Source organism: Microcella alkalica (assembly GCF_014595885.1).
GTDB classification, from domain to species: Bacteria; Actinomycetota; Actinomycetes; order Actinomycetales; family Microbacteriaceae; genus Microcella; species Microcella alkaliphila_B.
The window spans coordinates 168,384-226,054 of sequence record NZ_JABUKC010000002.1 but is presented as its reverse complement, the minus strand read 5'-3'; the positions used below and the strand labels follow the sequence as shown (position 1 = coordinate 226,054).

General features: G+C 69.4%; 49 protein-coding genes (2 of these 49 cut by a window edge). 17 read left to right on the top strand and 32 right to left on the bottom strand.

The features are described from left to right. A protein-coding gene (locus ID804_RS05565; protein ID WP_169077993.1) for a TM0106 family RecB-like putative nuclease crosses the window boundary here: on the bottom strand, positions 1-1,444 show its start. Its footprint begins 2,225 nt before the window's first position; 1,444 of the gene's 3,669 nt are visible here — the first part of the coding sequence; the start codon lies at positions 1,442-1,444; its stop codon lies off the left edge, out of view. A gap of 44 nt (positions 1,445-1,488) precedes the next feature. After that, positions 1,489-1,647: a hypothetical protein gene (locus ID804_RS05560; RefSeq protein ID WP_169077992.1), complete on the bottom strand. Its 159-nt coding sequence runs from the start codon at positions 1,645-1,647 to the stop codon at positions 1,489-1,491. 84 nt (positions 1,648-1,731) lie between these two features. On the opposite strand from ID804_RS05560, the gene ID804_RS05555 reads away from it, so the two are divergent. Then, positions 1,732-2,643, top strand: a complete 912-nt coding sequence (locus ID804_RS05555) for a M48 family metalloprotease (RefSeq protein ID WP_169077991.1) — start codon at positions 1,732-1,734, stop codon at positions 2,641-2,643. A 123-nt stretch (positions 2,644-2,766) separates the two neighbouring features. Here the strand turns inward: ID804_RS05555 and ID804_RS05550 are convergent, their stop codons facing one another. The 9 genes from ID804_RS05550 to ID804_RS05510 form a co-directional block, all read right to left on the bottom strand. Further along, on the bottom strand, positions 2,767-4,806 hold the full coding sequence (locus ID804_RS05550) for an ATP-binding protein (RefSeq protein WP_169077990.1): 2,040 nt from the start codon (positions 4,804-4,806) through the stop codon (positions 2,767-2,769). 23 nt (positions 4,807-4,829) lie between these two features. After that, positions 4,830-6,227, bottom strand: a complete 1,398-nt coding sequence (locus ID804_RS05545; RefSeq protein WP_169077989.1) for an SIR2 family protein — start codon at positions 6,225-6,227, stop codon at positions 4,830-4,832. Next, positions 6,227-8,353 carry a BREX system Lon protease-like protein BrxL gene (gene brxL, locus ID804_RS05540; RefSeq protein WP_169077988.1) on the bottom strand — a complete coding sequence of 709 codons (2,127 nt, stop codon included), beginning with the start codon at positions 8,351-8,353 and terminating at the stop codon, positions 6,227-6,229. Before brxL ends, ID804_RS05545 begins: the two co-directional genes overlap by 1 nt. A gap of 10 nt (positions 8,354-8,363) precedes the next feature. Beyond that, on the bottom strand, positions 8,364-10,859 hold the full coding sequence (gene pglZ / locus ID804_RS05535) for a BREX-1 system phosphatase PglZ type A (protein ID WP_169077987.1): 2,496 nt from the start codon (positions 10,857-10,859) through the stop codon (positions 8,364-8,366). Further along, entirely contained in the window at positions 10,856-11,977 is a 1,122-nt protein-coding gene (locus ID804_RS05530) for a Shedu immune nuclease family protein (protein ID WP_169077986.1), read from the bottom strand. Before ID804_RS05530 ends, pglZ begins: the two co-directional genes overlap by 4 nt. A 131-nt stretch (positions 11,978-12,108) precedes the next feature. Beyond that, on the bottom strand, positions 12,109-15,591 hold the full coding sequence (pglX, locus tag ID804_RS05525) for a BREX-1 system adenine-specific DNA-methyltransferase PglX (RefSeq protein ID WP_169077985.1): 3,483 nt from the start codon (positions 15,589-15,591) through the stop codon (positions 12,109-12,111). Next, positions 15,591-19,079 (bottom strand): BREX system P-loop protein BrxC, encoded by a 3,489-nt coding sequence (brxC, locus tag ID804_RS05520; protein ID WP_169077984.1) that lies wholly within the window; start codon positions 19,077-19,079, stop codon positions 15,591-15,593. Before brxC ends, pglX begins: the two co-directional genes overlap by 1 nt. A 5-nt stretch (positions 19,080-19,084) precedes the next feature. Beyond that, positions 19,085-19,687: a DUF1788 domain-containing protein gene (locus tag ID804_RS05515; RefSeq protein ID WP_169077983.1), complete on the bottom strand. Its 603-nt coding sequence runs from the start codon at positions 19,685-19,687 to the stop codon at positions 19,085-19,087. Then, entirely contained in the window at positions 19,684-20,301 is a 618-nt protein-coding gene (locus tag ID804_RS05510; RefSeq protein WP_317451185.1) for a DUF1819 family protein, read from the bottom strand. Before ID804_RS05510 ends, ID804_RS05515 begins: the two co-directional genes overlap by 4 nt. Positions 20,302-20,871: 570 nt before the next feature. Here ID804_RS05510 and ID804_RS05505 point away from each other — a divergent pair. The 3 genes from ID804_RS05505 (at position 20,872) to ID804_RS05495 (ending at position 22,047) form a co-directional block, all read left to right on the top strand. Further along, positions 20,872-21,363: a DUF2510 domain-containing protein gene (locus ID804_RS05505; RefSeq protein ID WP_169077981.1), complete on the top strand. Its 492-nt coding sequence runs from the start codon at positions 20,872-20,874 to the stop codon at positions 21,361-21,363. 80 nt (positions 21,364-21,443) lie between these two features. After that, positions 21,444-21,695, top strand: a complete 252-nt coding sequence (locus ID804_RS05500) for a DUF2510 domain-containing protein (protein WP_211161026.1) — start codon at positions 21,444-21,446, stop codon at positions 21,693-21,695. 145 nt (positions 21,696-21,840) lie between these two features. After that, positions 21,841-22,047 carry a dodecin family protein gene (locus ID804_RS05495; protein ID WP_169077980.1) on the top strand — a complete coding sequence of 69 codons (207 nt, stop codon included), beginning with the start codon at positions 21,841-21,843 and terminating at the stop codon, positions 22,045-22,047. 175 nt (positions 22,048-22,222) lie between these two features. On the opposite strand, the gene ID804_RS05490 is transcribed toward ID804_RS05495, so the two are convergent. Further along, positions 22,223-23,041 carry a hypothetical protein gene (locus ID804_RS05490; protein WP_169077979.1) on the bottom strand — a complete coding sequence of 273 codons (819 nt, stop codon included), beginning with the start codon at positions 23,039-23,041 and terminating at the stop codon, positions 22,223-22,225. Positions 23,042-23,230: 189 nt separating this feature from the next. After that, positions 23,231-24,013, bottom strand: a complete 783-nt coding sequence (locus ID804_RS05485; protein ID WP_169077978.1) for a DarT ssDNA thymidine ADP-ribosyltransferase family protein — start codon at positions 24,011-24,013, stop codon at positions 23,231-23,233. Positions 24,014-24,250: 237 nt separating this feature from the next. Between ID804_RS05485 and ID804_RS05480 the strand changes: the two genes are divergently transcribed. The 4 genes from ID804_RS05480 (at position 24,251) to ID804_RS05465 (ending at position 27,738) form a co-directional block, all read left to right on the top strand. Beyond that, positions 24,251-24,808: a hypothetical protein gene (locus ID804_RS05480; RefSeq protein WP_169077977.1), complete on the top strand. Its 558-nt coding sequence runs from the start codon at positions 24,251-24,253 to the stop codon at positions 24,806-24,808. 383 nt (positions 24,809-25,191) lie between these two features. Then, positions 25,192-25,635, top strand: a complete 444-nt coding sequence (locus ID804_RS05475; protein WP_169077976.1) for a PKD domain-containing protein — start codon at positions 25,192-25,194, stop codon at positions 25,633-25,635. Positions 25,636-25,840: 205 nt separating this feature from the next. After that, entirely contained in the window at positions 25,841-26,836 is a 996-nt protein-coding gene (locus ID804_RS05470) for a PfkB family carbohydrate kinase (RefSeq protein ID WP_169077975.1), read from the top strand. Between the two features lie 65 nt (positions 26,837-26,901). Beyond that, a complete protein-coding gene (locus tag ID804_RS05465) occupies positions 26,902-27,738 on the top strand; it encodes a DUF429 domain-containing protein (protein WP_169077974.1) in 837 nt (278 codons plus the stop codon). Here ID804_RS05465 and ID804_RS05460 read toward each other — a convergent pair. The 3 genes from ID804_RS05460 to ID804_RS05450 form a co-directional block, all read right to left on the bottom strand. Beyond that, positions 27,735-28,178 carry a hypothetical protein gene (locus ID804_RS05460; RefSeq protein ID WP_169077973.1) on the bottom strand — a complete coding sequence of 148 codons (444 nt, stop codon included), beginning with the start codon at positions 28,176-28,178 and terminating at the stop codon, positions 27,735-27,737. The genes ID804_RS05465 and ID804_RS05460 overlap by 4 nt on opposite strands. Before the next feature lie 56 nt (positions 28,179-28,234). Further along, entirely contained in the window at positions 28,235-28,690 is a 456-nt protein-coding gene (locus ID804_RS05455) for a hypothetical protein (protein ID WP_169077972.1), read from the bottom strand. A 167-nt stretch (positions 28,691-28,857) separates the two neighbouring features. Beyond that, on the bottom strand, positions 28,858-29,787 hold the full coding sequence (locus tag ID804_RS05450; RefSeq protein WP_169077971.1) for a DnaJ domain-containing protein: 930 nt from the start codon (positions 29,785-29,787) through the stop codon (positions 28,858-28,860). An 88-nt stretch (positions 29,788-29,875) separates the two neighbouring features. Here ID804_RS05450 and ID804_RS05445 point away from each other — a divergent pair, with 88 nt between their 5' ends. Continuing rightward, a complete protein-coding gene (locus tag ID804_RS05445) occupies positions 29,876-32,107 on the top strand; it encodes a S9 family peptidase (RefSeq protein WP_169077970.1) in 2,232 nt (743 codons plus the stop codon). A 25-nt stretch (positions 32,108-32,132) separates the two neighbouring features. Here the strand turns inward: ID804_RS05445 and ID804_RS05440 are convergent, their stop codons facing one another. Beyond that, entirely contained in the window at positions 32,133-33,065 is a 933-nt protein-coding gene (locus ID804_RS05440) for an aldo/keto reductase (RefSeq protein WP_169077969.1), read from the bottom strand. A 64-nt stretch (positions 33,066-33,129) separates the two neighbouring features. Beyond that, positions 33,130-33,624 (bottom strand): 8-oxo-dGTP diphosphatase, encoded by a 495-nt coding sequence (locus tag ID804_RS05435; protein ID WP_223159014.1) that lies wholly within the window; start codon positions 33,622-33,624, stop codon positions 33,130-33,132. A gap of 48 nt (positions 33,625-33,672) precedes the next feature. Between ID804_RS05435 and ID804_RS05430 the strand changes: the two genes are divergently transcribed. The 3 genes from ID804_RS05430 (at position 33,673) to ID804_RS05420 (ending at position 36,696) form a co-directional block, all read left to right on the top strand. Next, entirely contained in the window at positions 33,673-34,401 is a 729-nt protein-coding gene (locus ID804_RS05430) for a Pr6Pr family membrane protein (protein WP_169077967.1), read from the top strand. After that, a complete protein-coding gene (locus ID804_RS05425; RefSeq protein WP_169077966.1) occupies positions 34,398-35,273 on the top strand; it encodes an aminotransferase class IV in 876 nt (291 codons plus the stop codon). Before ID804_RS05430 ends, ID804_RS05425 begins: the two co-directional genes overlap by 4 nt. A gap of 97 nt (positions 35,274-35,370) precedes the next feature. Further along, positions 35,371-36,696: a maltokinase N-terminal cap-like domain-containing protein gene (locus ID804_RS05420; protein ID WP_169077965.1), complete on the top strand. Its 1,326-nt coding sequence runs from the start codon at positions 35,371-35,373 to the stop codon at positions 36,694-36,696. A 174-nt stretch (positions 36,697-36,870) separates the two neighbouring features. Here the strand turns inward: ID804_RS05420 and ID804_RS05415 are convergent, their stop codons facing one another. After that, the gene (locus ID804_RS05415; RefSeq protein WP_169077964.1) at positions 36,871-39,006 is read right to left on the bottom strand and encodes a DEAD/DEAH box helicase; all 2,136 of its coding nucleotides are present in this window, start codon (positions 39,004-39,006) and stop codon (positions 36,871-36,873) included. On the opposite strand from ID804_RS05415, the gene ID804_RS05410 reads away from it, so the two are divergent. Then, positions 39,005-39,148 (top strand): hypothetical protein, encoded by a 144-nt coding sequence (locus ID804_RS05410; protein ID WP_169077963.1) that lies wholly within the window; start codon positions 39,005-39,007, stop codon positions 39,146-39,148. The genes ID804_RS05415 and ID804_RS05410 overlap by 2 nt on opposite strands. Before the next feature lie 90 nt (positions 39,149-39,238). Here the strand turns inward: ID804_RS05410 and ID804_RS05405 are convergent, their stop codons facing one another. Next, positions 39,239-41,080 (bottom strand): DUF2207 family protein, encoded by a 1,842-nt coding sequence (locus ID804_RS05405; RefSeq protein WP_169077962.1) that lies wholly within the window; start codon positions 41,078-41,080, stop codon positions 39,239-39,241. Positions 41,081-41,156: 76 nt separating this feature from the next. Between ID804_RS05405 and mmuM the strand changes: the two genes are divergently transcribed. Then, positions 41,157-42,056: a homocysteine S-methyltransferase gene (gene mmuM, locus ID804_RS05400; protein WP_169077961.1), complete on the top strand. Its 900-nt coding sequence runs from the start codon at positions 41,157-41,159 to the stop codon at positions 42,054-42,056. A 19-nt stretch (positions 42,057-42,075) separates the two neighbouring features. Here the strand turns inward: mmuM and ID804_RS05395 are convergent, their stop codons facing one another. The 5 genes from ID804_RS05395 to ID804_RS05375 all read right to left on the bottom strand — a co-directional run bounded on the left by ID804_RS05395 (position 42,076) and on the right by ID804_RS05375 (position 46,698). Next, positions 42,076-42,969, bottom strand: coding sequence for a glycerophosphodiester phosphodiesterase (locus ID804_RS05395; RefSeq protein ID WP_169077960.1), 894 nt, complete (start codon positions 42,967-42,969; stop codon positions 42,076-42,078). A 176-nt stretch (positions 42,970-43,145) separates the two neighbouring features. Continuing rightward, on the bottom strand, positions 43,146-43,541 hold the full coding sequence (locus ID804_RS05390; protein WP_169077820.1) for a hypothetical protein: 396 nt from the start codon (positions 43,539-43,541) through the stop codon (positions 43,146-43,148). Positions 43,542-43,663: 122 nt separating this feature from the next. Beyond that, complete coding sequence (locus ID804_RS05385; protein ID WP_169077959.1) at positions 43,664-44,494, bottom strand: CAP domain-containing protein; 831 nt, start codon at positions 44,492-44,494, stop codon at positions 43,664-43,666. A 23-nt stretch (positions 44,495-44,517) separates the two neighbouring features. Further along, the gene (locus ID804_RS05380; protein ID WP_169077958.1) at positions 44,518-45,987 is read right to left on the bottom strand and encodes an SDR family oxidoreductase; all 1,470 of its coding nucleotides are present in this window, start codon (positions 45,985-45,987) and stop codon (positions 44,518-44,520) included. Positions 45,988-46,044: 57 nt separating this feature from the next. Then, entirely contained in the window at positions 46,045-46,698 is a 654-nt protein-coding gene (locus tag ID804_RS05375; RefSeq protein WP_169077957.1) for a nucleoside/nucleotide kinase family protein, read from the bottom strand. Between the two features lie 23 nt (positions 46,699-46,721). Here ID804_RS05375 and ID804_RS05370 point away from each other — a divergent pair, with 23 nt between their 5' ends. Then, on the top strand, positions 46,722-47,639 hold the full coding sequence (locus ID804_RS05370; protein WP_396789929.1) for an A/G-specific adenine glycosylase: 918 nt from the start codon (positions 46,722-46,724) through the stop codon (positions 47,637-47,639). Here the strand turns inward: ID804_RS05370 and ID804_RS05365 are convergent. Then, complete coding sequence (locus ID804_RS05365) at positions 47,618-48,193, bottom strand: ArsR/SmtB family transcription factor (RefSeq protein ID WP_169077956.1); 576 nt, start codon at positions 48,191-48,193, stop codon at positions 47,618-47,620. The genes ID804_RS05370 and ID804_RS05365 overlap by 22 nt on opposite strands. Before the next feature lie 80 nt (positions 48,194-48,273). Between ID804_RS05365 and ID804_RS05360 the strand changes: the two genes are divergently transcribed. Together ID804_RS05360 and ID804_RS05355 are read left to right on the top strand one after the other, a co-directional pair. Further along, entirely contained in the window at positions 48,274-49,485 is a 1,212-nt protein-coding gene (locus ID804_RS05360; protein WP_317451184.1) for an MFS transporter, read from the top strand. 85 nt (positions 49,486-49,570) lie between these two features. Further along, entirely contained in the window at positions 49,571-49,750 is a 180-nt protein-coding gene (locus ID804_RS05355; RefSeq protein WP_169077955.1) for a hypothetical protein, read from the top strand. A 71-nt stretch (positions 49,751-49,821) separates the two neighbouring features. Here ID804_RS05355 and rbfA read toward each other — a convergent pair whose 3' ends face one another. From rbfA to ID804_RS05325, 6 genes are all read right to left on the bottom strand, one after another. Then, entirely contained in the window at positions 49,822-50,280 is a 459-nt protein-coding gene (gene rbfA / locus ID804_RS05350; RefSeq protein ID WP_169077954.1) for a 30S ribosome-binding factor RbfA, read from the bottom strand. Positions 50,281-50,351: 71 nt separating this feature from the next. After that, entirely contained in the window at positions 50,352-52,997 is a 2,646-nt protein-coding gene (infB, locus tag ID804_RS05345; RefSeq protein ID WP_317451183.1) for a translation initiation factor IF-2, read from the bottom strand. A gap of 76 nt (positions 52,998-53,073) precedes the next feature. After that, positions 53,074-53,361, bottom strand: coding sequence for a YlxR family protein (locus ID804_RS05340; protein ID WP_169077952.1), 288 nt, complete (start codon positions 53,359-53,361; stop codon positions 53,074-53,076). 58 nt (positions 53,362-53,419) lie between these two features. Continuing rightward, positions 53,420-54,415: a transcription termination factor NusA gene (gene nusA / locus ID804_RS05335; protein ID WP_169077951.1), complete on the bottom strand. Its 996-nt coding sequence runs from the start codon at positions 54,413-54,415 to the stop codon at positions 53,420-53,422. 118 nt (positions 54,416-54,533) lie between these two features. After that, entirely contained in the window at positions 54,534-56,573 is a 2,040-nt protein-coding gene (locus ID804_RS05330; RefSeq protein WP_169077950.1) for a PhoX family protein, read from the bottom strand. Between the two features lie 144 nt (positions 56,574-56,717). Next, on the bottom strand, positions 56,718-57,671 hold the 3' portion of the coding sequence (locus ID804_RS05325; RefSeq protein ID WP_188219171.1) for a proline--tRNA ligase. The gene runs 816 nt beyond the window's last position; the window shows 954 of its 1,770 coding nt (coding positions 817-1,770); the start codon falls outside the window, past its right edge — the gene reads right to left on this strand; the stop codon is at positions 56,718-56,720.

Sequence of the window (57,671 nt, the reverse complement as noted above, 5' to 3'; positions counted from 1 at the left end):
CGGCGACGGAGTCGTCGCCGGCGGCGACGGCGGCTCCGGCGCGGCTGTCTGGCCAGTAGAGCGGTTCGAGCTTCTTGATGGAGTAGCTGGGGCTGCCGATGCGGAATGCCCGCTTGACGACGGTGTAGAGGTCGACGAGCACGCCGTCGCGCAGCAGCTGGTCGACGGCGGCTTCGCCGACACCGTGGCGTGCGGCGAGCAGCCGCAGGTGCGTCTTCTCGTACGACGCGTAGTGGTAGATGTGCAGGTCGGGGTGCTCGGCGCGGCGCCGCTGCACGTCGTCGAGGAAATCGATGAGCGCCTGCCGCTCGGCGGCGAGGTCGTGGGCCCAGAAGGCGGTGAACTCGTCGTGCTGGTCGACCATGCCGAACAGGTAGTCGAGACCCCAGCTGCCGGCTTCGGTGTAGAGCGGGTCGCCTTCGAAGTCGAAGTAGAGGTCGCCGGGGCTCGAGGCGGGCAGCGCGGTGAGCGCTGCGGGGTCGACGAGCTCGACGGGGGGCGCGGCCCCGGCCGGTGCGACGGCGGCCGCGGCCTGCAGGCGCGCCTGGGCTCGAAGGCCGTCGAGCGTGCGGGAGGGCATCCCGTCGATGGGGCCGGTAGAGGCGGCGAGCTCGGCGACGGTGGTGATGCCGGCGGCGCCGAGGCGGCTCCACTGCTGGCCGCGCAGGCCGGCGACCTGCCAGACGTCGTCGTGTGCGGCGATCTCGGCGGCGCACCACACGCACGTGCCGCAGTGGGTGACGCCGGGGGCTCGCCACGTGATGGCGTCGCTAGCGGCGGCGCGGGCGCGCAGCAGGTCGTGCAGTCGGGCGCGCTGGCGGCGGTGCACGGGCGCGATGTCGACGAGGCGATGGATGCTCGTGGTGCCGTCGCCGAGGATCAGGCCGACCTCGGCGTCGACGGCGATGCCGAGCCGCTGCAGCTGGTCGGCGTAGGCGGCGAGCTGCAGCAGTGCGGTGACCTTCGCGCGGCGCGCAAGCTTGCTGTCGAGCACGCGGTACGCGACGGTGCCGTCGCCGGCGTCGCGCCGCTCGAGGAAGTCGGCGAACCCGACGAAGGCGAGCCCGAGGCCGGGCGCGATGTCGTCGCCGTGCTGCGGGTCGAAGAAGGTGCCCTGCGTGACCATGTCGACGCCCGAGCGCAGCGCGTCCAGGGTCGCGGCCTGGCGGTCGAGGTACGCCTCGACGCTGTGCCCCTCGGGGCGGGCGATGTCGACGAGCGATCCGGCCGCGCGATACTGCTCGACGAGCCGGGCCTCGTGGGCGTGGCCGAGCTGGATGGTGCGCTGCATCATGGCGTCGGGCGTTTCGGCGAGGGGTGCGATGCGGCCGAGCAGGGCATCCGTCGCTCGGGCGAAGCCGAATTCGCAGCCGGCCGCGCTCGTCAGATCGCTCGCCGAGGTGACGAGCAGGCGGCCGCCGTCGGGCGCGTCGAGCAGGAACATGCGCTGAGGCTAGCGTCGACCACCGACATCGTCGGGGCGACGGGTCAGCCGCGCGAAGGCCCGTGGTATTCGCGCAGCCCGCGCCGCACCGCGCGCCAGATGACCTGATACAGCACCCAGAAGCCCAGCGCGATGATGCCCGCGTACAGCAGGAACACCAGGATGAACGCGAGCGGGAAATACGAGAGATCGGCAGAGAACATGCCCTGACCCTGGCACACGCGAAGCACGATGAGCGCGCTCGACGCGCGCGGGCGATGCCGCCCGCACCCCACTAGATTCGCCCCATGTACCGCCAGATCGCGCGAAACAAGCGGTGGAGCATCCTGCTCATCGCCCTGTTCTGCCTCGCGGTGATCGCGCTCGGTCTGTTCGCGTCGTGGGTGGTCGAGCACTATTGGCCGCTCGTGCTCTTGGTGATCGCATGCCCGCTCTACGTGTGGCATCAGTTGCGCACGGCGGCGAGCTCGGCGGCCGAGTCGGTGGGCCTCGTCACCGTGTCGAAGAGCGACGAGCCGCGGCTGTGGCGGGCGGTCGAGACGACGGCGATCCGGGCGGGCATCCCGATGCCGCGGGTGGGCGTCATCGCCGAGGATGCTCCCAACGCGTTCGCCGCCTCGCTCACCCCGCGCGACGCCGTCGTGGGCGTGACGCGCGGGGCGCTCGAGCTGCTCGACGACTCCGAGCTCGAGGCGGTGATCGCCCACGAGGTGTCGCACATCGTTAACCAGGATGGCCGCGTCACCCTCACCGCCTACGCCCTCGTGGGCTCGATCGTCGAGCTCGCCGGAGCCCTCGTCATGCTCGGCTGGGCGATGGTGCGCAGCATGTTCTCGCCGTTCGCGTTCGGGCTCGGCGTCGTGCGCGCCCTCGCCGGCCTGCTGCTGCTCATGCTCGGAGCCGCCGCCGGCATCGTCGGCTTCCTCATCGGCCCGCTCATCACCGCGGCCGTGTCGCGGCGCCGGGAGTTCCTGGCCGACGCGAGCGCCATCGAGCTCACCCGCTACCCGGAGGGCCTCAGCCGCGCCCTGCTGAAGCTCGAGCACCAGCAGCGGATGCTCTCCCGCCCCGTCTCGGAGGTGCGCGAGCTCTTCATCGTCGACCCGGTGGGCCCGAGCGGGCTCGGGAGGCTGCTGCGCACCCATCCGCCCACGAGCGAGCGGGTGGAGCGGATCGCGGAGATGGGTTGGGAGTTTTGAGTAAGCAGCGTGAGGACTGTTGGCTCGCTTAGCCCTTGCCAATAGTGAGGAGCCGCGGCTCAGTGAAGCCGAGACGGACTACGTCCGCGGAGGGCGAGACGGTGAGCCTCGTGCGCAGGACAGTCATGTCAAATCCCCCTGCCAGTCCTTCACGACTCGGTCGATGTGACCTGGCAGATCGGCCAGCTTGTCCGTATTGCCCCAAGTGTTGATGAAGTTGGGGTCATCGCTCTTCGGCGGATCATCGACGTCACGAACCCGGACGGCGACGGGGACTCCAGTACTGACGCCCGTCACCAGTGCGTGCTGCTGAGCGAGACTTGGCAATTGATCGAGCAACGCGCGGGAACTGAGGGCGGTCGCATGCCTGAGCAGGCTCTGATCGGCCTCGTGGGTAAGTCTGTGGGCGATGACGGTGCCGCACTGTGCGACTACGGTCTCGCTGAGTTCGCTCGGGCGCTGACTGGCGAGAAGCAGCGAGAGACCGAATTTGCGGCCCTCCTTGGCGATGCGCTCAAAGACCGATGCCGAAAGACCTGAGCCGCCAGCCGGACCTTGTCGTGCTGGGATGAACCTGTGAGCCTCTTCGAGCACTAGTAGGAGCGGATGCTCCGCACGCGGCTGGCTTCTTACTGCGAAATCGAAAAGGATGCGGCCGAGTAGTGCGGTGACATTCTCCAACACATCATTCGCAACGAGACTGAGGTCGAAGATCGTCACCGACGGCCCGGCGGTAAGCGCCGCGCTCTGCGAGTGGAGATGAGCCGTTGCCGGCCAGTCCGAAGTTGCATCGCCGCCCGTCGGATCAACGCCCATGAGCACCTTCAAATAGGAACCCAAGGGATCAGCGTGTTGCTCGATCCTGGTGATGAAGTCGTACCTACCGTCCGCGAGCAACCGACTGAGACGCATCTGAAGGGTGGCAACATACTGGCCAATCCTGCTGTCGACGGCCTGCTCCAGCTGAATGCGGGTCGGCAGGAAGTGATCGCACAGTGCTTGGAGGGAGTAGTACACCGGGGCGTCGAAGTCCGCGCTTGCGCTGCCGCTACCAAGGCCTAGATCGTTCAGCGCGGCCGTAACCTCGTCGTTCAGGATGGTCGCAAGTCGGGCGAGCAGGTCGCGGTGTTCAGCGGTCAGCACCTGGTAGTTGACGTTGTCCCGGAGTGCCAGCTTGGCGATGGCCTTGGGCACGACCTCCGCCATCCGCTCCCAACGCGCCTTCACCGGGGACTCGCGGCTTGCGTTCTTCGTCAGCACAGCGGCGAGGGATTTTAGTTGCTTGGCCGCTGGCGCCTCCGAGTTCATCGTGTTCTTGGCGAGCGCGTCGAGAATCCCCAGTGTCGTCCGAACGTTATCGAGTTGGTCGGCGTCCGTTCCCTTGACGCTTCCCGCGAGACGGGCGTCCGCGATCGAGCGCTGGAGGACTGGCGCTTGGACGCCTTCGCTTGCGCGCAGGAGGTTGAGGTGCTCCTCGTTGTTCATGAACCAGTGCGGCAGGAAGAGTCCAGAGTCGACGCCAGGCCGGGGGCCGAGGACCAACGGCCGCGTCTTCTTGCCGCGCGAAGTCGAGGCGGCGAACGAGTGCGCGTATTCGCCGTTGATGTCGAAGATGACGATATGCCCGTTCGGGATCTCATGGTCGAGCAGGCCGTCGATGACAGCTGTCACCGTGCACGACTTACCTGATCCAGTAGAGCCAACGACAGCGCAGTGATGGCCAAGGAGCAGATTCGCGTCAAGATGAACCGCCTGCTCGGCAGCTACCGCCGATGTTCCGATTCGGAGCGAAGGGCCACCCTTCGGAAGGAAGATGTTCTTCACTTCGCTGGGCGTCGCCGCGTGCACGGGAGCATGCAGCGGCGGGTATCCGGTCAGGCCCGACTTGAACATATTGCCCTCGAACCGACCAACAACCGTTGCTTCGAGTTCGTACGTTGCTGTCGCGTCCTGGCTGAGCAGCGGCGATTGACTCTTCTGTTCTCGATGGCTACTGATGTATACGCCGCTCACGATGCCCACGACGCGGTGCGCTCCTGCGGGCACGGTGATATAAGAGTTCACGACTCCAACGGTCTGGAGCCCGTCGGGGCCGACCTTCGTGAACCCCTTCGATCCAACATCCAGCGCAACCCGAAGTGTTGTGCTGCGGACGTCGATCACACGTCCGATCTCACCAGCTTCAGTCACAGGAGTTCACTCCCTGGGAGCGGAGGAGCGCTTCCGCGCGCTACCTGTTCGAGGGCCTCGATCAGTGTCGCCACAGCCGTTGGGGTCTCTCCCTGCGGGGATGAGCCCGGCATGAGCCGGGCAAGCTGAGTGAACTTGCCGTGCTCGCCCGTGAGAACCGCGATACGCGAGTCGTCGGCCTTCGCAAGCGCTGCAATGGCGGTCTGTTTCGGCGCAACTCCAAGAGCGTCGAGCTGCTGTTGAAGAGCGCCCGAGGTGAGGCCAGCCATGTCAGCGCCTTGGAGCACCGCGAACGGGTCGGCGATGAGGACGTTCAGCGCGGAGTTCGTGGCGAGGCTACGGAGCAGCAGGCGGTTGATGTGGGGATCGGCGAACCCGTACCCTGCCACGATCACGGCCGTGTCCTCCTGCTGGACTGCGTCCCCCAAGAGTCGAAGGAGGTCCGAATACGGGTATGCGAGCGTGTCACTCTCCTTAGCCGATGTCGGATATATCAACACCAGCTCATCGTCTTGAGCCGATGCATCACTCTGCCTGACCTCCAGGGACTCAAGACCAGTTAACCGATCGCGGCCACTCGATGACCGCCAGTTGAGGCTGCCGTGGACTTTGTGCAGGTAGAGCGCGCCCTCTGCCCGGGCGAGCACTGCCTGCGTCGTCGTCTCGACCCGATGGAAGTCCAGCCCATAAAAAGCAAGGTTGAGACGGCGGTCGACAGTCCCGCTGAAGCCGTCGATGTATGGGTAGCCCAGTTCATCGAGGGCGCTCTCGATGACCAGGTCATAGTTTGTGGTGAAGACCCGCGGACGAGGAAGGTTGGCCCGTCTGCTGCGAACGATGCGCGACAAAAAGGTTCGATGCGCGTGGAAAGGGTCGACATCGAACGGCGCCTCGAGGTGCTTTCCGTTCTTCGGCAGGCGGCAGGCTTCGGCGAGCGCCCGGTTGATGCGCTGTCGAAGTCCGTCGACATCTACCTTCGGGTAGGACTTGGCTGCAGTACCCGAGCCGAGAGTTACGGCAGCCTGCCCGGCCTGGGCCGCGAGAGATGCCGCAAGCTGGAGACCGTTCAGCAGTGCCTCCAGATCGCCGCTGTCGGTCGGGTTGATCGCGGCCAGGAGCTCCCTGTCCTCAGCTGTCGGCTCGCCTCCAGCATCCTTGATCAGATCGAGAACTTGCTCGTTCGTTAGGTCCCTTGTCTTCGGGGAACCGAGATGGAAAGAGGCACCCGAGCCAAGAAGCACAACGAGGTTTTTTACCTGCAGCAACGAACTCAGATGGTCGCGGACGGTAGTCGGCTCCGAGGTGGTGATGACCTCCTTTACGGTGCCACCCACGATGAAGAGCCCCTTCGGTCCGGCCTCCTCCAGCACGGTCTCAGCATTCTCGGCAGCCATCAAACCCCCACACCTTCGTTGATGTAGGTCACGCCGAACGCGACGACCTGACGGAACTCTTGGCGGCGGGCGGCTATGTCGTACTGGCTGCCTGAGCCCTTCTGGAAGATGTCGAGGCCGCGGCCGAGGAGGATCCTCCAGCCGTTGTCGGCGCGAATCGAGCGGTCGTGGATCGTCTCGTCCCAGGTCACTGTGAAGTTGATCCCTGCGGTGGACGCGCTGTCCTGGATGTCCTTGAGCATCAGCAGGTGAGCCTGCTCGTACTGACCTGTCTCGGCCTTGGTCACGAGCGTGACGCCGATCTCGTCGGCCACGTCCTTCGCTGACGCCAGAAGAGCGAGCAGGTCGACGAGGTTCCGCCCCTGGTGGGGCAGCCGGATGTACGGGTCAATGATCGTGATCTCCGTAGCCCCCCGCAAGTACGGCAGCAGAATCTTCTCGTAGGAGATGCCGCGCTGGTTCTCCTGGTACTCGCGGTGGCCTTCGAACAGCGCAGGCTCAACTACAACCTGCAATTCTGGCGCGAAAGCCACTGGCGCAGCGACCTCGGCGTTCGCGCGAGCGTTCCCTACCGGCTCCTCGGGGGTAACGGCCGCCCGCTGGTCGTAGTACGTCGGGTATTCCTGCTCCTCGAGTGTCGTCACCGGCGACCAGGTTCCGGCCTTGTCGGTGAACCCAAACTTGACGTCGGCCATCGTGGCGTCGATGCGCAGGATCTGATCCTTGACTCGCTTCCGGCCCTCAATTGCGAAGCGGAGGCTCTCCTCGATCTCTTCTCGCGTCGCCTCGCCGTGGGGATAGAGCAGCTTCATCAGCCCAGAGAACGTCTTGTGGATACCGTCGCGGTCGCGCGTTGAGATGTCAGGCGACAGCGTAAATTGCTGCTGGTAACGGTCGGAATAGTCGGCGGTGCGCATCGACTTAAGCACCTCGGCAATGTAGTCGACGACGAATCCGTAGCCTTCGGAGAACATCTCGCCGCGGATAGTGTCAACCTCCCAGCCCGGGATGTAGTGGTGCAGCCGGTCAAGGTACGCGGAGTCGTGGTAGCTCTCGGGCAGCTCATCAAACAGGTCAGAGTGCTTGAGCATGTAGGGCACGGTGTGCGAGGTGTTGCCGACGAAGACCATCGACGCCTCGGCGCCAAGGGTTTCGACCCCGCGGGAGAAGGACTTGTTCGCCATGTAGTTCTTCATGATGTCGACCAGCGCCTTGTCCGCGCGCTTCTTTTTACCCGCGAACTCGTCGAAGGCGACGACATCCCAGTAGCCGACCAGGCCGATGCGGCCGTTCGAGTTATTGACGAACAGTTTCGGAACAGTGACCTCCCCGCCGGAGATGAGCATGCCGTGTGGCGAGAACTCCGAGAAGATGTGCGACTTTCCGGTGCCCTTCGGCCCCAGCTCGACAAGGTTGTAGTTGCGCTCGACGAACGGGATCAGGCGCGCGAGTTGGATCAGCTTCGCACGCCGGCCGAATAGGTCGGGGTTGAAGCCGATCGACTGGATGAGCAGGTCGATCCACTCGTCCGTGGTGAACTCGCGCCGTGCAGCGAGGTAGCCCTCGAAGTCGAAGTTCGAAAGCTGGATGGGCTTGATGGAGCCCAGAATCCACGGGACGACGCGCTGGTCCTCGCTGTGGACGTACTCGATGTCGCAGATGCACCACACGCCGCCCGTGAGGAGTTTCGGGTGCGCCTTGATGGTGGCAGGTTCGACGAGCACGCCCTTGATGCCGAGGTTGGCGAACTCCGCCTGATAGGCGTCGTCCTTCTCGTTGAGCGTGACCGCGACCTTGTCAATGATGCGGTGACGCCCGCGCTCCCGGATCGTCGACTTCACCAGCTCGGATTGATTCCGGTGGACGTAGTGATCCGCGAGGATCTTGCGCACTGCGTCGATTCCAGCCTGGATCGTCGCCTCGTCGTCAGATGCGGCGTATTGGCCAAGCAGGTACTCCAGCACATACGAGGGCACGATCGCGTTGCCTTTGACCGCCTTCACGAGGTCCTTACGGACCACAACGCCGGGGAAGAGTCGGTTGATCTTGCGGTCGAGGTCAGACTGCGCAGAAGGCGCGTCAGCCGCGGCCCCTTCCTCTGCGTTGGTGGTGCTGTCGAGACTCATCGATCCCTCCCTAGAAGTCGAAGTCCGAGGCGAATGACCGCCGGAGCGTGTAGAGCGCCTTTTGATAAGTGCGCCACTGGTTGGTGTTGGGGATGCGCTCTTCGAGGCGGAACTCCACGGAGCGGTTATTGAAGTCGTTGGCATCCTGGCTGAGCAGCATGTTGGCGTTCTGGTAGCGGTCGCGCTTGTCGCTCGACTCCTGGTCGAAGGTCAGCTCCGGCTGGTTCGAGATCAGTGTCTCGCCGACGTACAAGCCAGCTCGGACGGTGCGCGGCTGCACCTTCTCGCTGACCGGCTCCGACTGGAACAACTTCACGACGAGCTGACCTGTGGTGATCTTGTCCGACTCGGGCAGCACCTCGATGTGGACGAGTCGGGTGTCGCTGCGGCGCTTCTTGTTGATTGTCAGCACCGGCACGACGACCTCCTGGAGGGATGCCCCACCGTGGACGAACCGAGACCCTGCACCAGGGAGACGCAGCCGGTGGATGGACTTCGGGATCTGTACCTCGAGGTCGCTGTCCAGCCCGACCTGCGCAGGCTCGAACGTGTGGAACGCGGCGTCCTGCCTCATGCCACGCCCCAGCACGTAACGCCGGTTCGTCGTGACGATCTCGTCGCCTTGCGGCAGCGTGGAGAGGTAGAAGGCGTCAGCCAGCGCAGTGTCTTGGAAGAGGAAGCCGTGGTCGGCGGTGATGAGGATATTCGTCGCGTTGGCGTTGGTCAGTCGCTTCACCAGGTCGACGAGTTCTCGCAGCGTGTCCTCCGCGGCCTCGAAGACCTGCCGCTCCGTGCCCGCTTTGTCACCTGTCGCGTCGATGCGGTTGTGGTAGAGGTACAGCACCTGGTGCTGGGTGTAGAGGTCGCGCAACTCGTCCCGTGACAGTGAGAGCACATCCTCGACCTGGATTGCCTTGCCGCCGACAGCGCTCAGCACCTTCGTGCGGTTCGCCGAGCCGTCGGTGCGCTGCCCGTCGACAAGCACCGGATCGCCGTCCTTGGAGTGGCCGATCTTGCTGTGCGGCAAGAGAGCGGCCATGCCGAGTTGCGTGTAGCTGGGGAGTACGCCTAGCACAGCGTCGAGATCGGCGTCGAAGCGGTCTTCCTGGCGGATGCGGGTGCCGAGTTCGTCGGCGACTTCGTAGCGGAGGGCATCGGAGATGATCACGACTGCCTTGTTCCTGCCGCCCTTCGTAATCGGCGCGACGTGCTCGGAGTAGAACGCGGTCTGCGGACGCAGCACGACTGACCGCCACTTGTCAGCCGCGTCGACGTGAGGCTGCCAAGCGTTGCCCAGCTCGAACAGGAACTTGTTCGCATAGAACTTCTCCACCTCGCCTCGCAGGTCCTCCAGCGGCTTCGGATTCTCCGAAGTTCGCGCGGCGTAGACGAACCGCCTGTAGAGCTGGTCGATCCGATACCACTGGCGTCGATACCGGTCGAGCCCGTCATCGAACGAGCTGATGGTCATCGCGAGCGTCGAGAGTTCGTTCAGCAGTTCAGAGCCACTCTCGATCGCGGCGTAGAGCTTCCGGTATCCCTCGGCCCAGATGCTGCTCTTGCGCTTGCGGACCACGTCGGACACCTCGCGGGCGGTCACGGTGCGGGCGGCCACTTCGCGCGCGAGGTCGCTGATGATCTTCTGGTCAACCTCCTCGAAGATGTCGTTGCCGACGAGGTCGCGGAAGTTGGCGTTCTCGATCGTGCTCGCGTAGCTGATGCTCGATGCAACCCGCTTGGCGAGTGTTGCGAGTGCGCCCTGGCTACGCAGGTCGAAGCGCAGACTGTTGAAATCGAGCTGGATGTTGCGCAGACCGCCCGGGCGATCGCTGCGGAAGCCGCCGATCGCCTGCTGGAACATCCAGAGCACGAAGTCACCGATGCTCGGGGCCGACGACGTGTACCCGTAGATCCTCGCGATGCCGCCCCAGTAGAACTCGTCGAGCTGTTGGTCCGCCACCGCTTTGAACTTGGCAGTACCACCCGCCGCGTTCTCAATGAGGAGCGTGCGGGTCAGTTCAAGCAGGCTGTGCTCCTGCTGACCGAGAAGCACAGCGGTCATCTTCGCGCGAAGCCGGTCCGGGCTGTCGTCGGGCTCCAGAAGCGCCTTGAGTGCCTGCCTCCGTTTGGCGGCACGGAAAAACTTCTCGTGGGAACGGAGTACCTCATCGATCCCGACAGCCGTGAGGCCGAGATCATTCTGAATGAGGGAGGTGCGGTCAGCGGTGAAGACCCCGTAAGCGAGTTCGAAGTCAAGCAGCCAGTTGGCGACACCGGTCGGCGAGGCACCCTCTCGGTATACGAGGAACTTGCCCGTTGGCTCCTCGTGCAGCAGCCGGTTCTTGACGCCGTACTCATCGTTCCGCAGTCGGACGAGTAAGACTCCGGGAAGGTCGAGCTGTTCGAGGTCTTCGGCGTACTCGCCTTCGGGGTCGTGCCAAAACACCACGCGCTGTGCGGCAAAGCGGCGCACGATGTGTTCCCTGACGCCAGCAATCTCACTCATGCGATCACCGGATCTTCGAGGGCGACGCGGCTAGCTGCACTCTCCGTTCGCTTCGTCAGAGACGCAATGATGTTCTCCACCCTTCGGAGAAGGTCGTCGTACGAGATGATGTCCGTCACATTCGAGTACGCGCGACGAGCGAACTCCAGATCGAATCGCTCCCTGCTGGACAAGTTGCTGTCGCGCCCAGCCAAGATGAACGCCTTCGTGTTCGAGATGCTGATCTCGATCCCGCTCGGGAGGTCCTTAGAGTGGGCCGCCGTAATGGCGATCTCGCCATCACGGCCCGCCTTACTGAGGTAGAACAGGTACTTTTCCGCCTGGATGATCGACCCCGTGAGTTCGCGGACGGGCACGTGGTTGTCTCGGTATCGGCCTTTCGAGACGAGACCGCGTTCGAACGGCTTCTTGATTTCGATCACGTCGACGGTTCCATTGGCCCCCACCAGAAGAAGATCAATGAACCGATTAGTCGACCCGCCTGGGTTGGAGTACCGCTCCTTGACACGTACGTTGCGAAGGACCGCCACGTACTGCGGGAAAATGAGGAGGAAGAGATCGGCGACCGTTGCCTGCCATTCGGCCTCGGAGTACACCTCAGCCTCGCGCAACATCTCGGTCAGCCGGTCCCTGACGAACTCGAACTTCGCGAGTTCAAGCTCGTTCACGACGGGGATCCGCGCACCGGGCTGATCCTGGGGCTTCGACTCCGACCTCGCTCGTCGTGCCATGTAGGCGGTGAGACGCTGCTCCGCGTCTGTCATGGTCTCCATGTACTCGCGAAGCACCCGCGTGATCCTCGTCCAGGCGTAAAGCTTCATCTCGGTAGTGGTCGGGAATGTGTGCAGGAGCCTGCGGAACTCGGCCTCGGGAACCGCGGACGTGTCCGGGCCACCAATAACGATCGGATTGTGGACAAGTTCATCGATGCGGCGGAAGATCGAGATGTCTCGTTCTGCAACAAATAAGGCCCGCGTGAGCGGGATCGACTTTGAGATGCGTAGGTCGTGCTTCAACCCGAGCACGTCGCTACGAATGCTTCGGTACTCGTCGTCGATCGAACCGATCACGAAGGCCCGGGCGTCCCCCTCGTCGTCTTCCGCGGGGAGCAGATCCACCGGACGCACGGTAAACGTCCTAGACAGCGTCGCCTCGCCCTCGGCGCGCAACTTGTCATCGACCCACGTGACCGGCCCCCAATCCGATTCGTAAGTAAGAACGACCTGGGCTCCGCGATCTTCAAATTTGATCACTCGGATACCTCCAGCCCGGGGATCTTCTTCAGGGCGGCACCGAACTTCGGGTAGTTGGCCTTCACGCCGTCGTCGAGGTCGATCGCGATCTGCTGAGTGGCGAGCGGGTAAAGGACGTCGTGCTCATACTCGTTCAGCTCGACCAGCACCTTGCGGAGCCGGTCTGCTTCGTGCGCGTTGTTCGAGCGCTCCGCCTGGCTCAGACTCGCCTGGAGCTTCGCCTGGAACTCGCGCAGGTACTCATTCAGCACCGTCGACACCGTCGAGGGCGTGTAGCGGTGCATGTAGATGAGCGCGTTGAACGAACCCTTGGGGCTGGAAAACAACCAGTAGATCGGGCGCTTCTTGTACCGCTGAACGTGGTCTCTATAGAACGACTTCACGAAGTAGTCACGAAGGCTCTTCACACCGAGCGCCTCCGTGACAAATCGCAGGTTCTCCTCGAAGTGCTGCTCTCCAAACACCACTCGAAGAAACTGGCGGAACCGCTCGACAATATCGTCCTCAAACCAGTCCCCATCCACGATCGGGATGACATTGTCGGCGTCAGGCATGAAGGTTGGATTCGGCACCTTCGCGAGGTAGTCCTGCAGCGTCGAGCCTTGGTCGGCAATGATCAACCCCGGCTCATCGAGGCTGTAGCGGCCGAACACGCACCCGACAGCGTATGAAACAAAGTCGGCAACCAATCGCCGAGACTTCAGTGCGATCCGCTCCGCCTCGTTTCGGTCCGGGAACTCGTAGAGTTCGTTGGCGTCAATCGTTACGGCTCGCATGTCGACGGGGGGAACGTCCGCCGCGCTTTCGACCAAGCCAAGCCGTAGCGACACGAGAGTGTCAATCTCAGCTTGGAGGGCCCCGAGGCCCGCAGCGCGTTCACGATCGTTACGTCGCACTTCGACAACGCGATCCGAAATACGGCCACCGGGTGCGCAGGCCACCAGCTGGTTGGTGACGAAGTCCCAAGACGTCTCGCGATCGTTCCAGTCTTCTCTAGCGACTGCGACTGCCGCCTGAACCAGATCGTCAAGCTCCGGTGCAGTCACGACCGGCATTCGCGCGACGTCGCCTGGAACGAAGTTCATTGTCGGCGTCATCGCCTGAAGTAATCGCGAAACAGGCGACGAATTCAAGCTGCCGAGCACGCCAAGCAGCGAAGCGTCGGAGAAAAGCGATGAGCCTCCGGAGCTGAAGATGAAGCCCGGCGGTGTGTAGCGGAAGCTCGGCGGCCCACTGGAAACAGCTCCCCAAGTTGCCGACTCAAGGAAGTAGTACTCCTCGCTTCGAATCTCCTTTGTGTAGGACCCACCCCCGTAGCGCTCGACAATGAATTCCTTGAGCTCTTTTCCGTGGTCCTTCCAATTGATCAACGTTTCGTTGAGCCCGTACCACCGACGGTATCCGCCACCCTTGTTCATGGGGTACCAGGTTCGGCTCAACCCAAGAGCCGAGTAGTCCGCCGGGAAACAGGTCTGGCCGGACGCAACCTCGTACCACCGTCGTGTGAACCGGGCGTCGTTGAGAGTGACCAGACCCTTGCGTGGTGTCGCCTCATCAGACACCTTCCGACTATTCACGAGGGCCCGAAGCTCGGCATCAGTAAGCCAGTACGCAATCGGGGCACCGGCGACCTGGAGCAATTGGTGGGTGCGCAGGACGAATCGATCGCTCGGATCCTTGACCAACCTAAGCATCTCGGTCGCCTTTGCAGCTTCGGACCGATTCGCGGTGAGATTGAAGTACACGCCGGCCCGCTCTGACGAGGACCCGGACGAGAACACAAATGCCGTAGTCGAAACAACATCGCCCCCGATCGAGTCGAACGCACCGCTCCCGAGATGAGCAAGCACCTCCAACGTGGAGCCGCGAAGAAGCTTCGCTCGGAGCGCGTCGAAAGATGAGAGAAACATCCATGACTGCATCGTGATCATCGCGACGAGACCCCGCGATTTCACCAGAGAGGCGCAGCGATCGATGAACATAGCGAACAAGTCCGCCTTGGAGTCAAGGAACCGCTCTTTCGCGAATCTGGCCAGCACGGGTCCCATGTTCTTCCCACCCATGTATGGCGGGTTCGCGACTGCGACCGAATACCGTGAGGTCAAGAACCTGGCTTGGGTGACCACGCGATCGGCCCGCTCAAAGGTGTCGGCATGAAGCAGATCGCCACCGTCATTGATTGCCTCCAGGTGCCGTGCGAGTCGCTCCGTGAAGTAGATATCTGCACTGACCAGAGCGCCGAGCGTGTCGGCCTCGGCGAACTGGTTCCAGAATGCTTCCTCTGCGTGACGGTCGCCGTCCTTGGTGACGAGGTAGTCCAACTCATCGGTGGTGAAGGCGATCGGATCGATGACGCAGATGTTCGGCTCGACCTGCTTGTTGAAGAACGTGCGCTGCCGGGCTCGGGCCTTCATTGTCAGGGCGAACGCCGCCAGTGCCCCGGCGCGCGGATCGATCTCCGTGCCGAACAGGTTGTGGGCGAGGATCTTGCCCGGAATGTCGGACGGGGCCTCACCCTGCTCCTCGTAGATCGCGTAGAGCAGGTCGAAGGCGTAGGTCAGCATGTGCCCCGACCCGCACGCCGGGTCGATGACGGTCAGCTCCTCGGCCTTGCTGATCTTGAGAAAGTCGGTCTCCTCGTCGGTCGGAGCGATGTAGTAGTCCATCTGGTCGACCAGGCGCGAGTCTGGATGGTTGAGCATCCACAGTCGTCCGAGGGAGTTCTCGACGAGGTAGCGGACGATCCAGTGCGGGGTGAACAGCTGCGTAGCCGCGGGGATCTCATCGGCGCCGGCCTTCTTGTTCTTCTTGAACCCGGCGAAGACCTCGTCCTTCCGCTCCGAGATGTAGAACTGGTAGAGCCAGCCGATCACCTCAACGTCCTGGCACACCTCCTCGGTCATCACCGTCACCAAGCGCGCGAGCACCGAGTCATCGGCGAGCAGGTTCGCCGGGATGAGCAGCTCGGTATAGTCGCCCTCGCGCTCGAACATGAATGGCATTGACCGGTGCCAGTAACGGCAGTAGTCGGCCAGCAGCAGGCTGTATGCCTCACCCTGCGGATCGGCGCTGCGGCGCGTGCCGTCCAGGAGCGCGGTGATCGTCTCGGCGGTGCGCTTTCCGACGACATCGGTGTCGATGACACCGCGCTTGGCATCGGCGAGTACTTCCGGCTGCCCGGAAGTTTGTCCGCGGTGGGGCGAGACGACGCCGATGCCGGTGTAGCCGTTGGCGTCCATGAACCGCAGCGCGACGATGCGGTTGAACCAGGTGTAGGCGACTCTGTCCGCGATCTTTGCGCGACCGGCAGCCTCACCGCCGGTGGCCTTGACGGCCGTCTCCAACGCCCTGATGGCGGCTGACTCCTCGACACGTTCGGTGGACCCCGGGGCGAGCACGGCGGCGATCCGCGCGCCGACCTCCTTGATCAGCTCGGTGCGCGCCCAGGTGGCGTACGACTTCAGCGGTGCGGTTTCCATCAGAGTGCGATCCGCTTTCCGTCTTCGAGGGCATGGATGAGAGAGCCACGCAAAGCGGCGAGGTAGGCGTCGACGTCGTAGAGGGTCTCCAGTGGTCCGGTGACGCCGCGCGGGGTGATCGTCTTGATGGAAATCGTCTGCTTAACGGGCGGAGGCGGCGCGTCAGGATCCGCTTCGCGTCGTGCGATGGCGAGCTGGTCGAGGATGGCCGGGTACCCGGCCTCCTCGAACCCATTGGCCAGCTCGCGGATGACCGCGATCTGATGCTCTGAGTCAATCCTCGCGATGATCGCGTCGATCTGTGCTGCCGCCCTCGCCTGGGCTTCGTTCGTGGCGTCCGCATAGATGTTGCTCACGAGAAGCGCGTCTCGGCGGGCGACGATCTCGCCGACCGCGTCCGATCGGTTGGTCTTGAGCGAGCCGGAGATCTGATCGCTGAGGGCGTCGGCGGCCTGCTTGAGCTGAGTCATCTTGTTGCCGCGGAACGCCTGCCGGTCGTCAAGCAGAAGGCTCACCTGTTCGTCGCTGCCTTGCGGCAGGTAGGTGAGGTTGCTGGCGTTGTCCCGGAGCAGCTTGGCCGCGTCGTCGTAGATCGTGCGCTGATTGCCGTTGAGGAATGCCTGGATCGGGTCGATGACGTCGTCCTTGGCCTCCAGCAGTTCGTCCGCGAGAGCGAAGTCGGTCAGGTACCACTCGTCGCTCTTGCCAACGACCTGTTCGAGCAGCGCGATCGGCGCGCCGAGTTGGCTAACGAAGGGGTACTTCGATCCGCTGATGCGGGCCTTGAGTTCATCGAGTTTCGCGCGCAGCTTTTCGCCGCCGTAGCGGGCCAGTTCGAGCGGATCCTTGGTCACGGCCGGATCACTGAAGAAGTCGATGCAGAACGAGCGGAACGCGGCGACCTTGCGTTCATCGAAACTCTTCTGCGGCGCGACCACGGCATGCGGGTGCTTCTGTGTGTTGCGCAGGATCGTGGGCACTTCGCTGCGCTTGAGGGTGTTGCCGTCCACGGACAGCGTGACCTTGGCAGCCCCGACGAGGTATGCGGTCACGACCTCGATTGAGGCGAGGTCCCAGCCATACGGCTTCGCGCTGAAGGTGTCCACAAGCCCCTTGACGGTAACCTGCTCACCGAGGCGATCGCGGCGCAGCACGTGCGAGAGCAGCTCGTCGCCGGGGGCGGCGAGCTTGGAGAGACCCATCGCATCGAACATGCCTCCGTGATCGGGGTTCGCAGCGCCCGCGACCTGCTGCTCGGTGTAGGTCACTCCACCAAGCAGGCTCAGCTGGGTGTAGGTGCGGGCGATAAGGTCCTGGAAACCGTCGGTCACCCGGGCAAGCGGATCCTGCGAGGATGAGGCGACGTCGGCTGCGTTGATAACAAGCTGTGCCGAACCGACCGCGCGCCTGACGCGCTCGACGAGATCCTTCTCCCGTTCGACGTTCTGGGCGGCCTTGGAGCGAAGGATGCGGTCTTCGTCGGCAGACAGCGAGCTGGTCTGCTTGCGCTTGATGTACTTCTCGGTCTTGATCAGCAGCCGCAGGTCGGCGAGGACACGGTCGTCGGGTTGCATGATCACAAGCAGTTCGTCCTTCCCCGCGCTGTGCATGCGGGTCTCTTCGGGCGAGTACGGGTACTCGGGGGTGATGAAGTGCAGCGACAGCTCACGCTGCTGCCCGAAGACCTGGTCGTCGAGCTTGTAGCCGAAGGCGAAGTCTTGACTGTTCTTGGCGTACTTCAGCTTGGACGTCTTGATCACGTCGCCGGAGAGGATCTTGTTGAGCCGGGCGGACAGTTCGGAGGAGTCGATGTCGACGGCCTTGATCTCCTTCTCCATATCCTGCTCGAGGTCGGTCAGATACTCGTAGGTGTTGCCGTTGCGCTGGATGTAGGACTGCGTCTCCAGCAGCGTGAGTGCCTCCTGCACCTGCTTGGTCAGCGCAGGCAGATCGAGGCCGAACCGCTCGTAGACGAGCACGGTCAGGTTGCGGGCCGTTGCGCGGAACCCGTCGACGTACTTGACCAGGAAGAGCGCCTTGAGGAGCCGAACGGCGAGGGGGTTCTCCAGGTTGCGCTGGGCGACGTCGATGGACCGCTGCGCCGCCGACTTCAGCGACGAGCGGATACCCGCGAACATGCTGTCGAACGTTGCGAGCTGGCCGACCTGCACATCCCCGATGTCCTTTGCGACCTGCTGCACGACCCCAAGCATCGAGCGCTCGCCGACCGAGCTGTTCCGGCCCTCGAACACGTTGTGGTCGGAGATGCCTTCAATTGCAGCCTGGAACAGCGGGAACTGGTAGTTCACGAACGGGTAGGTGCCGACGAACTGGTCTTCAGTCGTGTAGTTCCGGTAGGTCTTCGCACCGTCGACGAAGTCGAAGAGCGTCTTGAAGTTCGCAGACTCCGCCGCGTATACCGCGCCCAGTGCGGCGGTACCGGCGTCGTTCTTCGCCAGCAGACGCTTGCTGATGACCTCTTCAACATCGGCGCTGGTGAGCTTCACGCGGGTCTTGAATCGGGCCTGAATCTTGGAGAAGTCGTTGCCCTGCTGCTTGGTGCGGTCGCCGATGACGCGATCCATGTCCTCCTGCGAGGTCACCATGATCCACGCGCGGCCCTGGCACTTGGTGTTGAGCGACTCTGCGATGGTCTGGAGGTTCAGCATCAGGTGTGTGTTGTTACCGATGAACTGACCGACCTCGTCGACGTAGAAGTTCAGCCGGAAGTCCTTCTCCTGCTTGTCCAGCCAAGCCTTGACATCGTCGGCAAAGTCCTCAATTGAGACCGAGTACGTGTCCTGGTAGGTCTTCAGGATGTCCGGTGCCGCTGTCGCGTCAATACCGGCCACCTGGGCGTACGCCTCGTTGACCTGCTTGCGGACGGTCGGCAGCCCGAAGCTCGGACGGCGTTCTTCCCACTCGCGGCCAGCGATGGCCTGGAATGCGTCCTTGAACGCGTCGAGCTGACCCTCCTCGTCGAGCTGATGCTCGAAGCGAGCAATGAACCCCTGATCCCCGTAGTAGCCGCGCGACTCGTCGAAGACCTGCACGAACACACGCAGCAGCGCGTCAGCCTGGTCCTTGCTGATCAGTGGAGCCTTCTGGTCGATGTTGAAGAGCAGACTCTTCGCCGGGATCCGATCGGCTTTGGTGATTAGCGAAGGCAGGAAGGCCCCCTCAGCCTTCGCTCGGAACGTCTCGGAGACCTCACCACGCGGAAAGTCCTGGCCTTCCACATCGCCGAGGAGGTGGGCGAGCATCTTGAGCAGGTGCGACTTACCGGAACCGAAGAAGCCCGAGATCCACACGCCGTTGGCGTTCGTGTAGTTCGTATACGCCTCCAGGAGCTGCTCCAGCCCCTTGGCCGCCTCGTTCGTAAGGACGTACTCCTCGACCTCGGTGCCCAGGTTCCGAGAGTCGTCGGCCTTGACGACGCCCTCGATGGGACGTTGGACGTCCTTCGCGAAAATCTCTTGCAGTTGCATAGCGGTCACGGTTCCTGTTCCAGGATGTTTTTGGCGCGGTAGTACTGGTCGTCGTGCTGAGTTCCGAATAGCTCCAGCGAGGATCCCAAAGTCTCGGATTGCTTGTACTGGCCGGGGAAGAACATGAGCATCGGCTTCCCAATGACCACGCTCTGCAGGTTGTTCAGCACGTTGTGCGACCGGATGTACGGGAAGACCTCACCGATGCCGGTGAGGAAGAAGATGTCGAATTCTCCGTCGGCGATCTTCGCGGCGATAGCCGGGGCCAGGTGCTGCTGCGGGTTGAGCATTGAGCGCAGCAACTCGGTGAACTCGGCCTTGGCGACCGTCGGCTCGATCTCCAGGACCTCGTCCCAGTCGCCGCGCTCCTTGAGGATCTCCACCGACAGGTCGTAGAGGTTGACCTCGCGGACTTGGACGCCCTTCTCGGTCGCGAGCCGGGTCTTGATGCGCTTCTTCGCCTTCGCCACGTCGAGCGCGTGCTCGGGTGGGTACGGGTAGATGAAGAAGGGCACCTCGTTGCTCAGCCCCTCCATGTTGAGGAACCGCCTGCCGCTGAGCACCGCGAACAGGTGCTCCTCCTGCCGATTGAGTTCGCCTGGCGTCATCGTGCACCGCCCTGAGTTGTCGGGAAGAACCGCAAGTCGCTGGGCTCACGCGCATCGAGCAGGTCGGCTACGCGCTCGGAAAGGACCGCGGCCACGATATGGCCTCCTGGCGAAACCAGCTCCGCATCCGTCAGCATCTTGAACACGTTCGACCGCAGCTTCTGCATTGTCGAATCCTTGACGCTGGACAGTTCCTCGTGCCAGAGCGACTTGCCGCGAACGAACCCGTCAAACTCGTCGTATCCGATCGTCGATGCGAGCACGAGGAAGCGCTCACGGACGACTTCCTCGGCGAACTCACCGATCAGCGCGTATCGACGGCAGGCCGCCGCCCACATCAGGTAGCCCCGCTCCGACGGTGTCGCGTCTGCGAGCACCTCGATCTCCGAGTCCGAGAGCGCCGAGAGACGCTTGACCGTCTCCCGGACCATAAGAACAGCCGTGCGAAAAGTGCGGGCCTGCAAGGTGTTGTTAGCGACGGCTCGATCTCGCACGGCTTCCCATTCGCCCAGTTCCAGATAGGACGGCGCGAGGGCCGCCGCCTCGCGAGCTAGGAGCGCACCCGTAGTAAACGAAAGCACGTAGCGAGACGATTCCGCTGGAATCCTGCTCACGGGCGACTCCTCTGGCATTTTGCAAGTTGGTCAGGATGAGAGGACCCTCCCACAGCACAATTCTGTGGCCGACGGTGGTCAGCTTTCGTCCTCCTCACCGTCAGAATCAGCTTGGCTCCGTCCACTGCGACGTAACCACCTGTTGAACCCGCCGCGCGCGCTTTTCCGAGAGAGACCAGTTATGTGCGCGGTTCCATCGTCTGGTGCTATCCATCTGTAGACCGCGTCCTTCCTCCCGCCAAGATGGTCCGCTGCGCCTACAGCAGGCATCGAGAGTTCCTTCCTCAGCTCTCCACGCGGGTTCTGCCGCTCCCGTCTCACCCTACATATGGAGGGACTAGCAAGAATCGGTCCCACTCCGACTTTTGCGGGAATGCTGGCGGGAGGCCCGCATAAGGCGGGCAACACCGGGAGAGTGCGCGTAGCCCTTTAGCAGCAGCCGACCGCTTGGCTGCGATCACCTCACAACCCTCAGCTCTTGCCCGCGAGCCTGCGCGGCCGCATCATGAAGCGACCTCACCGCGATCGACCCGACGCCCGCAGCGCTCCCCCGACCCCGAGGAACACCCGATGACCCTCACCCCCGCCGACCCCGACTACGGCCAGACCGCCCCGCCCGAGGGCTGGTTCCCCGACCCGACCGAGCCCGGCGTCGAGCGCCGCTGGAACGGCACCGCCTGGACCGACGAGACCCGCCCGAGCCCGCGAGCCCAGCTGGCCGACCCCGCGCAGCTGGCGAGCCCCGAGCAGGTCGAGCAGGCCATCCTCAGCGCCGAGGCATTCACCGAGCTCGTCGACCTCGCTTCCCCCGCGCCGCCCACCGGCTCGGTGCCGCTGCTGTCGGTGGCGACCGCCCCGAAACGGATGCGCGGCCCCCGCCGCCTCGTCGGCGGCCTGTCACTGCTGCTCACCCTGCTGGGCATCGCGGCCCTCGTCGCCGGCGCCTACGGGCTCATCGGAGTGCTAGCGCTCGAGCAGACACTCGCCCTCGCGCTCGCCATCGGCGGCGGCGCGCTGCTGCTCGCCGGCTTCGGCGCCGGCGCGATCCGCACGCGGCGCTGACGCAGCGACACGAGCGCGAGCACAGGCCCCCCGAACGGGGGTCACAGAGAACGGCAAGGCGCGTCACGCATGATGGCCGGGTGAGCGAGATCACCATCATTCAGCCGCGTGCGGGATGGTTCGCCGACCCCACCATTCCCGGTCAGGAGCGCTGGTGGGACGGCGCCGAGTGGACCAGCCGCACCCGCCCCGCACCCCGCACCGCCCCGATGGTTCCTGAGCCGCAGCCGGCGAGCCCCGAGCAGATCGCCCGCGCCATCGAGAGCGCCGAGGCCTACACCGAGCTGCTCGACCTCGACGCCCCCGACGCGACGACGCGCCTCGCCAGCTGACGGCCGAAGAGACGAACAGCCGCGCACGCTAACCCCGCGCGACTCCCCCGCGCCACCCCCTCGCACGGCCGCGAAGCCGGGCGTTGACTGTCTCCTCCATCCGCACACTGCGGCAGAGCATCCGCTACCGAATTGGAGGACCGCCATGTCATCGGTCGCCCGCGTCACCACCATCACCGCGCGCAGCGAGACCAGCTTCGAGGACGCGATCCGCGTCGGCATCGAGCGCGCCAGCAGCACCCTGCGCAACGTCGAAGGTGCCTGGGTGAAGGAGCAGAAGGTCGCCGTCAGCGGCAGCGGCGTCACCGCCTGGCACGTCACCCTCGAGGTGACGTTCGTGCTCGACGACTGAGCGCGCCCGCGCGCATCGACGCGACTGCCCACGAGACTGCCCGTCGGCCGACCCGAAGGTCGACGGTCAGCACGACGCCCGACGAGAGGCTCCTCTCGTCGGGCGTCGGCGTCTGCGCGGTGCGGCGGTCAGCAGCGCGGATGCACCGCGCGCGCCACTCGAACCAAGACGTGTCTCAGCCGAACGGCAGCGGTGACGGCGCTGAGGCCGCCTTGCCCCAGTCGATGTCGCTCGCCAGCTGGTCGACGAGCTCGGTGAAGGCCGCGCCGTGCTCGCTGTTGGCCTCCATGAGCATCGAGAACACCTGGTTGGCGCCGGTCTGCGAACTGAAGCCGTCGAAGTCGGCCACGTCGAGCGGCATGCGGGCGGCGACCGCGGCGAGGGCGGTGTCGAAGTACTGCTGCATGATCTCGCGCTCGTCGACGCGCTCCTGGATGATGCGTCCGCCGAACCGGCTCAGCCCGGTCAGGCCGAAGCTCTGCCACAGGATGAAGCCGTGCCGGTCATCCCACGCCTCGGGCCACGCCTTCGCGACGGCGCCCCAGTAGTAGGAGACGAGGCGGGTGACCAGGCGGGCGCCCTGCTCCAGCTGCAGCTGCGAGACCGAGTGCGGCCCGCCCTCGATGGCGGCGAGCACGACGCCGGGGTCGAAGCACTGCTGCTCGACGCGCGGCATCTCGCGCAGCGTGATCGACACGATCGCCTTCAGCGCGCTGAAGGTGATGGGCTCGACGGCGCCGGCCCTCTTGGCCGACTTGGCGCTCGTGACATGCACCTTGCCGTCGAAGACGCCGCCGGGCTTCACGAGGTCGAGGGCGATCCACTCGGCGCGGCCTAGCGAGCTGTGCAGCAGCTCGGCGTCGTCGGGTCGTGGCTCTGCGGTCACGACGCTGAGGTACGGCGGAACAGCCGCCGGCGCGTCGGGCGACGCCAGGGTCGGGCGGGCCAGGCCCGCGAGATCGGTGCGCGGGGGCGCGGGCATGAAATCGGGCATGATGCATCCCATCGGGGGTGTCCGTCGAGTTCTCGGAGGGGTGGTTCGGGTGCCGAGAACGGGACTGGGTGCGGGTATTCGGGTGTGAGCCCTCACGGGGGTACGCGAAAGCTTCTCGCCATCATGCACCCACGAGGCGGTCTCCGATACCCCGCGTGTGGGTGACACGCCGAGGATGCTCCGCCGAAGCTACGCGATCGGCGTCGGCACGAACCACGGCGGGTAGACGGCCACCTTCGCTCCGAGCCCCGCGTCGGCCAGCGCCCGCTTCACGTCGTCGCGGCGCTTGTCGTTCGCGACGGCGACGAGCGCGACCGCCTCGAGCGGCACCGTGCCGGGAATGAGAGCCTCGGCAGCCTGCATGACGGTCTCGTCGAGGGCGGCGCGGGCGAGCATCCGCTTCGCCGCGTCGCCGGGGCCGCCGATCGCGGTCGGCAGAGCCGCCGCGTCGCCGTCGGTGACGATGAGCCGGTCGGAGACGGAGGCGATGTCGATGCCGAGCACGACGAAGTCGACGGCGAGGGCGCGTCGGGCGGCGTCGCTCCAGGTGGGGCCGGCCGCGCCGTCCTGCACCTGCGCCCACCAGGTCGCCTTCGGGGTGAGCGAGAACGCGACGCAGTCGAGCACGGATGCGTCTGACGCGGCCTGCGCCGTCGCCCGCAGCTCGTGCGTGATCTCGCTCGCGAGCACGACCTCAGGCTCGACACCGTCAGCGTTGCTCGGCCGCAGCTCACCGGCCGCGAGGATGGCCGGCAGGTTGCGCACGTGCGTGACGTGGAAGATGCGCTTGGGCAGGTTCGCGGCGCGCGGCTCAGGGGCGGTGCGGCCGGTCGTCGAGCCAGCCGGGGGCGTGCGCAGGCTCGTGCGGGCGGGCTTCGCGACGCGCTTGACGGGGGCGGGCTTCTCCGGCTCCGGAGCGGGGAAGCAGGTGGCGCACATGCCGGGCTCGAATCCGTGGATGCACTCGTCCATGTACTGCTCTCAATCCGTTGCGTGTCGCTCGCGTCGTGTACGTCGTCTGCGTGAGGTGTCGTCTGGGCTGCTGCCCGTCGAGCTCGTGGCCCAACCCGTTAACGGTACGCGCGTTCGCGGCGTGATCTGACCGCGGTGAGGGGCCGCCGCTCCTCCCCTGTTCCGGGTGGAGTGCCGTGTCGGCTCGCGTTGTGGAGAAGCACCGAACCCGACGAAAGCTCTGCCTACTGTGTGCGGGTGACATCGCGATTGCTGCCCCTCGCCCTCGTGCTCGCCGCCTCGGCAATCCTCGTCAGTGGATGCTCACCCGAGGCCGCGGTGCCCTCCGCGCCTCCCAGCGCCGAGGCCGAGCCGTTGTTCGCGAGCGACGAGGAAGCGCTCGAGGCGGCGGAGGCCGCGTTCGAGGAGTACCTCGACGTGGCCTTTGCGGTCTTCAGCAACCCGGCGGATGGTGCAGAGTCGCTGAGGAGCGTCGCCGTCGGTGACGTACTCGAAACCGACACCGAGCGCGCCGCGAGGTACGCCGCCGAGGGACTTCGGCAAGCCAGTCGACCCGCCACGATTGAGACGCGCTTGCAGCAATACGCTCCGTCGGCGGGGATCGACGAGGTCATCACCTACGCGTGCATCGATGCGCTTTCGTTCGAACTGGTCGACCAAAGTGGCGAGTCCCTCTCTGATCCGAATCGTGCGAAGAGAATCGTGGTCGAGAACTCGTTCATCGAGATCGACGGCTCGCAACTGCGGCTCATGGAGTCACAGGTCTGGAGCGAAGGCGACACATGCGAGTTTTGACCGTGCTCGCACTCACCGCGGCAGTCGCCTTTGGATCTCCGGCCGTTAGCGCTGCCGCCGCGTCGGGACTCGACGATTTGTGGGGCCACTCCGAACAAGACGAAGTACAGGTGGGCGGCGCGGTTTCAACAGACGGAAACTCGAACGCCAGCTCAACCCCCGATCCCAGCACCGAGCGGACGATCGCGTGGACTCCGCCGCCTGGGATCCCCCCGTGGGTCACTCCGGTCGAACGCTGCGTCCCGAACCCCGAGAACACGGCCACCGTCGACTGCGTCGGAGCCCGGCCCGGCGCACCCGCCGCTCCCCCGCCCGCCGACGCACCCGCCGGCACCCCCGGCATCACCATTCGCGACGTCGCGAGCTTCCGACCCGAGCTCGCCGTGCTCCGCTCCGAGCCCGACGGCTGGGCGGTCCGCGGACTCGACGCGAACATCCTCGCCACCGGGGGCAGCAGCATCCGCACCGGCGAGCTCTTCGGCATCACCGCCGAGGTCCGCTTCACCCCCGTCGCCTACACCTTCGACTACGGCGACGGCACAGCCCCCCTCAACACCGCCACCCCCGGCGCCACGTGGGAGGCCCTCGGTCTCGCCGAGTTCGACCCCACCGCCACTAGCCACGTCTACGACAGCGCCGGCACCTACACCGTCACCCTGCTCGTCGACTACGCCGCCGAATATCGCGTCGGCGACGGCGACTACATCCCCATCCCCGGCACCCTCGCGATCCCGTCGACGCCCATCCAGATCGTCGTCGCCGACAGCGCCACCACCGCCCTCGTCGAGCGCAGCTGCCGCGCCGACCCCAGCGGCCCCGGCTGCTGAACTGCACCCCCGCACATCACCGCCGAAACTGAGCTGCCGACTCAGCGGCGCCCCAGCCTTGTCCCCCAAACTGTCCCCCAAAGGGCGGACACCCCCAATGCGGGGGTGAAAGCTCTTCACCATCTGGATGGCACGCAATTCGCGAGCTATCGTCGCAGCATCAGCCGCTGGGGGGCGGCCGCACACCGAAGGGGGAGGTGCACTGATGGACACCCGACGTCACCCGACGCCATCACGAACCCGCGCACTCGTCGTCGGCGAGTCACTCACCGACATCATCCGACCCGCCGACCCGACGCAGCCCACCGTCGAGATGCCCGGCGGCAGCCCCATGAACGTCAGCATCGGCCTCGCCCGCCAGGGCGTCGACGTGCAGTTCTACACCGAGCTCGGCGCCGACCGCGCCGGCGACCGCATCGAAGAGCGCCTCGTGCACGAAGGCGTCGACCTGCTCACCGGCCCCCGCAACGGCTGCACGGCCATCGCCTACGCCGCTGTACGCCCCGACGGCTCCGCCGACTACCGCTTCGACCTCGAGTGGAGTCTGCCCCACGGCATCCCGCAGCACTCCCCCGTCGACGTCGTGCACGTCGGGTCGCTCGCCGCCGCGATCGAACCCGTCGCCGGCGCCATCGAGAGCCTCATGCGCAGCGCACGCGCAGCATCCACCGTCTCGTACGACCCCAACATCCGGCCCGCCTTCGAACGAGACCTCGGTCTCGCCCGCCTGCGCGTCGAACGGCAGGCCCGCCTCGCCGACATCGTCAAAGCCAGCGACGAAGACCTCGCCCACCTCTTCGGCGCCGAACCCGTCGACAGCATTGCCCAGCGCTGGATCGACGCCGGCGCCGCCCTCGTCGTCATCACGCGCGCCCACCGCGGGATGCTGCTCATCACCCGCACGGCACGCATCGACCTGCCCGGCCGCCACGCCGGCATCGTCGACACCATCGGCGCCGGCGACGCGACCACCGCCGGGCTGCTCGCCGGGCTCGGCACGCTCGGGCTGCTCGGCGCCGACCAGCGCGAACACCTGCGCACCATCGAACCGCGCACCCTCCGCGCCGTCGGCGAGTGGGCGCAGCAGACTGCCCTGCTCACCATCCAGCGCGCCGGGGCCGAACCGCCCACCTCCGCCGAGACCCGCGACGCCCTGCGCGACGCCACCAGCGCACGAGCGCTCGCCGGCGCCGCCACCTGACCGCAACCCGCCTGCCGGCGCGCGACCCCGCCCGCACGCCGAGCGGCGCCGTCTAGCCTCGACTCGTGGCCCGCTACCTCGGCATCGACCTCGCCTGGGGCCTCGGCCTGCCACACCCCGTGATCGGCAGGGTCAAGAAGCCGAACGAGACCGGCCTGTGCCTGCTCGCTGCCGACGGCACGATCCTCGACGCGGGGTGGGCGCGCGGCGTCGACGCCGTCGCCGCCTGGGTCGCCGAGCACGAGCGGCCCGGTGACGTCATCGCCATCGACGCGCCGCTCATCGTCGCGAACCCGACCGGCATGCGGGCCGCCGAGCGCGAGGTCGGATCCCGCTACGGCCGCTGGAAGGTCGCCGCCAACGCGAGCAACCAGGGCAGCGCGGCGCGTGCCGGGCAGCTGCTGCTCGCCGCGCTCGAGCCCCGAGGCATCCGCTACACCGACGGCAGGTGGCCGCCGCCCGCGGGGGTCACCGTCGCGTTCGAGTGCTACCCGTACACGACGCTCGTCGGCGCGCACGAGTTCGGTTACGAGGTCGAGCGGCCGCGGTACAAGCGGCTCATCCCCGGGCTGCCGGCCGCTGAGGCGAAGAAGCTGCGCGCGACTGTCTGCGACGAGCTGCTGACCCGGATGACCGCGCTCGAGCGCACGACCCCGGCGCTGAAGCTGGGCTCGCACAAGGTGACGAAGACGCTGCTCACGGAGAAGAGCCCGGCAGCAGCATCCGCGTACAAGCATCGCGAAGATCTGCTCGACGCGACCCTGTGCGCCTGGACGGCCGCCCTCTGGCACCAGCACGGCCCCGAGCGCACGCAGGTGCTCGGGGCCGAGACGGGCGAGGTGGATGCCCGGGGCCGGCGGGCGACGATCGTCGCACCCGCGCGCCCCGAGCAGCGCCGCTAGCTCTCGCTCGGGTTGCCGCGCTCGTACTGCTGCAGCGAGGCCGCGAGCTCGTCGAGGTGGTGGTCATCCACGGCGATGCGCGACTGCTCGAAGCGCTGCGCGAGCAGCTCGCGAGCCGAGCGGGCGTGCCCCTGCTCGAGATCCTGCCTGGTCTGGGCGACGATGCCGGCGATCTTCTGCTCGTCGGTGGCGTCGAGCGCGCCATCCTCGATCGGCTCGGTCTGGATGCGCTCGCCCGGCTTCGACGGGTAGCGCACGGCGGCGTCGCGCTCGGCGCCGCTCGCGGCCTCGGTCAGTCGGCCGCGCGAGTCGTCCGGCACGATCGCGCCGCCCTCGGGCGACTCGACGAACTGACCCGAGCCGCTGCCGGCGGGCGGGGCACCCTCGACGTCGCGCGGGTCGAGGTGGTGGGGCGAGTTCTCATTCGGCTGCCATGTCATGCCTCGACCCTGGCCCGACAACCGGCGCGAGCCCTGGATGTTTCCCCACAGCGCGGTCAGGAGACGGTCGGGCGACTCCCAGGAGCAGCCTCTGAGGCGGCCGACGCAGCCTCCGCCGACTCCGCGGCCTCCTCCGCCTCGCGCTCTTCGCGCTCGCGCCGCGCCCGGTCGACGTCGCGCAGCGACTCCGCGAGCCGCGCCACCTCGTCGTCGTCGAGCGCGATGCGGCTGGCCTTGAGCCGCTCACGCAGCAGGGCCTCCGCCTCGAGGTGGTGCCCGCGCCCCAGGTCGAAGCGCATCTGATCCATGAGCCCGGCGATCTTGTCGCGGTCGCGGGCCGAGAGGGCGCCGTCGAGCACCGGGATCTCCTGCGTCGTGGGCTCGAACCGCGGCTTCGGCTGCAGCGCCCACGGGCCCTGCTTGAGGGTCTTCGTCACCGTGCCGGGCGGGGGCGCAGCATCCGTCGCCCACAGCCGTCGCACCGGACCACTCGACTTCGACTTCCAGGTCATCGCCGCCACCCTTCACTGGGTGCGCAACCCGCCACCGACCCGATCATGTCGGCGACGGGCTGCGCGTGCAGAGAGCGTGCGCCCGCAGCTCGGGAGGCGACTGCGACCCGCCCGCGTGTTCACTGGCCATCAGTGCCCAAAAAGCTGGGAACCGTGAACGGAGCGGCTCAGACGAAGCGGATGCTCGCCTGCAGTCGCGTGCGCACCTCGAACAGGTCGGTGCCGCCGACGCCCACGCCGGGCAGCCCGGTGCGGATCAGGTTGACCAGCCGCGAGCGCTCCACGAGCATCCCCTGCGCCCCGCGCACGCTGCCGAGCTCGGTGAGCGAGGCGGGTGCCTGCGAATCCTCCACGACGATGACGAGACCGGAGAACTTCACCTTCGCCTGCCGTGCGATCGCCTTCGCGCGGATGCCCAGCTGATGCAGCGGGCGCTCCCCCGCCGCGAGCCCCTCGCCGATGAGGTCGCCGCGCTTAACCTTCACGGGCCCGCCCCAGTCCTCGCTCAGCACCGCCCACAGCCCGGTCGGGCCGAGCACGATGTGGTCGACCTTGTCGTCGGGAGCCGGGCCGGCGACGACGTCGTGCCAGATGGTGAAGCCGATGCCGAGCGTCGCGAGCGCCGTCGCCGTGCGCTCCTCGGCGACGGCCGCGGCGAGCGTGTGGCGGATCTCGCGCGGCGCGCTGCGCACCAGCCGGGCATCGTACGGGTCGTCCAGGGGCGCGCCGCGGCCCACCCACTCGCGCATCATCGCCAGGTACCGCTCGCGGTAGAAACCGCCGGGATGCCCGTGCGACTTCGCGTTCGGCCGCGAGTCTCCGCGCCGTGCGCCGGCACCGCTGCTCGCGCCGCCCGCGCTCCAGGTCGCCCCGCCGGCCCCCGCCTCACGGCCGGAGTCGTAGGCCGACCGCGCGGCCGGCGTGCCGACCCGCTGCCAGGCCTGCTGCACGCGCTCGAACTCGGCGCTCGAGCCGCCCGTGTCGGGGTGCGCCTCCCGGAGGCGCCGGCGGTAGGCGCGCTTGAGGTCGTCGTCGCTCACGGTCGGCGCCACGCCGAGAACCTCGTACGGGTTCGCAGCGAGCGGGGATTCCGACATAGTGGCTCGAGCCTATCCAGCGCTGGCGCGGAAACTGCCGGGAGCCCCGCGCGGCGGCGGCGTCAGCACCGCCACCTAGGGTGGCAGGGTGACTGAGACCCCCGCGCAGCCCGCCCCGAGCATCCCCGCCGCCCCGCCCGTCGCGAAGCGCGTGCCGCACCGTCGCGAGCACCACGGCGACGTCGTCATCGACCCCTACGAGTGGCTGCGCGACAAGCAGAGCGAGGAGGTGCTGCAGCACCTGCGCGCCGAGAACGCGTACGCCGACGCCCGCATGGCGCACCTGCAGCCGCTGCGCGAGCGCATCGTCGCCGAGATCAAGGGGCGCGTGCGCGAGACCGACATGGGCATCCCGGTGCGCGAGGGCGACTGGTGGTACTACGGCCGCACCGTCGAGGGGCTGCAGTACGCGATCCAGTGCCGCGTGCCGGCCGCGCCGATCGACCCGGCGAACCCCGCCGACCCGGCCGTCTGGACGCCCCCGCCGCCGCTCGACGACCCCGCGCAGCCGCGCGAGGGCGAGCAGGTCATCCTCGACGCGAACGTCGAAGCCGAGGGGCACGAGTTCTTCAGCCTCGGCTCGCTCGACCTCACCCCCGACGGCCGGTTCATGCTCTACGCCACCGACGTCGAGGGCGACGAGCGGTACACGCTGCGCATCCGCGACCTCGTCACCGGCGAGAACCTGCCCGACGTCATCGACGAGACCGCGGCGGGCGCGTTCTTCTCCCCCGACGGCCGCTTCGTCTTCTACTGCACCGTCGACGACAGCTGGCGGCCCGACACCGTGTGGCGGCACGAGGTCGGCGGCACCGGCGACGACGTGCAGGTCTTCCACGAGCCGAACGAGGCGTTCTGGGTCGGGGCGGGGCTGACGCGCTCGATGCGGTTCCTGCTCATCGAGTCGTCGAGCTCGATCACCTCGGAGGTGCGGTACCTCGACGCTCACGACCCCGAAGGAGAGTTCACGGTCGTGCGGCCGCGCGTCGAGGGCGTCGAGTACGACGTCGAGCACGCCGTCATCGACGGCCGCGACCTGTGGCTCATCACCCACAACGACGCGGCCCCCGACTTCCAGATCGATGCGGTGCCGATCGGGGCGGATGCTGCGCTCGAGCCGCCCGTGACGCTCGTGCCGCACGTGGCCGGCCGGCGAGTCGAGGGCGTCGACGCGTTCGAGCGCTTCCTCGTGCTCGACACCCGCCGCGAGGGGCTGCCCCGCACGGCGATCGCGCGGCTCGCGCCGGGCATCCGCGAGCACGACCTGACGTTCACCGAGCTGCAGGTCGGCGAGGGGCTCATCTCGATCGGTGCGAGCGGCAACCCCGAGTGGCGGCAGCCGATGCTGCGGGTCGGGTGGACGAGCTTCATCGAGCCGGCGACCGTCGCGAACCACGTCGTAGAGACGGGCGAGTTCATCGTGCTCAAGCGGCAGCCGGTGCTCGGCGGGTACGACCCGGCCGACTACGCCGAGCGGCGCGACTGGGCGGTGGCCGACGACGGCACGCGCATCCCCCTGTCGCTCGTCTGGAAGCGCGGACTCGCGCCGGCGCTCGACGGGGCGGGCGGGGGCGACGGCGGCGGCGCCAGCGCCTCGCTCGAGCCGAGCCCGCTGCTGCTGTACGGCTACGGCTCGTACGAGGCGAGCATGGACCCGGGCTTTTCGATCCCGCGCCTGTCGCTGCTCGACCGCGGCGTGGTCTTCGCGATCGCACACGTGCGCGGCGGCGGCGAGCTGGGCCGCGCCTGGTACGAGCAGGGCAAGCTCGCGCGCAAGACGAACACCTTCACCGACTTCGTCGCGAGCGCCCGGCACCTCGTCGAGGCGGGCATCACCGCGCCCGACCGGCTCGTCGCCGAGGGCGGCAGCGCCGGCGGCCTGCTCATGGGCGCCGTCGCGAACCTCGCGCCGGAGCTCTTCGCGGGCATCCTCGCCGACGTGCCCTTCGTCGACCCGCTCACCTCGATCCTCATGCCCGAGCTGCCGCTCACCGTCATCGAGTGGGACGAGTGGGGCGACCCGCTGCACGATGCGGAGGTGTACGCATACATCAAGGGCTACGCGCCGTACGAGAACGTGCGCGAGCAGCCGTACCCGCGCATCCTCGCCGTCACTTCGCTCAACGACACCCGCGTGCTCTACGTCGAGCCCGCGAAGTGGGTCGCACGGCTGCGCGAGGTCGGCGCCGACGTGCTGCTGCGCTGCGAGATGGAGGCCGGGCACGGCGGCGTCTCGGGCCGGTACAGCGCCTGGAACCAGCGCGCGATCGAGCTCGCATGGATGCTCGACGTGCTCGGGCGGGCCGACACCGCCCCGTAGGGCGCGGCCGGCCCGCGATCGCGGCTCAGGCCGCGTGCTGCGGCGCGGTCGGCGAGCCGACCAGCGCGAGCTCCTCTGCGCTCAGCTCGAGGTCGAACGACTCCACGAGCTGCGGCAGCTGCTCGGTCGTGCGCGCCGAGGCGATCGGTGCGCGGACCGTGGGCTGCTGCCGCAGCCAGGCGAGCGCGACGGCCGCGACCGACACGCGCCGAGCATCCGCCACCCGATCGAGGGCGTCGAGCAGCGCGAGGTTGCGGGGGTCGTCGAGCAGCTTCGAGGCGTTGCCGGCGCGCGCCGACTCGACGGCGACGCCCGGCCGGTACTTGCCGGTGAGGAACCCGCCCTGCAGCGCGCCATACGGCAGCTGGACGAGACCCAGCTCGGCGACCGTGTCGCGCAGGGTCGACTCGTAGTCGCGGCGCACGAGGCTGTAGCCGTCCTGACTGACGGTGAAGCCGGTGACGCCGAGGTCGGCGGCGATCGCGACGGCGCTGCGCAGGCGCTCGGCGGTGAAGTTCGAGGCGCCGACCGCGCGGATCTTGCCCGCCGCGACGAGCTCGCCGAAGGCGGCGACGTACTCCTCCTGCGCGACATCGGGGTCGTCGCGGTGCGCGTAGTAGAGGTCGAGGTGGTCGGTCTGCAGGCGTCGGAGCGAGTCGTCGACGGCGGCGCGGATGTTCGCGGCCGACAGCCCCGGCCGGGTCTCGAGCGCGAACACCTTCGTGTGGATCTGCACGTCGTCGCGCCGACCCCGCCGTGCCAGCCACTCGCCGAGCACGGTCTCCGACTCGCCGCCGGAGTTGCCGGGCGCCCACGACGAGTACACGTCGGCGGTGTCGATCGCGCGGCCGCCCGCGGCGACGAAGGCGTCGAGCACGGCGAAGCTCTCCTCCTTCGAGCTGGTCCAGCCGAAGGTGTTGCCGCCGAGCACGAGGGGTCCGAAGTCGTGAGTCGTCATGCGGGCGACGCTATCCAGCGCACCTGGAGTGCGCGCTCAGGATTCGGGCGGCTGCTGCACCCGCTCAGCTGCGGCGAGCGCCGCTCCAGTCCTCGTGCAGCAGCGCATCGCCCTCGCCGAAGGTGAGCGTCGCGGCCACGTACTCGCCCCCGAGCGCTCGCGGAACCCACCGGCGCGCATCGGCCCACATCCGATCGAAGGGGATGCTCGCGAGCGGGAACCACGCCGGCTCGAGCTCAGCGCTCGCCCCGACGGCCCCCGTGAAGACGCTCGCGGTGAACGCCCACGAGAACTGCGAGAGCTGCGGCCGGTCGAGAAAGGGGTACGCGATCTCGGCGATCGGCACGAGGTCGCGGGGCCGCACCTCGAGGCCGACCTCCTCGCGCACCTCCCGCACCGCCGCATCCGCCGGGGTCTCACCGGGTTCGAGCTTGCCGCCGGGGGCGACGAGTCGGCCGACGCCGAGGCCCGTGCGCTTGCGGCCGAGCAGCACCTCGGTGCGCGGCCCGTCTGCGCTCTCGACCTCGCGCGTGAGGTAGACCACGCTCACGTCGAACATCGGCACGCGGCCAGCCTAGGCGGACGCCCGGCTTGGTAGCGTGTGCGCGTGACGACGACGTCTGCCAAGTCCTCCCCCGCCGCCGACCCTCACCACGAACCCGTTCCGGGCGCCGCCGAGCCGACGCCGAGCGTCGTGATCCTGCGGCTGCGGCACATCGCGGGGGCGCTCAGCCTCGTCGCGGGGCTCAGCGTGCTGGCGAGCATCGTGTGGCAGGTCACCGACCAGGTCGCGGCCGGGCGCTTTCAGCCCACTGAGTACTTCGCGTACTTCACGATCCAGACGGCGCTCATCAACATCGTCGTGCTCATCGTCGGCGGGCTGCTGGCCTTCCGCACGCCGATCGACCCGCCGCTGTACTCGGCGATCCGGGCGAGCGTCTTCGCCTACGCCGTCGTGACGGGCGTGGTCTACAACCTGCTGCTGCGCGGCATCCCGAACGACGACGGCTACGTCGCCCCGCCGTGGCCGAACGAGAACCTGCACGTGTGGATCCCGATCTACATCGCCCTAGACTGGTTGCTGAACCCGACGCGTGCGCGACTGCAGTGGCGCACCATGTGGCTCGCGGTGAGCTTCCCGCTCATCTGGGTGGGGGTGACGATGGTGCGCGGCGCGATCACCGGCTGGTACCCGTACCCGTTCCTGGAGCCCTTCGGCCCGTCGGGCGTGCCCGGCGTCGTGCAGTACGTCGTCGGCATCGCGGTGCTCATCATCGCGCTCGCCGCCCTCGCCGTCGCCGTCACGCGCCTGCACCACCGGGTGGCGCGACGATGAGCGACCCGCAGCACCTGGTCATCGTCGAGCACGACGTCGAAGGGCACGCGACGGGCTTCGTCGAGGCCGACCCCGAGCTGCCGCAGCTGCGGGTGACCGACGTCGCGGCGACGCGCGGTGACGGCGTGTTCGAGACGATCAGCCTCGGTGCGGGTCACCCGCAGGCGCTCGACGCGCACCTGGAGCGCTTCGCCCGCTCCGCGCGCATGCTCGACCTCCCGGTTCCCGACGCGGGCATCTGGGCGGATGCTGTGCGCACGCTCGCGGAGCACCTCGCCGACCACGACGAGGCCTGGGTGAAGATCGTGCTCACGCGCGGCGTCGAGGGCCAGCCGATGCCCACCGGGTGGGCCTACGGCACGGTGTCGCCCGACTTCCGGCGCGAGCGCACCGAGGGCATCGACGTGGTTCTGCTCGACCGGGGTCTGCGCAGCGACGTCATGCGCACGTCGCCCTGGCTGCTCGCGGGAGCGAAAAGCCTGTCGTACGCGATCAACCGCGCGGCGGCGCGCGAGGCCGCGCGACGCGGCGCCGACGACGCGGTGCTCGTCTCGAGCGACGGGCTGCTGCTGGAGGGCCCCACCTCGACCCTCGTGGTGCGGCGGGGCGACGAGCTGCTGACGCCGCCCGTCGAGCACGGCATCCTGCCCGGCACCACGCAGGTCGACCTGTTCGCCGCTGCACCGGAGTGGGGGCTGCACGGCCGCGTAGCGTCGCTCACGCCGGACGACCTGCTCGCCGCCGACGGCGCGTGGCTCGTGTCGAGCGTCCGGCACGCCGCACCCCTGCGCTCGGTCGAGGGCCGCAGCCTGCCGGTCGACGGCGGGCTGTCGGCCGCGATGAACGGGTTCCTGCGCGGTCGGCGCGCGTAGGGCATCCGCCGCTCGTCGCCCCAGCGTCGGCGACGCGCCGCGCTGATGTTCGGGAGGATCCCTCGCTCGCGCTGCGGCGCCCGCGTAGGGTGGCGACATGAGCAGCAGTCTGGAGTGCCTGACCGACTGGATGACCCGTCAGCGCTGGTACGCGGGGAAGGGCCGCGTGCCGAACCTCGTGGAGGTCACGCGCGAGGAGTGGCCGACCGATGAGCCGGATGCGCGGGTGATCGTGCTGATCCTGCGCGACCTGGCGAACAATCCGCCGTCGCTGTACCACGTGCCGATCGTCGCTCGCCGCACCATCCCGAAGGGCACCGGCCCGCACTTCATCGGCCGCGACTCAGACGACGACTACCTGTTCGACGGGGCGCACGACCCGGCGTACACGTCGGCGCTGCTGCAGCGCATGCACATCCACCGCAGCGACCGCTCGGCGCGCGTGCATGGCGGCGAGCAGTCGAACACGTCGATCATCTTCGATCGTGGCGGCGAGGCGCCGCTCGTGGCGAAGGTGTTCCGGCTGGTGCACACGGGCGAGAACCCCGACGTGGTGCTGCCGTCGGCGCTCACCTCGCGCGGGTATCGGCAGGTGCCGCGCATGCTCGGCTCGATCACGGGCTACTGGAACGACCCGCACCACGACGGCCGCACCGCGATGGGGCACCTGGCGTTCGCGCAGGAGTTCGTCACGGACGCGACGGACGGCTGGGAGCTCGCGCTCGCCTCGGCGGCCGCGGGTGAGGATTTCAGCGGCGAGGCCGAGCGCCTGGGCCGCGTGACGGCGGAGGTGCACCGGGGTCTGGCGGAGGCGCTGCCGTCACGCGAGGCGACCCCGGGCGACATCGTCGGCTTTGTGGCGGGGTGGCACCATCGGCTCGCGGTGGCGACCTCCGACGTGCCGGCGCTGCGGGCGCTGCGCCCCGCGATCGAGGCGGTCTACGACGCGGCGCAGGATGCTCCGTGGCCGCCGCTGCAGCGCATCCACGGCGATTTCCACCTCGGGCAGGCGCTGCGGCGCGCGACGGGCGACTGGGTGCTGGTCGACTTCGAGGGCGAGCCGCTGCGCCCGCTGGAGGAGCGCAACCGCGTCGACTCGCCGCTGCGCGACGTGGCGGGCATGCTGCGCTCGTTCGACTACGTCGTCGGCGCGCGTCGCAACACGGCGCCGAATGCCGCGGCTCGCGACGCCGTCGACCCCGAGTGGGCGCACCGCTGCCGCCGCGCCTTCCTCGACGGGTACATCGCCCAGAGCGGCACGGATCTCCGCGCGCACCGCGCCCTCCTCGACGCGTTCGAGCTCGATAAGGCCGTCTACGAGGCGATGTACGAGGCGCGCAATCGCCCCACGTGGTTGCCGATCCCGCTCGCGGCGGTCGAGCACCTCGTGAGCGACGCGCGAGCGAGCGCTCGCCCCCAGTAGGCGCTGCCGCGCGGCCCGCTCCGCTCGTCCGCCGCCACGCCCTGCGCGCACACGTCGACGCCGAGGCGGGCACTTGTGTCGAGTCGGGCGTTCGGGAGACCCGATTCGACACAAGTGCCCGCGTCGGCGGGTCGCCAGCGGCGCGCGAGCACGCGGCCCGGCGCCGCGGCGCGCTCAGCGGCTCAGCGCCTCCGTCAGCATCGCGATGAGCGCCTGCAGCTGCACGGTGCCCTCCTGCGCGACCGCCTCGTCCGAACCGTCGAGGGCGCGAGCCGCGAGGCCCGCCTTCGAGTCGATGAGGTCGGCGATGCGGGCGTCGATCGTCTGCGCAGCGAGGATGCGCCACGCCGTCACCGGCAGCTCCTGACCGATGCGGTGCACGCGGTCGATCGCCTGCGTCTGCTCCGCCGACGTCCACGACAGCTCCGCCAGCACCACGTTCGACGCCGCCTGCAGGTTCAGGCCCACGCCCGCCGCCGAGAGCGAGCAGACGATGACCGACACCTCCTCGTCGTTCGTGAACGCGTCGATCGCCTCCTGCCGCGCCTTCGACGACTGATCGCCGCGCACGCTCACTGAGCGAAGACCCGCGGCGGCGAAGTGCGCCTCCGCGGCATCCATGACGTCGATGTGCTTGGCGAAGAACACGACCTTGCCCACGTTGCGGGCGAGCTGCGCCGTGTAGTCGGCCGCGAGCACCGCCTTCGCCGTGCCGATGCGCCGCACGAGCGTGAAGACGTTGTCGCCGTTCGTCGAGCCCTTCGACTCCTCGAGCTCCGAGAGCGCCACGAGCCGCACCAGCTCGGCGTCGACGCCGACCGGCGGCACCTCGCGCGCGGCCGCCGCGCGGCGGTAGCGCTCCACGAGGCGGGCGATGAGCGCGCGCTCCGAGGCGCGGATCGAGCGACCGTACTCGTCGTCGAGCTCGACCGGGATGTCGGCGATGCGACGGGCGGGGATGTCGGCCGCGACATCCACCTTCTTGCGGCGCACGATGCCCATCTCGATGACGCAGCGACGCGCCTCCGCGAAGAAGCCGGGATCGACCGGAGTCAGCCCCGTCTCCTCCAGCTTCACCATGAGCTCGCCGAGCGGCTTCTTGTCGTCGATCCAGCCCAGGAACTTCCAGATCATCCGGAAATCCTCGATCTGGTTGATGAGCGGCGTGCCCGTGAGCGCCATGAGCAGCGCGCGCGGTGAGAGCGTGCGGATGGTCGACGCGAGCGACTGCACGTGTCGCGAGCGCTGCGAGGTCGCGTTCTTGATGAAGTGCGCCTCGTCGACGACCATGCCCTTGAAGCCGAACCGGCCCAGCCAGCCGACGTGCCGATCGAGGATCTCGTAGTTGACGATGATGACGTCGGCGAAGGCGTCGAGATCGTCTCCGTCGCCGTGCACGACCGTGGCGGTGCGCTGCGGGATCCAGCGCTGCACCTCGCGCGCCCAGTTCGTCTTCACGACGTTCGGCACGACGACCAGCAGCGGGAAGGCCTGCGCGACGTTCGCCGCCATGAGCGCCTGCGCCGTCTTGCCCAGACCCGGCTCGTCGGCGAGCAGGAACGTTCGGTGGCCGGCGCGCACCGCCTCGATGAGGCGGGCCTGGTGGCGCATGAGCTCCATGCCGCCGGGCGTCACGAGCGAGCCCGCCTCGGGCAGGTCCATCGTCGCCGCCTGCCCGCCCGCGCCGTACTCGAACGACCGGAACAGCGGCTCGATGAGCTCCCAGTTCGCCAGCCGGCTCGACGCCGGCTTCGGCTGCGCGACGAGCGCCGAGAAGTCGGGGGCGAGGAAGGGGTTCGCCAGCTGCGCGCGCTTGACCGACGCCGGCAGCACCTGCTTGGCGACCTCCGGCTTCACCGGCTCCGGCTCGGTCACGATGATGAGGTCGTCCGGCTCGAGCTCGGCGCCCGAGGCCAGCAGCATGTCACGACGCAGCAGCTTCGCGGCGTCGGAGACCTTCGCCTCCGGGGCGAGCAGCTGGATGAGCGTCGTGTCACGCGCGGCGGTCTTCGCCATGATGCCGGCGAGGCCGTCGAGGCGCTTGAGCACCTCGGCGCGCTCGCCCTCGGGCACCTCGCGGTCCTCCTTCACGCGCGCGCGCTCCTCGCGCACGAGCAGCGCCGCCACCTGGAACTTCGTGCGGTTCGCGGCGCTCACCTTGCCGCCGCGCTCGGCGGCGTTCTCCACCTCGCGCACGGCGCGCGCCAGGATCGGGATGATGCCCTGCTCATCGAGCGGGCGCCGACGACGGGTCGTCGAACCCCCGCCCTTGCGCGCTGCGGAACGCTGACGCTGGCCGGTCTGGGCCATGCCCCTCCTCGAGGAAGCCGGCGGCGTGCCGCCGGTGACGACGAGCGCGAGCCGGGCATCCGCCGCCATGATCGGTGCCGACCACGCGACGTCGCACCGTGCCGACGCTCACTGTGACTGCATCGCCCACGAGGTGCCGTGAGCGCTGGCCCCGCCGTCTCGCACGGGACCGAGCCCCGGCGCCCTGACCCGGTCGAGAACGACGCGGTGAGCGTGCGGAGCCGTGCTCAGTCTACACTCCGCCGCCCCCGCCGCCGCCTCCGCCACCCCCGGCCGAGCCTCCTCCGCTCGAGCCGCCCGACGAGCTCGACCCGGAGTAGCTCGACGACACGCTCGAGGCGACCGCGCCGATGCCCGACGAGAACGCCGCCGCCGAGAACGCCGAGTGCCCCGAGTACCAGCTCGGCTGATGCTGCTCGTCGTAGAAGCGGCCGAGCTCCTGCGCCCACTCCTTCTCGTGCCCGAAGAGCACCGCCCACGGCAGCAGCCGCTCGGTGAGGCGCAGCGCCTCGTCGCGGTCAGTCACGTCGACCGGGTCGCGCAGCGCCCCCTGAGGCGACTGCAGCACCCGCATGCGGTCGGCCTCGGCGAGGCGGATGTACAGCTCGAGTCCGCGCAGGTGGTCGCGCAGCTCGGCTCCGGTGGGCGTGAGCGGGGCGCGCCACAGGCACACGGCGACCACGACGACCGCGGCGATCGCGAGCGCGGTGACGATCGCGGGAACGACGCCGCCTCGCCCCTCGTCAGCCACGGCGATGCCCGCCGCGAACGCGCCAGCCGTCGCCGCCATCACGAGCAGCGTGAGCCCGCCGCCGTGCCGGGCGGGGATGCTCGAGCGCCATCCCCGGTTCCGCACGTCGGTGCCGAGCCGCGTCAGCAGCGAGGCGATCGCGCCGCCGCGCGAGGTGTCGCGGCTCGCGAGCGTGTGCTCCTCCCCCGGGGCGAGGCCGCCGGCGAAGAGGATGCTCAGCAGCTGTCGCTCGCGGTCGTGCGTGCCGTCGGCCGACTCGAGCCGCAGGCGCCACTGGCTGCGCCAGGAGAACCGCGCGTCGACCTCGATGATCGTGAGCTTGCGGCGCACGGCGAGGTCGATGAGCTGGCTCGCGACGGCGCGCGTCGACCGCTTCAGCAGCACCGCCGCCTCGAGCAGCGTCACGCCCTTCGGCGGCAGGTACTCGGCGATGATCGTCGGCCGCCCGCGGGCATCCCGATAGCGGGTCAGGCGCAGCACGAGCGCCCACGCGCCGACCGCGATCGCCGCGACGGCCGCCAGCAGCTGCAGCCAGGCGAAGGGGCTCGCGAGGTAGGAGCGGTCGAAGAGCGTGAAGGTGCCCGGTGCGAAGCCGAGCGCGATCGTCGCCGTCTCGTAGGGGCCCTGGCCGTCGGCCTGCACCGTGACGACGTCGCCGTCGCGCTCGATCGTGCATCCGTCGGTCGACCCGGCGGCGCCGCGGTAGCAGGCGAGCGCGCCGGGCAGCAGCCCGTCGGCGAGACCGTCGTCGAGCACGACCGTGCCGCGCACGAGCCCGAACGGCTGCGCCCAGTCGGTGCCGGTGAGGTTCCAGTAGAACTCCTCGGCGCCCGTGTCGGCGAACGCGTCGACGACGTCGCGCTGGGTGTACGTGATGACGTAGGTCTGCACGCCGCGCACGTAGCTGCCCTCCGGCACCGCCGCGATGACGCTCACGACGCCGTCGGAGCGGTCGACCTCGAACGGGCGGCCGACACCGCGCTCGTCGGTGACGCTCACGACCTCGAGGTCGGTCGTGCGCCCCTGGTAGCTGGCGGGCAGCGAGCGGCGGATGCCGCGGTTCTGGTCGAACTCCGGGAACCGGGCGACGAGCGTCTCGACCGTCGTAAGCGTCGCGCGCCCCTCGGCGTCGCGCCCCAGGCGGTACTCGACCTCGAAGGAGTCGAAGGTGAAGTCGTCGACGCCCGCGGCGAGCGGCCCGGCCGCGTGCGCGCCGGCTGGCGCGGGAGCCTGCGTGGCGGCGGGCGCGAGCGTGACGGGCGCGAGGGCGAGCGTCCCGCCGAGGGCGACGGTGAGGAGGGCGAGGGCTGCGGGCCGGGGCACGGCTCGACGCTAGCGCTCGTGACGCTCTGCGACGAGCATCCTGGCGAGGGTCGCGGGCGTGCGCGACGATACGGGGATGCCCTCCCCCGACCTCGCCGCGCACGCGCCCGTCGTGCTCGACGGCGGCCTCGGCACCTCGCTCGAGCACCGCGGCCACGACCTGTCGAGCAGCATGTGGAGCGCGCGGCTGCTGCTCGAGCATCCCGATGAGGTGCGCGCCGTGCACGAGGCGTTCTTCGCCGCCGGGGCGCGCGTGGCGATCAGCGCCTCGTACCAGGCCTCGTTCGAGGGCTTCGCAAGCGTCGGCCTCGACCGTCGGGAGACCGAGGCGCTGCTGCGCCGGAGCGTCGAGCTCGCCGCGGCGGCTCGCGACGACGCCTGCGAGGGCTGGGTGGCGGCCTCGGTCGGGCCGTACGGGGCGATGCTCGCCGACGGCTCGGAGTACCGCGGCGACTACGCCCTCGACCGCGCGGGCCTGCGCGAGTGGCACGCGCCGCGGCTCGCCGTGCTCGCGGAGGCCGGCGTCGACCTCCTCGCGCTCGAGACGATTCCGAGCCGGGCGGAGGCGCTCGCGCTGCTCGACCTGCTGCGCGGCTCGGGCGTGGCGGCCTGGCTGTCGTTCACGGTGCACGACGGCGCGCTGCGCACGGGCGAGTCGCTCACCGAGGCGTTCGCCGAGGCCGCCTCGGTCGACGAGATCGTCGCCGTCGGCATCAACTGCTCGCACCCCTCGGAGGTGCTCGGTGCGATCGCCGCGGCGCGCGCGGTCACCGACAAGCCCGTCGTGGTCTACCCGAACAGCGGCGAGGAGTGGGACGCGAAGAACCGCACCTGGGTCGGCGAGCCGGGCTTCCCGCCGGCCCTCGTCGAGCGCTGGCTCGAGGCGGGAGCTTCGCTCGTGGGCGGCTGCTGCCGCGTCGGCGCCGACGAGATCGCGGGGCTCGCTGCGATCGTCGGGCGGTCGCGCCCCGCCTGACGCGACGGAGCGTCGACGATCAGGTGCCGGGCGCGGTTGCCGCGAGCCAGTCGTCGAGCGCGCTCGGCTCGTCGGTGATGATGCCGTCGACGCCGTACGAGAGCGCCTCGCTCCAGCGCTCCTCCGAGTTGAGCGTGTAGAGCATGATGCCGAGCCCGGCGGCGTGCATCGCCTCGACGACCTCGGGGCGCTCGCGCACCTCGGCCAGGCGAGTCATGACCGCGGCGGCGCCGTAATAGTGCGCGAGCCGCACCGGGTCGAGCGGCAGTTTGCGGCGCAGCACGACGCGCGGCAGGTTCGGGGCGGCCTCGATGAGGTTGTGCAGCGTGCCGACCTCGAAGCTCGCGAACACGAGGCGATCCTGCACGCCGGCGGCGTAGATCTCGGCGATGACGGGTTCGAGCTCGTCGACGCTCCAGATGCCTTTGAGCTCGACGAGCGCCTTCTTGCGCGAGATCTGGAACACGTCGACGAAGTCGTCGAAGTGCGGGATGCGCGTGCCGGCGAACGCCTCGGCGTACCAGCTGCCCGCGTCGAGGGTCTGCAGCTCGGCCCACGTCGCCTCGGCGACGAGCCCGGCCCCGTCGGTGGTGCGCTCGAGGGTCTCGTCGTGGATGACGACGGCCTCCCCGTCGAGTGTCTTCTGCAGGTCGAGCTCGACGAACTCCATGCTCGAGTCGAGCGCCGCCTGGATCGCCGGGATCGTGTTCTCGGGCGCCGTCGTGCGGTCGCCGCGGTGCCCGGCGATGAACGCGGGCTGGCCGGGCTCGCGCAGCGTGCCCCACATGTTGGCGGCGTGCACGGTCGCGGCGTCGTGGTCGACGAGCATCACGATCACGAGGGCGAGGGTCGCGCCGGCCGAGGCCAGCACGCGGCGGGTCGAGTAGCGCCGGTGGCTGCGGGCAGTCGTCATCGACGGGCTCCGGTGGGTCGTGCTCCTGCGTCGTTGCAGGGGGTGCGGCCACGCTACCCCATCCCGTTACCGTTCTGTGACCTGAATCGCGATCGTCTTGGCGGGATGCTCTCGGCCGGCACGCGCAGAGCCCCCGCCCGCAGGCGAGGGCCCCCGATCGCGGCTCTGGCCGCGCGTCAGATGCGGTCGCGGCGGTCGCGGTCGCGCGTCGCCGCGTAGGCGATCGCCGCGATGAGCGCGATGCCCAGCACGATGAGCAGGATCGTCGCCCAGAGCGGGAAGCCGTCGTCGCCGTCGACGACGATGTCGTCGTCCTCCTCGGCGGGCTCGTCGGGCGCCTCCTCGGTGGGTTCCTCCGTCGGCTCCTCGGTCGGCTCCTCGGTCTCCTCCGACTCCTCCGTCGGCGAGGGCTCGGGCGAGGCCGAGAGGCTCGAGACACCTCCACCGGGCGACGCGGCCTGCGCGCTCGAGGCAACGCCGCCGGCGACGGCGAGGGCGAGGCCCACGAGCAGGGCCAGCAGCAGGGTCAACAGGGTCGTGGAGCGAGTGCGGGGCGAAGCGGTGCGCAGCATGTCATCCTCCTCGGACGTCTCTGGCTCGAGCGCCGGCCCCGAACGGGGTCGACGTCGCGACGCTCCCACCGGTGCGGCCGCGCGACCACGGCGTTGACACCCGCGCGGTCGAGGAGTAGCGGTCAGTCCGCAGCGCGACGACCCCGTCGCCGGCGCTGCAGGGGCAGCAGCCCGAGTGCGACCACCGCGAGCAGCAGCACGACCCAGAGCCACGTCCACGGCGAGACGGCACCGGCCTCGTCAGGCTCGCCGCGCTCATCCTCCGGCTCGCTCGAGGAGTCGGGCCGCTGGGACGGCGAGGGGTCGGGCGACGTGCCCTCCGAGGGGCTCGCCGAGGGCGTCGGCGAGGCGCTCGGCAGCAGGCTGGGGTCGGGCACCGGCTTCGGGTCGATCACGGTGGGCTGGGGGTCGGGCGTCGCAGCGGCCTCCGGCGCGGGGGCCGGCGCTGCGGGTGCCGGCGCGGCTGGTGCAGGCGCGGGCGCCGCGACCGAGGCGCCGTACTTCGCGAAGACCTGCACGCCCCAGGTTGTGCCGCCCGCGCTCAGGAAGGCGAGCCCGACGTGCGTGAAGTCGCCGAGTATGTTGCCGCGGTGGCCGGCCGAGTTCCACCAGCCGTCGTGCATCGCCTGCGCGGTCGGGTACCCCTGGGCGACGTTCTCGCCCCAGCGGCTCCAGCCGGCCGGCAGCACCGCCGGGCCCGCCGGGTTGTGCGCGAGCGTGCCCGAGGCCGCCATCGCCCGCGCCCAGTCGAGGGCGGCCTGGTCGAGCGCGGACATCCGCTCGAGCGAGCCGAGCCCCTGACCGACGCGGGCCTGGTTGAGCAGGGCGTGCAGCGTGCCGGCCTCGTCCGCGCGGGCCGGCTGCGCCGGGGCGACCAGCGCGACGAGCAGCCCCAGCACGAGGGCGAGCGCGGCGGCGAGCGCCGCGGGCGCGCGTCGAGCATCCGCCCTCATGCGACCCCCCGCCCCTCGAACGGTCAGCGGCGCGGTGCGCGCCCGCTGACCGCGGTCTTCGCCATCGAGGATGCCATGCCGGCGAAGATCACGTCGTGGAACGGCGCGATCGCGAACCAGTACAGGCGCCCGCCGAGCCCGGAGGGGAAGAAGATCGCGCGCTGCCGCAGCGTCGAGCCGCCGCCCGGGCGCGGCAGCACCGTGAACTCCAGCCAGGCGCGGCCCGGCACCTTCATCTCCGCCCGCAGGCGCAGGAAGCGGCCGCGGTCGAGCTGCTCGACGCGCCAGAAGTCGAGCGCGTCACCGGGCATGAGCAGATCGGGGTCACGACGGCCTCGGCGCAGGCCCACGCCGCCGACGAGCTTGTCGAGCCAGCCGCGCGCCGCCCACGCCACCGGCAGCGAGTACCAGCCGTTGTCACCGCCGATGCCTTCCACGACCGCCCACAGGGCCTCGGGCGGCGCCGCGCACTCGACCTCGCGCAGGTCGGTGTAGACGGTGTGGCCGCTCCAGTCGGGGTCGCTCGGCAGCAGGTCGCTCGGCGCGCCCTGCACGGCAGCGTTGCGCCAGCTCGTCTCGACCTCGCCCTCGCGCATCTTCGCCAGCGCGTAGCGCACGGCGCGCCGGTAGCCGGTCAGCCCACCGGCCGGGGGCGGAATGACGTCGTCGATGTCGTGCTCGCGCATCACCGCGTCGTACTGCAGGCTCGAGATGATCGGCACCGCGAGCGCGCGCGGGATCGGCGTCACGAGGTTCACCCACTGACTCGCCAGGTACGGCGTCAGCACGGGCAGGCTCGCGATCGGGCGCTGCTTGAGGCCCGCCTCGACGGCGTAACCGTTCATCATCTGGCCGTAGCGCAGCACGTCGGGGCCGCCGATGTCGAAGGCGCGGTTGATGTGCGGCGGCAGCGTCGCCGACTCGATGAGGTAGTGCAGCACGTCGCGCACCGCGATCGGCTGGATGAAGTTGCGCACCCACTTTGGCGCAGGCATGTACGGCAGCACCTCGGTCAGGTGCCGGATCATCTCGAAGCTCGCCGAGCCCGAGCCGATGACGACGCCGGCCTGCAGCGCGATCGTCGGCACACCGCTGGCGAGCAGGATGTCGCCAACCTCCTTGCGGCTGCGCAGGTGCCGCGAGAGCGGGCCGTCGGGGTGCAGGCCGCCGAGGTACACGATGCGCCCGACGCCGGCCGCCTTCGCCTCGGCCGCGACGGTGCGGGCGATGCGCTGCTCGGTCTGCTCGAAGTCGCCCGTGCTCGCCATCGAGTGCACGAGGTAGTAGAGCACCTCGATGCCGTCGACGGCGCGGCGCACGTCGCCAGCGCGCTGCAGGTCGCCCTCGACGACGTCGACCTCGCCGCCCCAGGGCACGTCGCGCAGCCGCCCCGCGTCGCGCACGATGACGCGCACCTCGTGGCCGGCCTCGATGAGCCGCGGCACGAGCCGCCCGCCGATGTACCCGGTCGCCCCGGTGACGAGAACGCGCATGCGGTCACGTTAGGGCGGGATGCTGGGAGGCGCCGCCCAGCGCGAGGGTCGACCCGCTCAGCAGAAATCGTCGAAGAGCTGCCGGGGATGCGCGGCGTCGGCGTTGTCGACGATGATCGTCGCGGCGCGCCGCGGCCGGGCTTCGCGCTGGTAGAGCGCCTGCCCCTCGGTGTAGCGCGCGCGAATGCTGCCCTCGCCGTCGCGGGCGAGCAGCCGCTCGCGCTGCACCTCCGGCGGCACGTCGAGCCACACCGACCGATGCCAGAGCCCGCGGGTCTCGGGGCGCAGCGAGAAGATGCCGTCGAACAGTAGGTACGCATGGTGCGGGATGCCCCGCTCGCGCACCTCGAGCGACCGATCGGTCGCGGGGTCATGCACTTGCAGCGCGACCGAGTCCGCCCCCGACCGAAACGGATCGACGAGCGAGGCCCGGAGCGCGTCGAGGTCGTGCGAGTCGCGGTAGTACCCCTCCGCCGAGTCACGCCCCCGCACGTACCGCTCCGCCCTCGGCCGTAAGAATCCGTCGATGCTCGCGCGCACGACGTGCGCCCCGCGCTCGCGCAGCACGTCGCGCCACGCGTCGGCGAACACCGTCTTGCCGGCGCCGTCGACGCCGTCGATCGCAACGATGATGCGCCCCCTCGGGTTTGCGGCGAGCAGGTCGTCGGTGAGCTGCTCGAGGAGGGCGCGCCGGGCATCCGTGTCGGTCATCGCGTCAGCCTAGGCTGGCCGTCGTGCCCGCGTCCTCGCCCTCCCCCGGTGGCTTCGACGCCGGATCGCCGCCCCTCGCCGAGCGCATCGTGCCGTGGTTCCGCGAGCACGCGCGGCCGCTGCCGTGGCGCGCGCCGGGCTTCTCGCCGTGGGGCGTGCTCGTGAGCGAGATCATGCTGCAGCAGACGCCGGTCGCCCGCGTGATCCCGCGCCTCGAGCAGTGGCTGCGGCGCTGGCCCTCCCCCGACGCGCTCGCCGCCGACCCACCCGCCGAGGCGGTGCGCGCCTGGGATCGCCTCGGCTACCCCCGCCGCGCCCTGCGCCTGCACGCCGCCGCGGTGGCGATGAGCGAGCAGCACGCCGGCGAGGTGCCCGGCGACGTGGATGCCCTGCTCGCGCTGCCCGGCATCGGCGAGTACACGGCGCGCGCCGTCGCCGCCTTCGCGTTCGGGGTGCGCACCCCGGTCGTCGACGTCAACACGCGCCGCGTCGTCGCGCGGGCCGCGCTCGGGCAGGGCGAGGCCGGCCCGGCCCGCACGCGCGCCGACCTGGCTGCGATGGAGGCGCTGCTGCCGGCCGACCCCGAGGAGGCCCGTCTCATGAACGCCGGCGCGATGGAGCTCGGCCAGGTCGTCTGCACCGCACGCGCCCCGCGCTGCGAGGAATGCCCGATCGCCGACCGGTGCGCCTGGCGCGCCGCCGGATACCCCGCCTACGACGGCCCGCGCACGCCGCGGCAGGCGCGCTTCGAGGGCAGTGACCGGCAGGTGCGCGGCATCATCCTGCGCGAACTGCGGCACGCCGACGGGTCGGTGCCGGCCGAGGTCGTCGATGGCCTGTGGCCGGATGCCCGCCAGCGCGAGCGCGCCCTGGCCGGCCTGCTCGCCGACGGCCTCGCTCGCGGCTCGCGCGAGTCGGGCTACGAGCTGCCCGGCTCCTGACGGGGCGCGCCCTCCTCGACGGCCGGGGCCTCGCTCGCCGCAGTCGGGGCGCCGCGCTCCTCGGGGTGCCCTGCAATGAACAGGCTCGTCAGCTCGCCGTCCTCGTCGGGCGCGCCGTGGTACTCGAGCACGAGATCGACGAGCCGGCGCCGCAGCTGCTCGAGCCGCTCGGGGCGCAGCTTGAATCCCATGCGCACGAGGAAGAGCTCGTCGAGGTCGCGCCCCTCGATCTCCTCCAGGAAGGTGCGCACGAGCAGGTCGCCCTGGCCGTCGAGCGGGGCGTCCCACGACAGCCCGGTGGCGCGGTACGGGATCTCGACGGTGCCGCGTCGGCCCGGCCTGCCCTCCTCGGCGGCGAGGAACCCGGTGTCGACGAGCGTGCGCACGTGGTGCAGGCTCGTGCCCGGGTTGAGCCCGAAGTGGGCGGCGATCTCGCGGTTCGAGTGCGCCTCGTACAGGCAGTAGCGCAGGATGCGCAGCCGCAGGGGCGATGACAGGGCGCGCGCTGCCGACTGGCGGCGGGCATCCTCGTCGTCGCGCTCGGGGCCGGGCATGAGGCAACCGTAGCGGGCGTCGGCGACGCGCCACCAGCATCGATTGACTTTCCTCAATCGGTCGCGGCAGACTGACGCCCGTGACGACCGACGCGCCCCCCGCCCCCTCGCCCACGCTCTGGCGCGACGGCAACTTCGTGCGCTTCTGGGGCGGCGAGGCGGGCGCGCAGCTCGGCAGCGAGCTGGGGTTCCTCGCCATGCCGGTACTCGCGATCGTGCTGCTCGGCGCCGACGAGATCGAGGTGGGCCTGCTCGGCGCCGCCGGCATGCTCGCCTTCCTCGTCGTCGGCCTGCCCGCCGGCGCGTGGATCGACCGCGCCCGCAAGCGCCCGATCATGATGCGCGCCAACGCCGTGCGCGTGCTCGCCTTCGCCGCGATCCCGCTGCTGTGGTGGGCGGGGGTGCTCGAGATCTGGCACCTCATCGTCTTCGCGCTCATCGTCGGCGTCGCGACCGTGTTCTTCGACGTCGCCTACCAGAGCTACATCCCGGTGCTCGTGCCGCGCGATCGCATCGCCGACGCCAACGGCAAGCTCGAGTCGACCGCGCAGCTCGCGGGCGTCGGCGGGCCGGCGCTCGGCGGCTTGCTGCTGACGATCGTGCAGGCGCCCGTGCTGCTCGCCGTCACCGCCGTCACCTACCTGAGCTCGTTCGTCATGCTCGCGACCGTGCGCGACGAGGAGGTCGCCCGCCCGCGCGAGGAGCACCGCCCCCTGCGCGTCGAGATCGCCGAGGGCCTGCGCTTCGTCTTCGGCAACCGCCTGCTGCGTGCGATCACGCTGTGCACGGCGTCGACCAATTTCTTCGGCACGATCGCCTTCACGATGCTGCCGCTGCTGGTGCTGCGCGACCTCGGGCTCGGCCCCGAGATCTTCGGCATCGCCACCGCGGTCGGCGCGGTCGGCGGCATCGTCGGCGCGGTCGTCGCGCCGAAGCTCAGCGCACTCGTCGGCGAGGGCACGATCATCCCCGTCGCGGCGCTGCTCGGCGTCGTCGGGCTCGTGCCGATCGTGCTCATGCCGCTCGTGCCGGCCGCCGCGGTGCCGCTGCTCGGGCGCATGAACGCCTCGATCCGCTTCGTCGTCTGGGGCGTCATGCCGATCTCCGGAGCGCTCTCGGGCGTGCTGGCCCAGTGGCTCGGCATCGCCACGACGCTGCAGATCGCGATCGTCGGCATGCTGCTCGGCACGGCCTTCGTCGTGTTCTCGCCGCTGCTGCGCATGCGCCGCCTGCCGCAGAGCGCCGACGAGCACGCGGCGCGGCTCCAGGCCGATTCCGAGCCCGATCGGTGAGGATATCCGTGAGCGCGTGAGCGCTCCGTCCCGTCACAGCCCGCAGCGTCGCGATCGCGGCGCGAGCCCCTCGCAAGGAGCCAGCATGACCACCCCCACGAGCCGCGCCGCGAACACGAAGACAGGCCCGGCCGAGGCGTTCATCCTCGGCGTCGTGGGCATCATCGCCGCGCTGACGGTCGTCGGCGGCCTCGTGCTGTCGGTCGTGTCGATCGCCGTCGGCGACGGGCAGATCGGCATCTTCACGCACTCCGACGAGGAGTAGGCGCTGCCGCAGGCCGGCGCAGCCGCCCGTGCGCGCCGCGCCGAAGCGCCGTTCGGCGCGACGCGGGTCGATCAGCCCCGGTCGTCGAGCTCGTCGTCCTCGTCGTCGAGCTCGCGCGGCTTGACGTAGGGGTCGGGGTCGCCGGCGTACTGCGCGGTCGCCGCCTCGGCCTCGGTGCGGGCATCCCGCTCGCGGGCCTCGCGCAGCAGCGCCTCGATCGCCATCGCGTTCTCGGGCACGCCGTCGAGGATGAACTCGAGCGTCGGCGTGAGCCGCGTGTTGAGGTGGCGGCCGACCTCGGTGCGGAGCATCCCCGTCGCCGCCTTGAGCGCCGCCGCGGTGTCGGCGCGCTCCTCGTCGGTGCCGTAGACGGTGTAGAAGACGCTCGCGTGCTGCAGGTCACCGGTCACCTGCACGGCCGTGATCGTCGCGAAGCCCATGCGGGGGTCGCGGATGCCGCGCTCGAGCCGCTTCGCGATGATCTCCTGGATGCGGTCGGCGACCTTGCGGACGCGGGGGCTCTCACCCATGTCGTCTTCCCCTCACTCGGGAAGGAGGAGCCCCCGCCCCGCAGGGAGGCGGGGGCTCGCAGCCGGCGGCACTAGACGCGCGGCTTCTCCTTCATCTCGATCGTCTCGATCTCGTCGCCGACCTGGATGTCGTTGAACTTGCCCAGGCCGATACCGCACTCGAAGTCGGTGCGGACCTCGGTGACGTCGTCCTTGAAGCGACGCAGCGACTCGATCGCGAGGTTGTCGCCGACCACGACGCCGTCACGGATGACGCGCGCCTTGGCGTTGCGCGTGATCGTGCCGGAGCGGACGATGACACCGGCGATGTTGCCGAACTTCGACGACCGGAAGATCTCGCGGATCTCCGCGACACCCGACTGCACCTCCTCGAACTCGGGCTTGAGCATGCCCTTGAGCGAGTTCTCGATCTCCTCCAGCGCGGCGTAGATGACCGAGTAGAAGCGGATGTCGACGCCCTCGCGCTGGGCGCGCTCGCGCGCCTTCGTGTCGGGGCGCACGTTGAAGCCCACGATGATCGCGTTGTCGATCGTCGCGAGGTTCACGTCGCTCTCGGTCACCGCACCGACGCCGCGGTGGATGATGCGCAGCTGCACGCTGTCGTCGACCTCGATCTTCATGAGCGAATCCTCGAGCGCCTCCACGGCACCCGACACATCGCCCTTGAGGATGAGGTTGAGCGACTCGACCTTGCCGTCCTCCAGCGCCTTCGTGAAGTCCTCGAGGCTGATGCGCTTGCGGGCCTTCGCCAGCTGCGCGTTGCGCTCGGCGGCTTCGCGCTTCTCGGCGATCTGGCGCGCGGTGCGGTCGTCGTCGGTGACCAGGAAGGTGTCACCGGCGCGCGGCACGCTCGACAGACCCTGCACGAGCACGGGGCGGGAGGGGTACGCCTCCTCGACCTTGTCGCCGTTCTCGTCGGTCATCGCGCGCACGCGGCCGTAGGCCGTGCCGGCGACGATCGCGTCGCCGACGCGCAGGGTTCCCGACTGGATGAGCACGGTCGCGACCGAGCCGCGGCCCTTGTCGAGGCGCGCCTCGATCGCCACACCACGCGCGGTGCGGTTGGGGTTCGCGCGCAGGTCGAGCCCGGCATCGGCCGTCAGCAGCACCGCGTCGAGCAGCTCGGTGATGCCGAGCTTCTGCAGCGCCGAGACATCGACGAACATCGTGTCGCCGCCGTACTCCTCGGCCACGAGGCCGAACTCGGTGAGCTGCTGGCGCACCTTGGCGGGGTTCGCCCCCTCCTTGTCGACCTTGTTGACCGCGACGACGATCGGCACGCCGGCGGCCTGCGCGTGGTTCAGCGCCTCGACCGTCTGCGGCATGATGCCGTCGTCGGCCGCGACGACGAGGATGGCGACGTCGGTCACCTGCGCACCACGGGCGCGCATGGCAGTGAACGCCTCGTGACCCGGGGTGTCGATGAAGGTGATCGCGCGCTCGAAGCCCTCGTGCTCCGTCCAGACCTGGTAGGCGCCGATGTGCTGCGTGATGCCGCCGGCCTCGCCCGCCACGACGTTCGCCTGGCGGATCGCGTCGAGCAGCTTCGTCTTACCGTGGTCGACGTGGCCCATCACGGTGACCACGGGCGGGCGGATGACGAGGTCCTCCTCGTTCTCCTCCTCGTCCAGGTCGATGTCGAAGCTCTCCAGGAGCTCCTTGTCCTCGTCCTCCGGCGAGACGATCTCGACCTTGTAGCCGAGCTCGGCGCCGAGCACCTCGAAGGTCGAGCCGTCGAGCGACTCGGTCGCCGTCGCCATCTCGCCGAGGTGGAAGAGCACCGTCACGAGGTTGCCCGGGGGCACGCTCATACCGCTGAACTGCTCCAGCTTGTCGGCGAAGTCGGTGATCGACGCGCCCTGACGCAGGCGGATGACCGTCTTGCCGTCGCCGCGGGGAACACTCACACCGCCGACGGTGGGAGCCTCCCGCATCTCGAACTCTTGCCGCTTCGTCCGCTTCGACTTGCGCGCCTTGCTCTTGCCGCCGCCGCGGCCGAAGGCACCCGCGGTGCCGCCGCCAGGGCCGCGCCCGCGACCGCCGCCACCGGGGCGGGGGCCGCTGAAGCCGCCACCCGGGCCGCCGGGGCGCTGGAAGCCGCCGCCGGCGCCGCCGGGGCGACCGGGGCCGCCCGTGCGGGCCTGGAACGGCGCGTTGCCGCGCGGGGCGCCCGGACGCGGCGCACCGGGGCGAGGAGCGCCGGGACGCGGAGCACCGGGACGCGGAGCGGTCGGGCGCGGGATGGCGCCGCCGCCGGGACGCGGCATGCCCTGCGTCGAGCTGAAGGGGTTGTTGCCGGGGCGCGGCTGGCCGGGGCGGGCCATGCCCTGCTGCGAGGCGAAGGGGTTGTTGCCGGGGCGCGGGGTGCCGGGCGCCGCGGGGTTCGCGGGCTTGGTCTCGGCGGCCGGCTTCGGCGCGGCGGGGGCCGCGGGTGCCTCAGCGGCCGGGGCGGCGGGCGCCTCGGGCGCCTTCGGCGCGGCGGGCGCTGCGGGGGTCGCCGGCTTCGCGGCCGGCTTGGCCGGCGCGGCCTGCTCGGTCTTCGGAGCCGTCACGCCGGCCGCCTCGAGCGCCTGCCGCAGCTTGCGCGCGACCGGGGGCTCGATCGTCGACGACGGTCCCTTGACGAATTCGCCCAGCTCCTTGAGCTTCTCGAGGGCGACCTTGCTTTCGATGCCGAGCTCGCTCGCGATCTCGTGCACGCGTGGTTTTCCAGCCACAATTCTCCTGTCTGGGGTCCGCTCCCAGGCAGGGGCGAACCGTTAGGGGTTGACGGGTCTCATTTCGAGCCGCTCATCAGTTGTCCAAGAGCCGATCAGCCTGTTCTCTCGTGGATCCGACGGATCCGATGGTGGCCAGAACCGGCCCTGCATCGAGCGGACCAGCGACCCGCAGCGCACGAGCCCAGGCCCGTCGCGAGGTCGCGATCTCGACGCAGTCGCGAGTGCGGTGCACCCACGCGCCCCTGCCCGGCATGCGGGCGGAGGCATCCGGCTCGACCGCTCCGGCGCGCGCCACCACCCTCAGAAGTGAGGAGCGGGATTCGCGTCGACGGCAGCCGATGCACGTTCTGACGGATTCCATCCTACCCCCTCCCCTTCCGATCGTCGGCGCTGGGCGTGTCGCCCTGAGCGATCGTCGCTCAGTCCTCCATCACGGAATCGGGCTGAATGTCGATCTTCGCGCCGGTCAGCTTCGCGGCCAGGCGAGCGTTCTGCCCCTCCTTGCCGATCGCGAGCGACAGCTGGTAGTCGGGCACGAGCGCCCGCACTGCCTTGGTCGAGGCGTCGATGACGAAGGCGTCGGTCACCTTCGCCGGTGAGAGGGCGTTCTTCACGAAGGTCGCGAGGTCGTCGGAGTGGTCGACGATGTCGATCTTCTCCTCCCCCAGCTCGGCGGTCACGGCGCGCACGCGCTGCCCCAGCTCGCCGATGCACGCGCCCTTGGCGTTGACGCCGGGCTCGGTGGCCCGCACGGCGATCTTCGTGCGGTGGCCGGCCTCGCGGGCCAGCGCGGTGATCTCGACGACGCCGCTGGCGATCTCGGGCACCTCGAGGGCGAACAGGCGCCGCACGAGCGAGGGGTGCGTGCGGCTGACGGTGATCGAGGGCCCCTTGAGCCCGCGCGCGACGCTTGTAACGTAGACGCGGATGCGCTTGCCGTGCGGGTACTCCTCGCCCGGCACCTGCTCCTCCGGCGGCAGGATCGCCTCGATCGAGCCGAGGTCAATGTGCACCATGCGCGGGTTCGGCCCCTGCTGGATCACGCCGGCGATGATGTCGCCCTCGCGGCCCTTGAACTCGCCGAGCACCTTGTCGTCGCCGATGTCGCGCAGCCGCTGATTGATGACCTGCTTGGCGGCGAAGGCGGCGATGCGGCCGAAGTCGTCGGGGCTGTCCGGCGCCTCGCCGATGGCCTGGCCCTCCTCGTCGTAGACCGGCGCGTAGACGGTCACGTGGCCGGTCTTGCGGTCGAGCTCGACGCGCGGCTGGGGCTGGTCGGAGCCGCGGTGGTCGGCCTGGTCGGTGTGCTTCAGGTACGCCGTGAGGATGGCCTGCTCGATGATCTGCACGAGCTCGTCGAACGGGATCTCCCGCTCGCGCTCCATCATCCTCAGAACTGCCAGGTCGATGTCCACGTCGGTACCTCCGCTATTCGGTTGGGCGACGCGCTGCGCGGCGGCGCGAGCGCGGGTCGGACCTCCACGGTACCCGACTTCCGCGCCCGCGCCGCCGCGAGCGGTCACCCTCGAGGCGTCAGGCGCGCCAGACCTGCACCACCGACGGTCGCGGCGCCGCGGCGGTGCCCGGGCCGGTGGCGCCGTAGTCGGGGAAGAGCGAGTTCGGCGCCTCGAAGGTGCCGTCCTCCCCCGGGTGCTGCACGGCGACGAGCACCATCGCGTCGTCGACGCGGATGATGGGGCCGCAGGTCTCCGCATCCCGCGGCACCGAGAGGAACTGCTGCACGCGACCGCGCTCCGGCCCCTCGAGCGGCACCTTGAACAGGCCGTCGTTCCTGCGGATCGAGCTCGGCGCCCCATCCGTCGAGATCCACAGGTTGCCCTCGGCGTCGAACGCGACGTTGTCGGGGCACGAGATCGGCGACACCATCGCCGGCGGGAAGCCGGCGAAGTAGGTGAGCGCCGCCCCGGCCGGGTCGCCGCAGAGCAGCAGGATGCTCCAGGCGAAGCTCTCGCCGGCCTGCCCCTGCGACTCCACGAGCTCGATGACGTGGCCGTCCCTGTTCGCCAGGCGCGGGTTCGCTTCGTCGACGGGCGCGTCGATGCCGCGACGGGTGTTGTTGGTGCAGGCGACGTAGACGCGGCCGGTCGTCGGGTGCGGCTCGACGTCCTCGACGCGGTCCATCTTGGTCGCGCCGACGAGGTCGGCGGCGAGGCGCGTGTGCACGAGCACCTGCTCGACCGTCATGCCGGGCACCGCGCTCCTGCCGTTGCGCGTGAGGGCGATCCATTCCCCCGAGCCGTCGAAGGCGCCGTCCTGCGGCAGGCGGCCCGAGCCGTCGATCTCGGCGGCGGGCGAGTCTCCCGTGAATCGCGCGACGAACAGGTCGCCCTCGCTCAGCAGCCGCAGGTTCTGCTTCCGGGCGCCGGGCCCGCGGCCGCGATTGACGCGGTGCTTCGAGACGAACTTGTAGAGGTAGTCGCCGCGCTCGTCGTCGCCCATGTACGCCACGACCCGGCCGTCCTCGGCGATCGTGACGTTGGCGCCCTCGTGCTTGAAGCGCCCCATGGCGGTGTGCTTGACCGGCGTCGAGGTGGGGTCGCTGGGGTCGAGCTCGACGATGTACCCGAAGCGGTTGGCCTCGTTCTCGTAGCCGGGGGCGGTGCCGTCGAAGCGCGGGTCCCACGTCTCCCAGCCCGTGCTCGTCGGCCGCTGGGCGAAGCCGTAGCGGGCGCGCTCGGGCGTGCTCGCCGGCGCCGAGAAGTAGCCGTTGAAGTTCTCCTCGCCCGACAGCACGGTGCCCCACGGCGTCGTGCCGCCCGCGCAGTTGCCGAGCGTGCCGAGCACGGTGCGGCCCTCCGGGTCGGCGGCGGTGCGCACGAGCGAGGATCCGGCGGCGGGACCGGTGAGGGCGAAGGGCGTGTCGACGGTGAGGCGCCGGTTGCGGCGGCCGCCCGGCACGGTGCGCCACGGTGCGCCCGGGGCGTCGCGCTCGACCTCGACGACGCTCATGCCCTGCGCCGCCTTGAAGATCTCGCTGCGCCGCCGCAGCTCCGCGGGGTCACTCGAGGGCGGGAACATGATGCCGGGGTTGACGTACTCGTGGTTGGCGACGAGCACGCCCGTGAGCCCGCCCTCGTCGACGAGGATGTCGATGTAGTCGTTGTTGTAGCCGAACTGCAGCGCCTGCGCCGCGGGCGACTGGGCCGCGATGTCGAAGACGGGCGCGCCGGGCAGCACGGGGTCGCCCCAGCGGATGAGCGGCGCCCACTGGTACCCCCGCGGCACGACGAACGAGTCGACGCTCGCGTCGACGGGCGCGATGGGCTCGAACGGCAGCCCGGTGGGACCAGTGGCGGCGACCGCGGCGGTCGGCCGCTCGAAGGTGGTCGTCGCGATCGCGATGGCGCCGGCCGCGGCCCCGCCGAGCAGGGCCCGGCGGCTGAACGCCGTCTGCACGACGGAGCGGAAGGTGGGGTTCGCGCTCTGGTTGCACTCCGGCCCGAGGCACGCGTCGGCGCACTTCAGGCGGCACGTCACGGGCGAGCGCTTGCCGCGCGCGTGGTCGACGATCGGCAGGCGCGGGCGGGTCTCGCGGTCGGCGCTGATGGTCATGGTCGGTTCCCCCTCGAGGTGGTGACGGATGCTCCGCCACGCTCTCGCGGGGGCGCGACCTCCTCGTGACCGCCGGGCGACGCTCCGTCGCCCCGCGGGTGAACGCGGGGTGAACCGGTCAGTCCACCCCGCCGCGCCGCCCGGTCAGTCGGCCGCTCGGATCGCCGCGAGCACCTCGTGCAGCGCGACGTCGCGCCGCTCGCCGGTGCGGCGATCCCAGAACTCGACGACGCCCTCGGCCGCGTTGCGCCCGACGATGACGACGAGCGGCACGCCGAGCAGCTCGGCGTCGCCGAACTTGACGCCGGGCGAGACCTTGGGCCGGTCATCCAGCAGCACCTCGTAGCGCTCGCCCTCGAGCTCGCTCGTGAGCGTCTCGGCGATCTCGAACACGACCGGGTCCTTGCCGGTCGCCACGACGTGCACGTCGAAGGGCGCGACCTGGCGCGGCCAGATGAGCCCGCGCTCGTCGTGGTTCGCCTCGGCGATCGCGGCGAGGATGCGCGTCACGCCGATGCCGTACGAGCCCATCGTGACGGTCACGAGCTTGCCGTTCTCGTCGAGCACCTGCAGGCCGAGCGCCTCGGCGTACTTGCGCCCGAGCTGGAAGACGTGCCCGATCTCCATGCCGCGCGCGAGCTCGACGGGGCCCGAGCCGTCCGGAGCGGGGTCGCCCGCGCGCACCTCGGCGATGTCGGCCGTGCCGTCGGCGACGAAGTCGCGGCCCGCGACGAGCGAGATGACGTGCTGCTCGTCGACGTTCGCGCCGGTCACCCACGCTGTGCCGTCGACGACGCGCGGGTCGACGAGGTAGCGGATGCCCGTGCTCGAGGTATCGCCGAGCACCGGCCCGCTCGGCGACCACGGCCCGATGTAGCCCTTCACGAGGCCGCGGTGGCGGGCGAAGTCCTCGTCGGTCGCGGCGTCGACGGCGGCGGGCGCGAAGGCGACCTCCGCACGCTTCATGTCGACGTCGCGGTCGCCGGGCACGCCGACGATGACGAGCTCGGTCGAGCCGTCGAGGTGCGTGAGGCGCAGCACCACGTTCTTGAGCGTGTCGGCGGCCTCCCACGCGCGGTCGGCCCGGGGGTGGCGCTC

Excerpts from the sequence above, each read along its gene's own strand:
- ID804_RS05560 (WP_169077992.1), bottom strand. The coding sequence starts at position 1,647 with ATGTTCTCTGCCGATCTCTCGTATTTCCCGCTCGCGTTCATCCTGGTG.
- ID804_RS05555 (WP_169077991.1), top strand. The coding sequence starts at position 1,732 with ATGTACCGCCAGATCGCGCGAAACAAGCGGTGGAGCATCCTGCTCATC.
- ID804_RS05545 (WP_169077989.1), bottom strand. The coding sequence starts at position 6,227 with ATGGCTGCCGAGAATGCTGAGACCGTGCTGGAGGAGGCCGGACCGAAG.
- brxL (WP_169077988.1), bottom strand. The coding sequence starts at position 8,353 with ATGAGTCTCGACAGCACCACCAACGCAGAGGAAGGGGCCGCGGCTGAC.
- pglZ (WP_169077987.1), bottom strand. The coding sequence starts at position 10,859 with ATGAGTGAGATTGCTGGCGTCAGGGAACACATCGTGCGCCGCTTTGCC.
- pglX (WP_169077985.1), bottom strand. The coding sequence starts at position 15,591 with ATGGAAACCGCACCGCTGAAGTCGTACGCCACCTGGGCGCGCACCGAG.
- brxC (WP_169077984.1), bottom strand. The coding sequence starts at position 19,079 with ATGCAACTGCAAGAGATTTTCGCGAAGGACGTCCAACGTCCCATCGAG.
- ID804_RS05515 (WP_169077983.1), bottom strand. The coding sequence starts at position 19,687 with ATGACGCCAGGCGAACTCAATCGGCAGGAGGAGCACCTGTTCGCGGTG.
- ID804_RS05505 (WP_169077981.1), top strand. The coding sequence starts at position 20,872 with ATGACCCTCACCCCCGCCGACCCCGACTACGGCCAGACCGCCCCGCCC.
- ID804_RS05495 (WP_169077980.1), top strand. The coding sequence starts at position 21,841 with ATGTCATCGGTCGCCCGCGTCACCACCATCACCGCGCGCAGCGAGACC.
- ID804_RS05490 (WP_169077979.1), bottom strand. The coding sequence starts at position 23,041 with ATGCCCGATTTCATGCCCGCGCCCCCGCGCACCGATCTCGCGGGCCTG.
- ID804_RS05485 (WP_169077978.1), bottom strand. The coding sequence starts at position 24,013 with ATGGACGAGTGCATCCACGGATTCGAGCCCGGCATGTGCGCCACCTGC.
- ID804_RS05470 (WP_169077975.1), top strand. The coding sequence starts at position 25,841 with ATGGACACCCGACGTCACCCGACGCCATCACGAACCCGCGCACTCGTC.
- ID804_RS05460 (WP_169077973.1), bottom strand. The coding sequence starts at position 28,178 with ATGACATGGCAGCCGAATGAGAACTCGCCCCACCACCTCGACCCGCGC.
- ID804_RS05455 (WP_169077972.1), bottom strand. The coding sequence starts at position 28,690 with ATGACCTGGAAGTCGAAGTCGAGTGGTCCGGTGCGACGGCTGTGGGCG.
- ID804_RS05450 (WP_169077971.1), bottom strand. The coding sequence starts at position 29,787 with ATGTCGGAATCCCCGCTCGCTGCGAACCCGTACGAGGTTCTCGGCGTG.
- ID804_RS05440 (WP_169077969.1), bottom strand. The coding sequence starts at position 33,065 with ATGACGACTCACGACTTCGGACCCCTCGTGCTCGGCGGCAACACCTTC.
- ID804_RS05435 (WP_223159014.1), bottom strand. The coding sequence starts at position 33,624 with ATGTTCGACGTGAGCGTGGTCTACCTCACGCGCGAGGTCGAGAGCGCA.
- ID804_RS05425 (WP_169077966.1), top strand. The coding sequence starts at position 34,398 with ATGAGCGACCCGCAGCACCTGGTCATCGTCGAGCACGACGTCGAAGGG.
- ID804_RS05420 (WP_169077965.1), top strand. The coding sequence starts at position 35,371 with ATGAGCAGCAGTCTGGAGTGCCTGACCGACTGGATGACCCGTCAGCGC.
- ID804_RS05410 (WP_169077963.1), top strand. The coding sequence starts at position 39,005 with ATGCCCCTCCTCGAGGAAGCCGGCGGCGTGCCGCCGGTGACGACGAGC.
- ID804_RS05415 (WP_169077964.1), bottom strand. The coding sequence starts at position 39,006 with ATGGCCCAGACCGGCCAGCGTCAGCGTTCCGCAGCGCGCAAGGGCGGG.
- mmuM (WP_169077961.1), top strand. The coding sequence starts at position 41,157 with ATGCCCTCCCCCGACCTCGCCGCGCACGCGCCCGTCGTGCTCGACGGC.
- ID804_RS05395 (WP_169077960.1), bottom strand. The coding sequence starts at position 42,969 with ATGACGACTGCCCGCAGCCACCGGCGCTACTCGACCCGCCGCGTGCTG.
- ID804_RS05390 (WP_169077820.1), bottom strand. The coding sequence starts at position 43,541 with ATGCTGCGCACCGCTTCGCCCCGCACTCGCTCCACGACCCTGTTGACC.
- ID804_RS05385 (WP_169077959.1), bottom strand. The coding sequence starts at position 44,494 with ATGAGGGCGGATGCTCGACGCGCGCCCGCGGCGCTCGCCGCCGCGCTC.
- ID804_RS05380 (WP_169077958.1), bottom strand. The coding sequence starts at position 45,987 with ATGCGCGTTCTCGTCACCGGGGCGACCGGGTACATCGGCGGGCGGCTC.
- ID804_RS05375 (WP_169077957.1), bottom strand. The coding sequence starts at position 46,698 with ATGACCGACACGGATGCCCGGCGCGCCCTCCTCGAGCAGCTCACCGAC.
- ID804_RS05365 (WP_169077956.1), bottom strand. The coding sequence starts at position 48,193 with ATGCCCGGCCCCGAGCGCGACGACGAGGATGCCCGCCGCCAGTCGGCA.
- ID804_RS05355 (WP_169077955.1), top strand. The coding sequence starts at position 49,571 with ATGACCACCCCCACGAGCCGCGCCGCGAACACGAAGACAGGCCCGGCC.
- rbfA (WP_169077954.1), bottom strand. The coding sequence starts at position 50,280 with ATGGGTGAGAGCCCCCGCGTCCGCAAGGTCGCCGACCGCATCCAGGAG.
- ID804_RS05340 (WP_169077952.1), bottom strand. The coding sequence starts at position 53,361 with ATGGAATCCGTCAGAACGTGCATCGGCTGCCGTCGACGCGAATCCCGC.
- ID804_RS05330 (WP_169077950.1), bottom strand. The coding sequence starts at position 56,573 with ATGACCATCAGCGCCGACCGCGAGACCCGCCCGCGCCTGCCGATCGTC.